Here is a 55,010-nt window from a genome sequence, read left to right as displayed (position 1 = left end):
ACCTGATCGACGAGACGATCGGCGACTACGACGGCCGGATGCGCATCATGCGGGAGGCCCGCGACCTGGTGCTCAACATGGTCAATTTCGACAAACCCGTCGTCTCGGCGATCCGGGGACCGGCCGTCGGCGCGGGCCTGGTGGTGGCCCTGCTCGCCGACGTCTCGGTGGCCGGTCGCACGGCGAAGCTCATCGACGGGCACACCAAGCTGGGCGTGGCCGCCGGGGACCACGCCGCGATCTGCTGGCCCCTGTTGGTCGGCATGGCGAAGGCCAAGTACTACCTGCTCACCTGCGAGACGCTGCTGGGCGAGGAGGCCGAACGCATCGGCCTGGTCTCGACCTGCGTCGACGACGACGAGGTGTTGGCCACGGCGGCGCGCATCGCGGAGGATCTGGCGCGCGGGGCGCAGAACGCCATCCGCTGGACCAAGCACAGCCTCAACCACTGGTACCGCATGTTCGCGCCCACCTTCGAGACCTCGCTCGGGCTGGAGTTCCTCAGCTTCAGCGGCCCCGACGTGCAGGAAGGCCTCGCCGCGCATCGCGAGAAGCGGCCCGCCCGATTTGCCGGCGGAACAGGGTCCTGAGCTGGGTCGATAGGTTGCCATGGGGTCTCATAACGGGTTGGTAGCGGTCGGCGCGCCTGATTCCGCGTGTCCCCCGATGGGTCTACCGTCGGACCCTGTGACCCGTGCCGCGCCGATGCAGAACCGTCACGATGCGGTGGGGGCACCACCCGCTTGCGGGGGAGAGTGGCGCTCATGACCTACGCCGCGCCGCCGCGAAGTGGCCGGGATGAACAGGAGCGGCGCCAAGTGACCTCAGCTGAACCGGAGCCATTCCGCGAGGCGGTCGCGGCCATGAACGGCGTCACCGTGCGCCCGGAGATCGAACTGGGCCCCATCCGCCCGCCGCAACGCCTCGCGCCCTACAGCTACGCGCTGGGGGCCGAGGTCAAACATCCCGACCGGGAAATCATCCCCGAGCGATCCGACGGCGACGCCTTCGGCCGCCTGATCCTGCTGTATGACCCGGAAGGCGCCGACGCGTGGGACGGCACCATCCGCCTGGTCGCCTACATCCAGGCCGACCTGGACCCCAGCGAGGCCGTCGACCCCCTGCTGCCCGAGGTGGCGTGGAGCTGGCTCGTCGACGCGCTGGAATCCCGGATGGAGCAGGTCACCGCGCTGGGCGGCACGGTCACGGCCACCACCTCGGTGCGCTACGGCGACATCTCCGGACCGCCGCGCGCCCACCAGTTGGAGCTGCGGGCGTCGTGGACGGCGACCACGCCGCAGGTCGGTGTCCACGTCGAGGCGTTCTGCGAGGTACTCGAACACGCGGCGGGGCTTCCGCCGACGGGCGTCACCGACCTGAGCTCGAGGTCACGCGCCTGACATGTGCGAACCGGCCGCCGACGGGCCCGTCAGCACCGAACCCGACAGCAGCGAACCCCAGCCCACCCCGCTGCTGCGCCCGGCCGAAGGGATCCCGGACCTCTCCGTGACCGTCCGCCAGATCGAGGCGGCCGCCGAACTCCTGAATCGTGGGCGTGGGCCGTTTGCGGTGGACGCCGAGCGGGCGTCGGGTTTCCGGTACTCCAACCGGGCCTACCTGATCCAGATCAGGCGGGCCGGCGCCGGCACCGTGCTCATCGACCCGGTCAGCCACGGCGCCGACCCGCTCGAGGCGCTGCGGCCCGTCGCCGAGGTGCTCAGCGAAGACGAATGGATCCTGCATTCGGCCGACCAGGACCTGCCCTGCCTGGCGGAAGTCGGCCTGCAGCCAGCCGCGCTCTACGACACCGAGCTCGCCGGCCGGCTGGCCGGGTTCGAGCGGGTGAACCTGGCGACCATGGTGGAGCGACTGCTGGGGTCCGGGCTGGCCAAGGGCCACGGCGCGGCGGATTGGTCCAAACGGCCGCTGCCCGAGGAATGGCTCAACTACGCGGCGCTGGATGTGGAACTGCTCATCGAGCTGCGCGCCGCCATCGCCGACGTCCTGGCCCAGCAGGGCAAAACTCATTGGGCGGCAGAGGAATTCGACTATCTGCGCGACGCGGGCACCAGGGAGCCCAGCGCTGCGGCACGGCCGGACCGGTGGCGGCGCACGTCGGGGATCCATCGGGTGCGCGACCGGCGCGGCCTGGCCGCGGTCCGCGAGCTGTGGTTGACGCGCGACCGCATCGCCCAGCGCCGCGACATCGCGCCGCGACGCATCCTGCCGGACTCGGCCATCATCGAGGCCGCCCTCGCCGACCCCAAGACGGTCGAGGAGCTCACCGCGTTGCCGGTCTTCGGCGGGCGCAATCAACGTCGCAGCGCCGCCACGTGGTTGGGGGCGCTGGAAGCGGCCAGGCAAACCAAGAATCCGCCCCTGGACGCCGAACCGCTGAACGGACCGCCGCCGCCGGCGCGGTGGAGCCGGCGCAAACCGGAGGCCGCCGCGCGGCTGGAGGCGGCGCGCGCGGCACTGTCCCAGGTGTCGGAGCGCGTCAACGTCCCCACCGAGAACCTGGTCTCCCCCGACCTGGTGCGACGGCTGTGCTGGGACTGGGAACCCGCGCCCGACCCCCTCGAGGCAGTCGAGGGGTTCCTGCGCGCCGGTCAGGCGCGGCAGTGGCAGCGGGAATTGGTGAATCCCCCGCTGGCCCGAGCGTTGCAGCCGCCCGACGAGAGCGGCACCGAGATCGACGGCAGCGCGGAAAAGGTCGAGTAGACCGCGCGCTAACGTCGATTTCGGCGTCGGCGAGCGGGCTAGTCCAGGTGCTCGCGGATCTCAGCTTCGGTGACGGCGCTGCCCAGCGCGGCGACCCAGCCGGTGATGCGGCGGGCCACGTCCTGATCCGTCAGCCCCAGCTCGGCCAGCAGCTCGCCCCGCGAGGCGTGCTCATAGAACCGCTGCGGCAGGCCCACATCCCGGCATGGCACGTCGATCTCCGCGGCGCGCAGGGCCGCGGACACCGCCGACCCGATGCCGCCGTTGACGCCGTTGTCCTCGCACGTGACCACCAGTTTGTGCTGTGCGGCGAGCTCGAGGACCACCTCGGACACCGGTAGCACCCAGCGCGGGTCGATCACCGTCACGCCGATCCCCTGGTTGTGCAGCCGCTTGGCGACCTCCAACGCCATCGGGACGAACGCGCCGACGCCCACCAGCAGCACGTCGTGGTTGAGCCCGTCGGCCGGCACCGCGAGCACGTCGACGCCCGAAAGGCCGGCACCTCGCCGCTCGATGGCCGGAACATCTTCGCCCACATCACCTTTGGGGAACCGGAGGGCGGTCGGGCCGTCGTTGACATCCAGCGCCTCACCGAGTTCCTCGCGCAGCCGGGTGGCGTCGCGGGGCGCGGCCACCCGCATGCCGGGCACGATGCCCAGCATCGACATGTCCCACATGCCGTTGTGGCTGGCGCCGTCCGAACCGGTGATGCCGGCCCGGTCGAGCACCATGGTGACCGGCAGCTTGTGCAGGGCCACGTCCATCATGATCTGGTCGAAGGCCCGGTTGAGGAACGTCGAATAGATCGCCACCACCGGGTGCATGCCGCCCATCGCCAGCCCCGCCGCCGACGTCAGAGCGTGTTGCTCGGCGATGCCGACGTCGAACAGGCGGTCCGGAAACTGCTGCCCGAACGCGCTCAACCCGGTCGGACCGGGCATCGCCGCGGTGATCGCCACGATGTCGCGGCGTTTCCTGGCGTAGCCGATCAGCGCATCGGAGAACGTGGCGGTCCAACCCGGCCCGGCGACCTTGGTGGCCTGCCCGGTGACGGGGTCGATGACGCCGCAGGAGTGCATCTGTTCGGCTTCGTCGTCCTCCGCCGGGGCGTAGCCCATGCCCTTGCGGGTGACGACGTGCACGATCACCGGCCGGCCGAAGCCGCGCGCGTGCCGCAGCGCCGCCTCCACCGCGCGCTCGTCGTGCCCGTCGACCGGACCCACGTACTTGAGCCCGAGATCGGTGAACAGCAGCTGCGGGGACAACGAGTCCTTGATGCCGGCCTTGACGCTGTGCATGAACCGGTAGGCGAGCTCGCCGAGCAGCGGCAGCGAACGCACCGCGTCGCGGCCCTTCTCCAGCGCCTGCTCGTAGGCCGGCTGCAGCCGCAGGGTGGCCAGGCGGTCGGCGACGCCGCCGATGGTCGGCGCGTAGCTGCGGCCGTTGTCGTTCACCACGATGATCACCGGGCGCCGCGAGGCGGCGATGTTGTTCAGCGCCTCCCAGCACATGCCGCCGGTGAGCGCGCCGTCCCCGACCACGGCGACCACGTGCCGGTTGCGGTGACCGGTCAGCTCGAACGCCTTGGCCAGGCCGTCGGCGTAGGACAGCGCCGCGCTGGCGTGGCTGGACTCCACCCAGTCGTGTTCGCTCTCCGCGCGCGACGGGTAGCCCGACAGTCCGCCCTTCTTGCGCAGGCCCTCGAAGTCCTGCGCGCGCCCGGTCAGCATCTTGTGGACGTACGCCTGATGACCGGTGTCGAAGATGATCGGGTCATGCGGCGAATCGAAGACCCGATGCAGCGCCAACGTCAGTTCGACCACGCCGAGGTTGGGCCCGAGGTGTCCACCGGTGGCAGCGACCTTGTGGATCAGGAACTCGCGAATCTCGGCGGCGAGTTCACGCAGCTGCTGCCCCGACAGGTGTTGCAGATCAGCGGGCCCGCGGATCTGTTCCAGCATCCCGATAGTCTACGCAGCGGCCGCCGGAACAGCAGGGAGCTGGAGGTAGCCGGCCTATGAGGGGCCGAAAAGCTCGACCAGGGTGTCGTGCAGCTCGGGATCCGCCAGCACGACGACCTCGTCGCCGGCCTGAAGTTCGGTGTCACCCCGCACCGACACCAGGCCGGTGGTGCGGACCACGATGCTCACCCAGATGTCGCCGACCCGGTCACTGAGCCCCTCCACCGTGCACCCCTCGGCGGCCGATCCCCGTGCGACGCTGAAGCGATGGACCCCCTCCGGTTCGTCCGCGAGCCGGACACCGATCTCCCAGGGCTGGGTCTCCACCATGCGCATGGGCAGGTGCAGCAGTTTCGCGACGCCGGGCACCGAGCTGCCTTGCACCAGAACCGAGAAGATCACGACGACGACCACGATGCCGTAGAGGCGTTCGGCGTTGGGGATGTGCGCGGCGCGCAGCAACTCGCCGAGCAGAATCGGCACCGCCCCTTTGAGGCCGGCGAACAGTATGAAGGCGCGTTCGTTTCGCTTGAGTTGCACGCCGACCAGACACGAGCTCACCGCCAGCGGGCGAATCAGCGCCGTCAGGGCCACCCCGAGGGCGAGCCCGGGGATCCACACGTCGGGGTGGGCAAGGACGCCGAGGTCGACGGTCAGACCCAGCACGACGAACGCGACGATTTCGGCCAGCCCGGCCAGGGCGGCGTGGAACCGCTTGATCTCCGGCTTGTAGGGCGCGCGCGCGTCGCCGATCACGATGCCGGCGACGAACACCGCCAGAAATCCCGATCCGTGGGCAAGCGTGCCGATGCCGTACAGCATCAGGCTCGATGCCAGCGTTCGTAGCGGGTAGAGGCCTTCGCTGGGCAGCGCCACGCGGCGCATGAAGACGAGCAGGGCGCGGCCACCGACGACCCCGACGGCCAGGCCGATCGCCATCTGCAGAACGAATTGCGCCCCGACGGTGACGAACCCGGCGGCGCTGAGGCCACCGGCGGCGATCAGGCTGGACATCAACGAGATGCCGACCGGATCGTTGGCGCCGGACTCGCCCTCGAGGATGGTGCTGCTGCGGCCCCTGATTTCGCGTTTGCCCAGGACGGAGAACACCACGGCCGGATCGGTCGGAGCCACCGCCGTCGCGACGAGCACCGCGGGAAACCAATCGATTCGGCAGACGTAGTGCAGCATCAACGCGGCGCCGGCGGCGGTGAGGGCGGTGCCCAGGACGCCGACCGACAGGATGGGGGCGACCGCCGCGCGGAAACGGGAAGGCCCGATGTGCATTCCGCCGTCGAACAGCACCAGCACCAGCGCGACGGTGATGACCTGTTCCACGATCCGCTCGGACGGTGGCTGCACCGCGGGCACCGCATGCACCACCGCTGCCGTTCCGACCAGCACCAGCAGGGGCACCGGGACCTTGAACCGCTCGGTCAGGCGGTTCGCCAGCACCGCGACCAGACCGATCGCACTGGAGAACAGGATGATGAGCGCGAACCGAAGACCGTCGTTCACGATCGCGGCACCCGGAGACGGGAAGGCCCTGTGGTGGTGGGCACTCGAGCCTTTCGGTTGGTCGACAGGGACATCGAGGACATCGCCGACCAGACTTCCCGGCACACCGCGACGGAGTCTAGCCGCTCCGGGCGCACTTCACGCGCCGTTACGTCGCCGCCCTCCGCTACCCGCGGGTCAACAGGGCGACGCATTCGGTGTGATGGGTGAGCGGGAAGGCGTCGAACACCTTGATCTTCTCGACGGCATAGCCGTGGCCGAGGTAGAGGCCGATGTCGCGCGCAAAAGACGCTGCCTCGCAACCGATGTGCACCACCCGCGGCACGGCGGCGGCGGCCAGTTGGTCGATGATCTCGCGCCCGGCGCCCGCCCGCGGCGGATCCAGCACCGCCACGTCGGCGCCCGTTCGCTGCGTGCCGAGCACCCGCCGCACCGAGTCGGTGACCACCTGCACCTGGGGCAGGTCGTCCAGCGCGACGCGGGCGGCCCGCGTGGCCGCGCGCGAGGTGTCGACGGACAGCACCCGCCCGGTCTCCCCGACCGCGACGCCGAGCGCGGCGGCGAAGACACCGGCGCCGCCGTAGAGGTCCCAGGCGGTCATGCCGGGACCGGGCTGCGCCCAGTCGGCGACCAGCCTGCTGTACACCGCGGCGGCGCCGCGGTGCGCCTGCCAGAAGGCGGTCACCGGGATGTGCCAGCTGCGCCCGCCCACCCGCTGCACCGCCTCGTAGCGGCCCTCCACCACCTTGGTCGCCGTCTTTCTGCCCTGCCGCAGGGTGCGCACCACGTGGCGCGCGCCGTCATCGTCGACGGCGACGTGCAGTTGGGCGGTCGGCGGCCACGTCGAGTCGGCGAGCCCGTCGAGCATGCCGGCCGGCAATTGCGCGCAGCGCAGGTCGGTCACCAGTTCGTCGCTGTGATACCGGTGGAAGCCGGGGCGCCCGTCCGCGCCCACATCGAGCCGGACACGGGTGCGCCAGCCCGTCGGCCCCGTGTCCGACAGCGGCTCGGCGTCACCATTCCAGTGGTGGCCACCCAGCCGCTCCAGCTGGTTGGCCACAACCTGTGCCTTGAGCGCGCGGGCCGCGTCCGGGGCCGCGAACGCGAGGTCACAACACCCGGCGCCGTCCACGCCGGCGATGGGGCACAGCGACTCGATGCGGTCGGCCGACGGCTCCAGCACCTCCAGAACCTCCGCGTGCCAATAAGATCCGCGGTCGGCGGTGACCCGGACCCGCACCCGCTCACCCGGCAGCGCGTAGCGGACGAACACCACGCGTCCCTCGTGGTGCGCCACACAGCTGCCGCCGTTGGCCGGGGCGCCGGTCACCAACGTCAGCTCGTCGCGCGGGGGCAGCACCGCGTGGGGTGCGCCCGGTATCTCGCGGGTCAATCGAAGATTCCCCGACGAGCGTCACCGGGGGCGGCGTGCGGCTGCAGCGTCTGGAGGCGCTCCGACGAGGTCAGTTGCCACGGAACGGAAGTCACCATCACGTTGGGCATGAACAACAGCCGGCCCTTGAGCCGCAGCGCGCTCTGGTTGTGCAGCGCCTGCTCCCACCAATGGCCCACCACATACTCGGGAATGAACACGGTGACCACGGTGCGCGGCGACTCCTTGCTGACCCGCTTGACGTATTCGAGTATGGGGCGGGTGATTTCGCGGTATGGCGAGGCGATGACCTTGAGCGGCACGCTGATGTCGCTCTCCTCCCACTGGTGCACCAACTCGCGGGTCTCCCCCTCGTCGACGCTGACGGTCAGCGCCTCGAGCGCGTCCGGACGGGTCGCGCGGGCGTACGCCAGCGCGCGCAGCGTCGGCAGATGCAGCTTGGATACCAGCACCAGGGCGTGATTGCGGCTGGGCAACACCACGTCGTGCTGGGCGGCGGCCTGCTCCTCCAGCTCCCGGCTGACCGTGCGGTAGTGCCGGTGGATCATCTTCATCATCCCGAAGAGCAAACCCATGGCGAACAGCGCGATCCAGGCGCCGGCGACGAACTTGGTCACCAGGACGACCAACAAAACCGCGCCGGTGGAAAGCAATCCGACCGTATTGACGACGCGGGAACGCATCATCTTGCGCCTTGCGCGCGGATCGGTCTCGGTGCGCAGCAATCGGGTCCAGTGCCGCACCATGCCGATCTGGCTCAACGTGAACGAGATGAACACGCCGACGATGTACAGCTGGATCAGGGCGGTGACCTCGGCGCGGAACGCGATGATCGCCAACAACGCCGCCCCGGACAGGAACAGGATTCCGTTGGAGAACGCCAACCGGTCCCCCCGGGTGTGCAGCTGGCGCGGCAGGTAGCTGTGCTGCGCCAGGACGGAGCCGAGCACGGGGAAACCGTTGAACGCGGTGTTGGCCGCCAGCACCAGGATGAGCGCGGTCACCGTGGCGATCAGCAGGAAGCCGGCATGGAAGCCGCCGAACACCGTTTGCGCCAGCTGGGTGACCAACGTCTTCTGGTAGTAACCGGGCGGGGCGCCGGTCAGTTGCCGGGCCGGGTCCTCGACCAGCTGAACCCGGATCTGCTGGGCCAGCACGATGATGCCCATCAGCAGGGTCACCGCGATCCCGCCCAGCATCAGCAACGTCGTCGCCGCGTTGCGCGACTTGGGCTTCTCGAATGCCGGGACCCCGTTGCTGATCGCCTCCACACCGGTCAGCGCGGCGCAACCCGAGGAGAACGAGCGCGCCACCAGGAATGCCAGCGCGAAGCCGACAACCTGACCGTGCTCGGCGTGCATCTGGAAGCCGGCCGACTCCGCCCGCAGCGGGTTGCCCAGCACGAAGATCCGGAACAGGCCCCAGCCGATCATGATGAAGACGCCGACGATGAACGCGTAGGTCGGAATGGCGAAGGCCACCCCGGACTCGCGGATTCCGCGCAGGTTCAACGCCATCACAAGCAGGATCGCGGCCACGCAGAACCAGACCTTGTGCTCGGCCACGATCGGGATCGCCGAGCCGATGTTGGCCATCGCCGACGCCGTCGAAACCGCCACGGTGAGAACGTAATCAACCATCAGGGCGCTGGCGACGACCAGGCCGGCGGTGTCGCCCAGGTTGGTGGTGACCACCTCGTAGTCGCCCCCGCCCGAGGGGTAGGCATGCACGTTCTGCCGATAGCTGGCCACCACGACCAGCATCACCGCCGCCACGGCCAGACCGATCCAGGGCGTGAGCGCGTACGCGCTGACGCCGGCCACCGACAGCATGAGGAAGACTTCCTCGGGCGCATACGCCACCGACGACAAGGCGTCTGACGCGAACACCGGCAAGGCGATCCGCTTGGGCAGCAGGGTGTGACTCAGCCGGTCGCTGCGTTGCGGCCGACCGATGAGCAACCGACGCGCTGCGGTTGAAAGTTTCGACACGAGAGCCAAGAGTAAGCCCACATGGGTTTGGCGGTAGCTTCGTAGGCGAGAATGTTTGCCGACCCGAAATCGGCTGGCCGACGTGGGTTGCCGATTGGGGCGCAGGACGCAGCCGAGAGGATCCGATAGTGCGAGTAGTGGTGATGGGCTGCGGCCGCGTCGGTTCCTCGGTGGCCGACGGGCTATCGCGGATCGGCCACGACGTCGCGGTCATCGACCGCGACAGCACCGCCTTCAACCGGCTCAGTCCCGAGTACGCCGGGGAGCGGGTGTTGGGGCAGGGGTTCGACCGGGACGTGCTGCTGCGGGCCGGCATCGAGGAGGCCGACGCGTTCGCCGCCGTGTCATCCGGGGACAACTCCAACATCATCTCGGCGCGGCTGGCCCGCGAGACCTTCGGGGTCAAGCGCGTGGTCGCCCGGATTTACGACGCCAAGCGCGCCGAGGTCTACGAACGGCTCGGCATCCCGACGATCGCCACCGTGCCCTGGACCACCGACCGCCTCCTCAACGCCCTGCTGCGGGACACCGAAACCGCCAAATGGCGGGACCCGACCGGCACGGTGGCCGTCGCGGAGGTCGTCCTGCACGAGGAGTGGATCGGGCACCGGATCACCGATCTCGAGCAGGCCACCGGCGCCCGCGTCGCGTTCCTGATCCGGTTCGGCGCCGGCGTCCTGCCGGAGCCCAAGACGGTCATCCAGGCCGGCGACCAGGTCTACGTTGCCGCGATCTCCGGCCGCGCCGCCGAGGCCGTGGCCATCGCGGCCCTGCCACCCAGTGAAGAGTCTTAAGGAGCGGCGAAAATGAAGGTAGCTGTCGCCGGGGCCGGCGCGGTCGGCCGCTCCGTCAGTCGCGAACTCATCGGCAACGGCCATGACGTCACGCTGATCGAACGCAACCCCGATCACGTCGACGTCGACGCCATCCCGGCGGCGCACTGGCGCCTCGGCGATGCCTGCGAACTGAGCCTGCTGGAATCGGTGCACCTGCACGAGTTCGACGTGGTGGTGGCCGCAACCGGCGACGACAAGGCCAACGTGGTGCTGAGCCTGCTGGCCAAGACCGAATTCGCGGTGCCCCGGGTGGTGGCGCGGGTCAATGACCCCCGCAACGAATGGTTGTTCACCGACGCCTGGGGCGTGGACGTGGCGGTGTCGACCCCACGGATGCTGGCCTCGCTCATCGAAGAGGCCGTCGCCGTCGGTGATCTGGTGCGGCTCATGGAATTTCGCAGGGGGCAGGCCAACCTCGTCGAGATCACCCTGCCCGACGACACGCCCTGGGGCGGCAAGCCGGTGCGCCGACTGCAGCTGCCCCGCGACGCCGCGCTGGTCACCATCCTGCGCGGTCCACGCGTGATCGTGCCCGAGGCCGACGAGCCGTTGGAGGGCGGCGACGAGCTGCTCTTCGTCGCGGTCGCCGAAGTCGAAGAGGACCTGCGCAAGCTGCTGTTGCCGGACGGCCCGGCGCTGGACGACTAGGGCCGGTCGCGGACGGGGTCGGCGTCGAGCTGGACGCCGGTGTCGCCAACCGCCGACATGGCGCGCTGCGCGGACTTGATCGCCAGGTACGTCGCCAGCGCTGCCGCCACGGTGAGCGGCCACCCCATCGCGATGCGCGCGAAGGCCAGCCAACCGGTCCGGTCGGCGTGGTAGAGCAGGCCCTGGACGACGAACCGGGCGGCGAAGACCAGCACCCAGCAGACCGAGGCGATGTCGAACGCGTAGACGGCCCGCGGGACGTCACGCCAGCCGTGACCGCGCCCGGTGGCCCAGGTCCACACGAACCCCACCAGCGGCCGCCGGATGACGACCGACGCCGCGACGACCACCGCCCACAGCAACGACATCCAGATGCCCACCAAAAAGTAGCCCTTGGACTCCCCCACGATGTAGGCGACGAGCGCGCAGATGGCGACGCCGAAGAACCCGGAGAACGCCGGCTGCGGGGATTCCCGCCGGATCAGCCGCCACAGCAGGACCAGTGCGGCCGCGGCGAGCGCGGAGGCGATCGCCACGAACAGCCCCGACACGCTCGAGGCAATGACGAAGATCACAACGGGCAGCGACGAATAGATGACGCCGCTGACCCCGCCCGCCTGTCGCATCAGGCGTTCCACCGTGATGCGGTCGGTGGTCGCGCGGTCGGGCGGGCCCGACTCGTCGGGTCCCGGACCCGAGTCGTCGGGTCGCGTCACCGCTGAATTTCGTAGTGCGGGTTGTAGATGGCCTTGGCGCCGTTCTCCAGCTTGCCCAGCCGGCCCCGCACCCGGAGCTTGCGGCCGGAATCGATGCCGGGAATCCGGCGCTGCCCCAACCAGACCAGCGTGACCGTGTCGCTGCCGTCGAACAGCTCGGCGCGCACACCGCCCGCACAACCCTTGCCGTTACATTCCACGCTGCGCAGCGTGCCGATCATCGTGACCTCTTGGCCACGCTCACAATCGATTGCCCGTTGCGCGCCGGTTAGTGCTACCTCGTCGGACAACTCTTCGGAGTCGCGTTGCTCCGGAGCCTCCGTCAATCGGCGGCTGAGCCGGCGCAGATATCCTTGGGCCCCCATGGCCCCTCCTGACAATGCTGATAAGCCTTGGCGCTTCCATTTATGCCAACGGACACCGTAGACCTCTTGGTTCCCCCACGCCAACCGAGTCAAACGTCGTGTTGGAGCGCGACTCAACGCCGGGGCACTATCTGGGGGTGACTGTCGATCTGCGTGGTGTCACCGTCGTGTTGTTGCCCGGTACGGGCTCCGACGACAACTACATTCGCCGGGCATTTTCGGGTCCGCTGCGTGAGGTCGGCGCCGTGCTGGTGGCGCCGCCGCCCCAACCGGACCGGTTGATCGACGGCTACGTGTCCGCGTTGGACGCCGCCGCGCGAACGGGCCCGATCGCCGTCGGCGGGGTGTCGATCGGCGCGGCGGTGGCGGTCGCCTGGGCGCTGGCCCACGCGGACAAGGCGGTCGCCGTGCTGGCCGCGCTTCCGGCCTGGGCCGGGCCGCCGGACGCGGCGCCCGCCGCCCTCGCGGCACGCCATACTGCGTCGCAGCTGCGCGCCGAGGGACTGGCGACGACCACCGGCCAGATGCGGGCTTCCAGCCCGCCGTGGCTCGCCGACGAGCTGGCCCGGTCCTGGCGCGCCCAGTGGCCGCAGTTGCCCGACGCCATGGACGAGGCCGCCGCCTACGTGGCGCCCAGTCGCGCGGAGCTGGCCGGGCTGGCGGCCCCGCTGGCCGTGGCGGCCGCCGTCGACGACCCCGTCCATCCGCTGCGGGTGGGTTCCGAGTGGGTCGACGCCGCGCCGCGCGCGGCGCTGCGGACGGTGACGCTGGACCAGATCGGCTCGGACCCCGCCGTGCTGGGCGCGGCGTGCCTGGCCGCTTTGGCCGAGGCGGGCTGAGGGCGGGTCAGCCGCCGGTGGTGGTGCGCAGCTGCTGCATCGCCGAGCCCTCGGCGCTGCGGCGCGCCGCCGGCTCGTTGGCCCCTTCCTCCGCCGTGGCTTGTTGCGCCTGGGCCTGCTGGGCGGCCGCGGCTTCCCGCAATTGCTGCGCCATCGGCTCGGGCAGCTGCACGCTCAACGGCGTACGGACGGGAAGCGGTGTGTCGCCGCGGCGAACCACGGTGTCGGCCAACGCGGCTCGCGCCTCCTGCTCGAGGGCTTCCATCGTCTCGTGCGGGCCGTTGATCACGCAGCGGATCATCCAGCGGTAACCGTCGACACCGATGAAGCGCACCGCGCCGGACGCGGAGCCGACGACCTCGCGGCCCCAGGGCCCGTCCTTGATGCTGACTTTGGCCGAGTCCTTACGCAGCGACTCGGCGAGCTCGCCGGCGACTTCGCGCCACAGGCCACCCGTCTTCGGCGCCGCGTAGGCGGCGATGGTGAAGCGGCCGTTGGGCGTGACCACCCACACGGCGCTGGGAACGCCCGTCTCGGTCAGTTCGACCTGCAGCTGGCCCGCCTCCGGCATGGGAATGAGGACCGACCCCAGGTCCAGGCGCGCGAGCTCGGCGACCGACGGGTCGTCGAAATCGTCGATGTCGAACGGGCCCTCGAGTTCTTCGATCTCGTCGGAAGCCTCGTCGCCGGGCGGCGTGACGTCGCCGCCCACCGGGGTCTCTTCGCTGTCGTCGTTGTGTGAACGCTTACCGAACGCAGCCATCAGCGGCGCTCCTCCCCACTGCATCGTCGCCGGCGCGCATCACAGACTCGCATGTCCGCCGGAGGAACCGTGGCCACCATCGCCACGGGAGGTTTCGGCCAGGCCCGCCTCGTCGAACGACGAGACCTCGACCAGCTCGACCAGCTCGACCCGCTGCACCAGCAGCTGGGCGATGCGGTCGCCGCGATGCACCACGATGGGCTCGGCCGGATCCAGATTGATCAGCGCGACCTTGATCTCCCCGCGATACCCGGCGTCGATGGTGCCCGGACTGTTGACGATCGAAAGCCCAACGCGCGACGCCAATCCCGAACGCGGGTGCACCAGGCCGACCATCCCGAACGGAATCGCGACGGCCACGCCCGTGCGCACCAGTGCGCGCCGTCCCGGCTCCAGCTTGAGGTCTTCCGCGCTGTAGAGATCGACGCCGGCGTCGCCCTGGTGGGCGCGCGTGGGCAGTGGCAGCTCGGGATCGAGGCGAACGATGGCCAGACTGGTCGACACGGGGCCACAGATTACCCTTGACTGCGTGTCCGGTACGCGCGTCGCGCCGCACAGTGTGCGATATCGCGAACGACTGTGGGTGCCATGGTGGTGGTGGCCGCTGGGCTTCGGGCTGGCGGGGCTCATCGCGTTCGAAGTCAACATGGGTGTCGCCCCCGGGCCGTCCTGGCTGCCGTACGCGACCCTTTTCGCGGTGGCCGCCGGCACGCTGTTGTGGCTGGGCCGCATCGAGATCCGGGTGACCGCTGACCCGAACGTCCCGGGCGGGGTGGAACTGTGGGCCGGCGAGGCGCACCTGCCGGTCACCGCGATCGCCCGCTCCGCCGTGGTGGCCCCGTCCGCCAAGTCCGCGGCCCTGGGCCGCCAGCTCGACCCGGCGGCGTATGTGTTGCACCGGGCCTGGGTCGGGCCGATGATCCTGGTGGTGCTGGACGATCCCGACGACCCAACGCCGTACTGGCTGGTGAGCTGCCGCCATCCGGAGCGGGTGCTGTCGGCATTGCGAAGCTGACCGGCCGAAACGGTCAGGCCGCGCAGTCGGTACAGATCATCAGGCCGTTCTTCTCGCTGGCCAGCCGGCTGCGATGTTGCACCAGGAAACAGCTGGAGCAGGTGAACTCGTCAGCCTGCTTCGGGATGACGCGGACCGACAGTTCTTCCCCGGACAGGTCGGCGCCAGGCAACTCAAAAGACTCAGCGGTCTCGGATTCGTCGACGTCGACGACGGCCGAAGCCGCCTCGTTGCGTCGTGCTTTGAGCTCCTCCAGCGAGTCCTCCGAAACATCGTCGGTCTCGGTGCGCCGTGGAGCGTCGTAGTCGGTAGGCATACCTATTCCCCTGCCCTATTGCCTCTTCATGCCTCGTAATGTCAGGCATCGCTTTGTACCAGCGTCGAACGCATCCACCAAATGATTCGTGCCCGTATGACGGCCCGTTAATGTGTGATTTATGTCACACCACCATTGTGGGCCTTGCGTTCGCCTTTGAACAGTGCGTTTAGGGTGCGATTAGAGTGCACCTGTGGTCGCACAAATCACCGAGGGTACCGCCTTCGACAAGCACGGTCGGCCCTTTCGGCGCCGCAATCCCCGGCCCGCCATCGTCGTGGTGGTCTTCCTCGTCGTGGTGACGGCCGTGGCGTGGACCATCGCGTTGACCCGGCCGGTGAAAGTGCACGAGGTCGCGGTCTGCAATCCGCCGCCGAAGGCGACCGGATCGGCGCCGGCTCAGCTCGGTGAGCAGGTGTCCCGAAGCGCGATGATGGACGTCACGCCCGCCAAGCTCAGCGACACCAAGGTCCGCGTGCTCAACGCCAGCGGCCGGGGCGGCCAGGCCGGCGACGTGGCCGGCGCGATGAAGGACCTCGGGTTTGCGCAGCCGACCGCCGCCAACGATCCCCTCTATGCCGGTACCCGGCTCACCTGCCAGGGCCAGATCCGGTTCGGCACGGCCGGGCAAGCCACCGCGGCCGCGGTTTGGCTGGTGGCGCCCTGCATGGAGCTGTTCAACGACAACCGCGCCGACGACTCGGTCGACCTGGCGTTGGGGACGGACTTCACCGCGCTGGCCCACAACGACGACATCGATGCCGTGCTGGCCACCCTGCGCCCCGGCGCCACCGAGCCGTCCGACCCCTCGCTGCTCACCAAGATCCACTCGAGCAGCTGCTGAGGCAGCTCAGTCGAGAATCGGGTCGAGGCCGTCGATTTCGTCCAGGGCGGCCAGCAGCTCGTCGGCGATCCCCGGCGCGGCGGCCAGCACCAGCCCGGCGCCGTCGGTGCCGGGCGGCGGGAGGGAAACCCGGGCCCCCGCCTCGGCCGCGATCAGCGCACCCGCGGCGCAATCCCATGGCTGCAGGCCGTGCTCGTAGAACGCGTCGAGCCGGCCCGCCGCGACCATGCACAGATCCAGGGCCGCCGAGCCGATGCGGCGGACGTCGCGGACCATCGGCAGCAGCCGCGCCAACAAGTCGGCCTGCGCCGCCCGGCGCTGCCGTGCGTACCCGAAACCGGTGCCCAGCAACGCCATCGACAGGTCGTCAACCCTGGCGCACCGCAACGGCCGTACCCCCTCCTGGTCGATGACGTGCGCGCCCAGGCCGGTCGCCGCCGAGTACACGCGCTCGCCCACGACGTCGGCGACCGCGCCCGCCACCGACACGCCGTCCACTTGCGCACCGATCGACACCGCGTAGGCGGGAATGCCGTAGACGAAGTTCACCGTGCCGTCGATGGGGTCGAGTACCCAGGTGACCGCGTCCGCGGCCGTGCCCGCCGGGTCGGTCGGCCCACCGCCCTCCTCACCCAGAATCGGGTCGCCGGGCCGCAATTGGGCCAGCCGGTCCCGCAGCAGGCTCTCGGTCTCGGTGTCGACGACGGTCACCGGATCGGTGGGGGTGCTCTTCGACCACACCGCGCCGTCGCCGGAAAGTTTCGAACCCGCCGCGGCGCCGCCGAAGACCTCGGCCCGGCGACGCCGGACGAACGCGGCGGCTTCCGTGGCCAGCGTCTCGGCGACCGTGCGCAGCCGGGTGGGCTCGTCATCAGCTCGGGTCACCGGTCTATCGCATCACAGCCGCCACGGCCCCGCAGATACCCCGTAGCCGCACCGGCGCCGGGCTAAGGTGGGCGCACAGCCCAAGCCACGCCCAGGAGCTTCGATGACCAGCACCGACTCGACCACGGAAACGCCCGGCACCGGCGCCGCCGTCGGCGCACCACAGCGTCGGGGATTCGGCATCGACGTCGGCGGCAGCGGCATCAAGGGCGGGATCGTCGACATGGACACCGGACAGTTGATCGGCGAACGGGTCAAGCTGTTGACCCCGCAGCCGGCAACGCCGGAGGCGGTCGCCAAGACCATCGCCGAGGTGGTCAACGCGTTCGGCTGGACCGGCCCGCTCGGCGTGACCTATCCCGGGGTCGTCACCCACGGCGTCGTCCAGACGGCCGCCAACGTCGACAAGTCGTGGATCGGCAGCAACGCGCGCGACATCATCAGCGCCGAGCTGGACGGGCAGGACGTCACGGTGCTCAACGACGCCGACGCCGCGGGGCTGGCCGAGGAGCACTACGGGGCCGGCAGAAACCAGTCCGGCCTGGTCGTCTTGCTGACGTTCGGCACCGGAATCGGCTCCGCGGTCATCCACAACGGCACGCTGATACCCAACACCGAGTTCGGGCACCTGGAAGTCGGCGGCAAAGAAGCCGAACAGCGGGCGGCGTCGTCGGTCAAAGAGAAGAACAACTGGAGCTACGAGAAGTGGGCCACGCAGGTCACCCGGGTGCTGGTGGCCATCGAGAACGCGGTGTGGCCGGACCTGTTCATCGCCGGCGGCGGCATCAGCCGCAAGGCCGACAAGTGGCTACCGCTGCTCGAGAACCGGACCCCGGTGGTGGCTGCGGCCCTGCTCAACACGGCCGGGATAGTCGGCGCCGCGATGGCCTCCACCTCCGACGTGACCCACTGATTTTCCCCGGCAGAGCCGTTCGACCGCTCGCTGTCGTTACAATGGTCATCGGCGACCGCCCGAACGATAGCGTGCAAACACGAACGCTGATCCAACGCCGACATCGACATAGCAGATACTTTCGGTTCACCATGCCCATTACCCACCGAAGGTGAGCCCAAACGAAGGGGTGTAAGTGGCACCGACCAAGGCCAGCCCGGCAACCGACGCGCCGGTGAAACGGACCGCCACCAAGTCTCCGTCCTCCCCCGCCAAGCGCCCGGCGGCCAAGGCCGCCAACGGCACCGCCCCCGCCAAACGCGCCGCCAAGGCGCCGGCCCGGACCGCCAAATCCGAGGGCGAGGCCGGCGCCGAGAAGAAGACCCGCGCCGCCAAGGCCCCGTCGGGCCGTGGGACCAAAGCCGCCAAGGGCGCCTCGGGCGATGCCGACGTGGAACTGGAGGTCGTCGAAGAACTCGACGACGCGGAGCTCGACGCCGAGCCCGGCGAGGACCTCGAGATCGACGCCGGTGACCTGAGCCTGGACGACCTGGAGGACGACGTCGCGGCCGACGGTGAGGATGCCGACATCGAGCCGGCCGACTCCGACGACAGCGAGGAAGAGGGAACCGCCCCGGTCGCCGCGGCCGGCGCGCCCGCTCCCGACGAGGACGAGGAGATCGCCGAGCCCTCCGAGAAGGACAAGGCTTCCGGCGATTTCGTCTGGGACGAAGACGAGTCCGAGGCGCTGCGTCAGGCGCGCAAGGACGCCGAACTCACCGCGTCGGCAGACTCGGTTCGGGCCTACCTCAAGCAGATCGGCAAGGTCGCGCTGCTCAACGCCGAGGAAGAGGTCGAGCTGGCGAAGCGGATCGAAGCCGGTCTGTACGCCACGCAGCTGATGGCCGAGATGGCCGAGCGCGGCGACAAGCTTCCCGCCGCCCAGCGCCGCGACATGATGTGGATCTGCCGCGACGGAGATCGCGCGAAAAACCATCTGCTGGAAGCCAACCTGCGCCTCGTGGTATCGCTGGCCAAGCGCTACACCGGCCGCGGCATGGCGTTCCTGGACCTGATTCAGGAGGGGAACCTGGGCCTGATCCGCGCGGTGGAGAAGTTCGACTACACCAAGGGTTACAAGTTCTCCACCTATGCCACGTGGTGGATCCGCCAGGCCATCACCCGCGCCATGGCCGACCAGGCCCGCACCATCCGCATCCCGGTGCACATGGTCGAGGTGATCAACAAGCTGGGCCGCATCCAGCGCGAGCTGCTGCAGGACCTGGGCCGCGAGCCCACGCCTGAAGAGCTGGCCAAGGAGATGGACATCACGCCCGAAAAGGTGCTGGAGATCCAGCAATACGCCCGCGAGCCGATCTCGCTGGACCAGACCATCGGCGACGAGGGCGACAGCCAGCTGGGTGACTTCATCGAGGACAGCGAGGCCGTGGTGGCCGTCGACGCGGTGTCGTTCACGCTGCTGCAAGACCAGCTGCAGTCGGTCCTGGAGACCCTTTCCGAGCGCGAAGCGGGCGTAGTACGGCTGCGCTTCGGCCTCACCGACGGCCAGCCGCGCACCCTCGACGAGATCGGCCAGGTCTACGGCGTCACCCGCGAGCGCATCCGTCAGATCGAATCCAAGACGATGTCAAAGCTGCGCCACCCCAGCCGTTCCCAGGTTCTGCGCGACTACCTCGACTAGCAACTCACCGACCGTCCTCGCCGGAGGTTTTGCCGCGCAAGGATTTCCAGCCCGCATGGAAAATCCGTCGCGCCAGCGGCTGCGCCGTCGTAGCGTGACTCCCATGTCAGCCAACCGCACAGTGGTCTCGTCGGACTCCGAGTTCGAAACAGCCGTCGGCTATTCGCGCGCGGTCCGGGTCGGCCCGCACGTGTGGGTGGCCGGAACGACCGGCGCCGGAGCGGCCGGAGATATCGCGTCGCAGACTCGAGATGCCTTGCACCGCATAGAGATTGCACTCCATCAGGCGGGTGCGGCGCTCACCGATGTGGTGCGCACCCGCATCTACGTCACCGACATCTCCCGCTGGCGCGAGGTCGCCGCGGTCCATGCTCAGGTCTTCGGAGCCATCCGTCCCGCGGCGACCATGGTGGAGGTGTCCGCACTGATCGCACCCGGATTGCTGGTGGAGATCGAGGCCGACGCCTACGTGGAACCCCCCGCCGGCGGGAACGTGCCGTCCGGCGCCGGGCGGTAATCGGTGACCCGAATCACAGCATGCGTGGGCAGGGGGCCGTAGAGGTGTGGGAACAGCATCGACTCGGGATCCGTTGAAACGCCTGGTTCCCAACGCACCTCGGAGTCCAATCGGGCCGCATCGATGTGCAGCAGAACCAAATCACCGCGACCGCGATAGAGCCGGTTGGCCGGCAGATGAACCTGCTCGGGCGTCGACAGATGGATGAACCGCCCGTCACCGGACGCGTCGGGGCGAATCTCACCGCACGTGCGGGCACGGGACCACTCGTCGCGCCCGCACAGGTGTACCAGCAGGTCAGGAGCGAAAGCCACGAATGATCACTGTAGAGAGCACTACGAAACGAAACGTTTACAGCCCGTGAGAAACGACACACCCGATAACGATCGGGGAACAACGCGAAAACCTCATACGTCTGAGAGAGTGAATAAAAGCAAGAACGGAGAAGCCATGAATGCAACTCTGACCAGTCCCGAGCTAACCCGTGCGGACCGTTGCGATCGTTGCGGTGCCGCGGCTCGAGTCCGCGCCAAGCTGCCTTCCGGAGCTGAGCTTCTCTTCTGCCAGCATCACGCCAATGAGCACGAGGCGAAGCTGACCGAGCTGTCTGCCGTCCTGGAGGTCAGCGCGAGCTAGTCCACCGAACTCACCCCTCGGCAATGTGGGCGAGCGGGGCAGTCTTCGGTAATGCTGGACGGGTATGAGCGATCAAGTCGCAAAACCGTCGCGCCATCACATCTGGCGGCTCACTCTGAGGACCCTCTCGAAAAGCTGGGATGATTCCATCTTCTCCGAGTCGGCCCAGGCGGGTTTCTGGTCGGCGCTGTCGCTCCCGCCGCTGCTGCTCGGCATGCTGGGCAGCCTGGCCTACGTGGCGCCGCTGTTTGGCCCGGACACGTTGACGTCGATCGAGAAGAGCATCATCTCCGCGATCCGCAGCTTCTTCTCGCCCAGCGTCGTCAACGAGATCATCGAGCCGACCATCCGCGACGTCACCGCCAACGCCCGCGGCGAGGTGGTGTCGGTCGGCTTCCTCATCTCGATGTGGGCGGGCTCGTCGGCGATTTCGGCCTACGTCGACGCCGTGGTGGAGGCACACGACCAGACTCCCCTGCGCCATCCCGTGCGCCAGCGGCTCTTCGCCCTGTTCATCTACGTGGTGATGCTGGTGTTCGTGGTGGTTGCCGCACCCGTGCTGGTGATCGGTCCGCGCAAGGTGAGCGAGCACATCCCGTACGACTTGGCCAACGTGCTGCAGTACGGCTACTACCCGGCGCTGATCCTCGGGCTGCTGGTCGGGGTCGTCATCTTGTACCGGGTGTCGCTGCCCGAACCGCTGCCGACGCACCGGCTGATCTTCGGCGCCGTGCTTGCCACCGCGGTCTTCCTGGTCGCCACGCTGGGCCTGCGGATCTACCTGCGGTGGATCACCAGCACCGGCTATACCTACGGTGCGCTGGCCACACCGATCGCGTTCCTGTTGTTCGCGTTCTTCGGTGGCTTCGCGGTGATGCTGGGCGCCGAACTCAACGCGGCGATCCAAGAGGAATTCCCGGCGCCCAAGACGCACGCGCACCGCCTGCGCAAATGGCTGGAAGCCCGCCTGACCGTGTCAAAGCGTCCGACGGGTTCCCCGCCGGCGCCGGCACCCGCCGACAACGCGACGCTGTGACCCTAGTCCTTCTTCATCCGGTCGTAGATCCGCTTGCAGTCCGGGCAGACCGGCGATCCCGGCTTGGCCGCCTTGGTGACGGGAAAGACCTCGCCGCACAGCGCGACCACATGGTTGCCCATGACCGCGCTCTCGGCGATCTTGTCCTTCTTCACGTAGTGGAAGTACTTCGGCGTATCGCTGCCGGTCCCGTCGTCGACGCGTTCGTCGGTCTCGGTGCGTTCGATCGTCTGGGTCTGCATGCCTCACATTGTGCCCCGTAACTCGCTCCTGCCGGAATCGGCCGGGTGTGGGAGAGTGGAGAAATGAAGCGCGAATCCGATCTGGGGTTCGACGATGAGGGCCGACCGGTGCTCATCACCGCCGCAGCACCCTCCTACGAAGAGCAGCACCGGGCGCGGGTCCGGAAATACCTGACCCTGATGGGCTTTCGGATCCCGGCCCTGATCCTGGCCGCGCTGGCGTACGGCGCCTGGCACAACGGTCTGATCTCCCTCGCGATCGTCGCCGTGTCGATCCCATTGCCATGGATGGCGGTCCTGATCGCCAACGACCGCCCGCCACGGCGCCCCGACGAACCTCGGCGGTTCGACGACGCCCGGCGACGCACCCCGCTGTTCCCCAGCGCCGAGCGGCCTGCGCTCGAGGCGCGCCCGCATCCGCACTCAACCTGGTCTTCGGGACCACAAGGCTGGGAATAGTCCACACTTCTTAGGACATTCTCAGGTCGACGGGACATTTGTGCACGTCAAGACGTGTGAGATGGGATAGGGCTGGGAACTCTCAGGGCTGATCTGTCGTTGAACTCAATGACAGTTACAAGCCGAACGGGAGGTCGCTATGGCGAACGCGAGCACGAGCAGATTTGATGGCGATCTGGATGCTCAAAGCCCCGCCGCGGACCTCGTGCGCGTGTATCTCAATGGCATCGGTAAGACGGCGCTGCTGAATGCGGCGGGCGAAGTTGAACTGGCCAAGCGCATCGAGGCCGGGCTCTACGCCGAGCATCTGCTCGAAACTCGGAAGCGCCTTGGCGAGAATCGCCGACGCGACCTCGAGGCCGTGGTGCGCGACGGCGCGGCCGCACGCCGTCACCTGCTGGAGGCCAACCTGCGTCTGGTGGTGTCGCTGGCCAAGCGCTACACCGGTCGCGGGATGCCGTTGCTGGACCTGATCCAGGAGGGCAACCTGGGCCTGATCCGTGCGATGGAAAAGTTCGATTACACAAAGGGTTTCAAATTCTCGACCTATGCCACGTGGTGGATCCGTCAGGCCATCACCCGGGGCATGGCTGACCAGAGCCGCACCATCCGGCTGCCGGTGCACCTGGTCGAGCAGGTGAACAAGCTGGCACGGATCAAGCGGGAGATGCACCAGAACCTGGGCCGCGAGGCCACCGACGAGGAGCTGGCGGCCGAATCCGGGATCCCGGTCGAGAAGATCAACGACCTGCTCGAGCACAGCCGCGACCCGGTAAGCCTGGACATGCCGGTGGGCTCCGAGGAAGAAGCCCCGCTGGGTGACTTCATCGAGGACGCCGAGGCGATGTCCGCCGAGAACGCGGTGATCGCCGAGCTGCTGCACACCGATATCCGCAGCGTGCTCGCCACTCTCGACGAGCGTGAGCACCAGGTGATCCGGCTGCGCTTCGGCCTGGACGACGGCCAGCCGCGCACGCTGGACCAGATCGGCAAGCTCTTCGGCCTCTCGCGTGAGCGGGTCCGGCAAATCGAGCGGGACGTAATGTCCAAACTCCGCCACGGCGAGCGCGCCGACCGGCTACGGTCGTACGCAAGCTAAGGCTCCCGGTAGATCCCGGCGACCCGCGGCGCCCGGCTAACGCCGCGCTTGCGATCGCCGCCCGAACTAGTAGCAAGACGGTATGCCCGCCGCGGACGCGGCGGGCATACTGCTTGTCGGGGAAGCGTTACACCCATTCACGCAGCTGGCCAAGTAGACTCGGCGTCGATGGAGGGTGCTGAATGAACGACCTGGTTGACACCACCGAGATGTACCTGCGGACCATCTACGACCTCGAAGAAGAGGGCGTGACGCCGCTGCGCGCGCGCATCGCCGAACGCCTCGAGCAGAGCGGGCCGACTGTCAGCCAAACCGTGTCCCGGATGGAGCGCGACGGGCTGCTCCACGTCGCCGGCGACCGCCACCTGGAGCTCACCGACAAGGGCAGGGCGTTGGCCATCGCCGTGATGCGCAAGCACCGGCTTGCCGAACGGCTGCTCGTCGACGTCATCGGGGTGCCCTGGGAGGAAGTGCACGCCGAGGCATGCCGGTGGGAGCACGTGATGAGCGAGGACGTGGAGCGGCGGCTGGTGAAGGTGCTCAACCACCCGACCACCTCCCCCTTCGGCAACCCGATCCCGGGACTTCTGGACCTGGGCGTGGGCCCCGAATCGGGCGCGGAGGAAGCCATCCTCGTCCGGCTGACCGAGTTGCCGCCCGGCTCCCCGGTGGCCGTCGTCGTCCGCCAGCTGACCGAACACGTGCAAGGCGACATCGACCTGATCACCCGCCTGAAGGACGCCGGGGTCGTTCCCAATGCCCGGGTGACCGTCGAGACCGGGCCCGCGGGCGTCACCATCGTCATCCCCGGCCACGAGAACGTCACCCTGCCCCATGAGATGGCGCACGCCGTCAAGGTCGAGAAGGTCTGACCGCCCCGCCATCCGGCTAGCACGCCCTGCGGCCGAACGCCCGGCGCGGCGGTATCCGCAGGCCGAGCTGTTTGGCCAGCCGGTAGCCGGTGAGCGCCAGTTCCCGAATGTCCTCCGGCCGTAGCCCCGACTGCAACGCCGTGTCGAGCATCGCCGCCATCCGGTTCTCGGGTGCGCAGCTCAACGCGGCCTCCAGCGAGACCCCGGCCAGCGGCCCGTCGCCGCGGGCGTAGGCACTGAACGCGAGCAGCACCAGCGCCTCGACCCGCCAGGGCGCGGGCAGGTTGCGCGCCAGCAACGCCCACAACGACTCCACCTCCCCGGCGTTCTCGCCGACCGCCAGGGCGTAGAGGATGTCGCGCACCTGCGCATCGCTCAGGGCGCAGGCCAGCTTGGCCAGCTGGGTATCGGACGGCGCCTGGCCGGCGGCCACACGCGACGCCACCGTCATGGCGTGCCGCACGTCGCCACGCACGCAGCGGTCCGGGTTCGCGCGGTGGGCCGCCCGGCGCCGGGTCGCCTGCCGGTCGATCATGCCGGTCAGCTCGGCGCTGCGCGCCGCGTCCTCGACCGCGATGACGGCCTGCAAATCAGCGCGGCGTGCGTAGAGCCGCCTGCCGTCGAGCACCGCCGCGGCGGCCAGCGGCGACGCCGATGGATCGTCCACCGGGCCGCTCGAACCGCAGCCGTCCACGCAATGCCAGCGCCCACCGAGCGCGACCCGGTCGACCACATGCGCGGCCCACAGCTCGATACCGTGCTGCGACAACGACTTTGCGAGCGCGTCGCACACCTGCCGGTAGTCCTCGTTGCACGACGGGCAGTGCGCCCCCTCCGCGTCGACGATCACTGCGATCGCGGCGTCGGGCCGGGCGGCGGCGGCGACATCCGCGAGATGTCCGACCCGCGCGGTGAGTTCTTCGGAGAGGTCGACTCGCATCACCGCTCCGAGGTCACCACCGTCCAAAGACACCAATACCAATGAATTTTCGGGCACGAAGCCGAGAACGGCCGGCAGCGCGGCGATGAGTGCGCCGGGCCGGTTCAGTTTGAAGTCAGGTCGATGCGTCGTCATGGGCACCACGCTGACGGGCCCCGCCGTCAGCAGGCGCCCGCGAGAACCGGCGGAATCCCGCACCTGTGAATGAACCCAGCACTGTGAGTTCTGCTGCTCTACTGTTTAGCCATGAGTTCGGCGCAAGAGTACGACATGGTGGTCATCGGTTCGGGGCCCGGCGGACAGAAGGCCGCCATCGCCTCGGCCAAGCTCGGCAAGTCGGTCGCGGTCGTCGAACGGGGCCAGATGCTCGGCGGCGTGTGCGTCCAGACCGGCACTATCCCGTCAAAGACGTTGCGCGAGGCCGTCCTTTACCTCACCGGGATGAGCCAGCGCGAACTGTACGGGGCGAGCTACCGCGTCAAGGAGAAGATCACCCCGGCCGACCTGCTGGCCCGCACCCAGCACGTGATCGGCAAGGAAGTCGACGTGGTGCGCAACCAGCTGATGCGCAACCGCATCGACCTCTTGCTGGGCCACGGCCGGTTCGTCGACCCGCACACCATCGAGATCGAAGACCCCTCCCGCCGCGAAAAGCTCACCGTGAGCGGCAAATACATCGTCATCGCCACCGGAACCCGCCCGGCCCGGCCGTCCGGCGTCGAGTTCGACGAGGAACGGGTGCTCGACTCCGACGGGATCCTCGACCTCAAGTCGCTGCCCACCTCGATGGTGGTGGTCGGTGCCGGGGTGATCGGCATCGAGTACGCCTCGATGTTCGCCGCGCTGGGCACCAAGGTCACGGTCGTGGAGAAGCGGGGCGACATGCTGGATTTCTGCGACCCCGAGGTGGTGGAGGCGCTGAAATTCCACCTGCGCGACCTGGCGGTGACGTTCCGATTCGGCGAGGAGGTGACCGCGGTGGACGTCGGCTCGGCGGGCACCGTCACCACCCTGGCCAGCGGCAAGCAGATCCCCGCCGAGACGGTGATGTACTCCGCCGGACGCCAAGGCCAGACCGATCACCTCGACCTGCACAACGCCGAGCTGGAGGCCGACAGCCGCGGCCGGATCTTCGTCGACGACTTCTTCCAGACCAAGGTCCCGCACATCTACGCCGTCGGCGACGTGATCGGCTTCCCCGCGCTGGCCGCGACCTCGATGGAACAGGGCCGGCTGGCCGCCTACCACGCCTTCGGGGAGCCGACCGACGGCATCACCGAGCTACAGCCGATCGGCATCTACTCCATCCCGGAGGTGTCCTATGTCGGCGCCACCGAGGTCGAGCTCACGAAGAACGCGATCCCCTACGAGGTCGGGGTGGCCCGGTACCGGGAACTGGCCCGCGGCCAGATCGCCGGCGACTCCTACGGCATGCTCAAGCTGCTGGTGTCCACCGACGATCTCAAGCTGCTGGGCGTGCACATCTTCGGCACCAGCGCCACCGAGATGGTGCACATCGGACAGGCTGTCATGGGCTGCGGCGGCACCGTCGAATACCTGGTGGACGCCGTGTTCAACTACCCGACCTTCTCCGAGGCCTACAAAGTGGCCGCGCTCGACGTGATGAACAAGGTGCGAGCGCTCAACCAGTTCCGCCACTAACAGCTGTCGTCGAGTTCGCCCGGAACCGGGTCGCCGGGTCCGCCGGCGTCGGCACGGGCCAGCAGCTGCGCGGTCTGCGCGTCGAACGGTGCCGAATACGAGACGTTCGCGGCGCATCCGCCGCGCTCAAACCCACCGATCACGCCGGTCAGCGTCGTACCGCTGACCCAGGGGGCGCCGCTGGTGCCGTCCACCAGCCCCTCGCACGGAAACGAGGGAAACCCGCTGTCGGTCAACGACGTGCTGGCCTGGCACCCGATGGGGTTGCCGCCCACGCCGGCCGGATAGCCCATCACGGTGATGTGACTGCCGGGTGGCGGCGTCGTGCCCAGCGTGAGTGCCAGGCCGGCGCGTGACTCGACCGAGCCCCCGGCGTCGTTGCTCATCCGCGCGATCGCGTAGTCGGCGTTGGGATCCTTGCTGGCGGTCCAGCGGGGGTCGAGGTAGACGGCGTCGGCCTTCCACACATCGGTCGGGGCCGGCGGAGCGTCGCCGGTGAAACCCGGCACGAAGATGATCTTGGACGCCCCGGCCAGGCAGTGCGCCGCGGTGATCATCAGGTTGCCGCCCGCGGAATGCACCACCGAGCCCGTGCACACGTGCAGTGGGCCACCGTCGATGAAGATGGCCCCGACGCGCTTGTCCGGCTCCACCGGTCCCGCCACCGCCTTTTGCTGCGGCTGAGCGAGCCGTTGCGCCGGCGCACTGCTCCGCGGAGGGGCTGCCGGCGGCGCCGACGCACGATCGCCCGGTGGCCGCTTGCACGACGTCAGTGACGTTGCCACGGCGACCACCAGGCACAGCATCACGGTCGGTACGCGCATCGTTTTCATCATGCCCGACGGCCGCCTGTCGAGCGGACTCCAACGCGTCGCGTCCCTCCCCGCTTCCCGGCAAGGCGCATCGGCCACCCCCACGATGTTCTCTTCTGGATTAAACGCGAACTTCACACCGCTGTTTGATATTGGCGCCCCCCAATTCGGGGGACACTGGTAGGGCACCCTGGAGCAACCCCAAGAGGAGGCGATCGGTGATGGCTCACGGTCAGGACCCGCAGGAGCCGCACTACCAGCCGGGACAGGCCGGGATGTACGAGCTCGAGCTGCCGGCGCCGCAGTTGTCGACGTCGGACGGCCGAGGACCGGTGTTGGTGCACGCGCTGGAGGGCTTCTCGGACGCCGGTCACGCGATCCGGCTGGCCTCGTCGCATCTGAAGGCGGCCCTGGACCCCGAGTTGGTCGCGTCCTTCGCCATCGACGAATTGCTCGATTACCGGTCGCGGCGGCCGCTGATGACCTTCAAGACGGATCACTTCACGAGCTACGAAGAACCCGAACTGAGCTTGTACGCGTTGCGCGACACCGTCGGAACTCCGTTCCTGCTGCTCGCCGGCATGGAACCGGACCTGAAGTGGGAACGCTTCATCACGGCGGTCCGCCTGCTGGCCGAGCGCCTGGGCGTGCGTCAGACGATCGGCCTGGGCACCGTGCCGATGGCGGTTCCGCACACGCGGCCCATCACGATGACGGCGCACTCCAACAACCCCGAGCTGATCACCGAGTTCACCCCGTGGATCTCCGAGATCCAGGTCCCGGGCAGCGCGTCCAACCTGCTGGAGTACCGGATGGCCCAGCACGGGCACGAGGTCGTCGGCTACACCGTGCACGTGCCGCACTACCTGACGCAGACCGACTACCCGGCCGCCGCCGAGGCGTTGCTCGCGCAGGTGGCCAAGCTCGCGTCGCTCGAGCTGCCGCTGACGGCGTTGACCGAAGCGGCGGCGGTCATCCGGACCAAGATCGACGAGCAGGTCGAGGCGAGCGCGGAGGTTGCTCAAGTGGTGACCGCGCTCGAGCGCCAGTACGATGCCTTCATCGACGCTCAGGAGAACAGGTCGTTACTAACGAGGGACGAGGACCTGCCTAGCGGCGACGAGCTTGGTGCAGAGTTCGAGCGATTCCTCGCCCAGCAGGCCGAGAAGAAGCGCGACGACGACGACCAGGCCTGACCTTTCCACCCGGCCCTAGTCGCGGCCCGACCCGAAGGTTGGCGAGATGACCGAGCGGAAGCGCAAGAGCACTCTCCGCCCGGTGCGTGAGGTCGCCGCCCCCAGGCTGGAGTTCCGCACCATCCACGGCTACAAGCGGGCCTACCGGATCGCCGGTGACGGCCCCGCGATCCTGTTGGTCCACGGCATCGGGGACAATTCCACCACCTGGAACACCGTGCAGGCCAAGCTCGCTCAGCGGTTCACGGTCATCGCCCCGGACCTGCTCGGTCACGGGCGCTCCGACAAACCGCGCGCCGACTACTCCGTCGCCGCCTACGCCAACGGAATGCGTGACCTGCTCAGCGTGCTCGACATCGAGCGGGTGACGGTAGTCGGTCATTCACTGGGCGGCGGCGTGGCCATGCAATTCGCCTACCAATTCCCGCATTTGGTCGACCGGCTGATCCTGGTCGCCGCCGGTGGCGTCACCAAGGACGTCAACGTCGCGCTCCGGCTCGCGTCGCTGCCGATGGGGAGCGAGGCCCTGGCCCTGCTGCGGCTCCCCCTCGTGCTGCCGGCCATGCAGCTGGCGGGACGGATAGCGGGCCTGGCGATCGGATCGACCGGCCTGGGCCGCGACCTGCCCAACGTCCTGCGCATCCTCGACGACCTGCCGGAGCCCACGGCCTCGGCCGCCTTCAGCCGCACCCTGCGCGCGGTGGTGGACTGGCGCGGCCAGATCGTCACCATGCTCGACCGGTGCTATCTGACCGAAGCGATCCCGGTGCAGATCGTCTGGGGCACCAAGGATGTGGTGGTCCCCGTCCGGCACGCGCGGATGGCGCATGCCGCCATGCCCGGCTCCCGTCTGGAGATCTTCGAAGGCTCCGGCCACTTCCCGTTCCACGACGACCCGGTCCGCTTCATCGACGTGGTCGAACGCTTCATCGACGGCACCGCGCCCGCCGAATACGATCAGGCCGCCCTGCGCGCGTTGCTCCGCACCGGCGGCGGGGAGAAGGCCGTCAGCGGCCCGGCTCCCACCCGCGTCGCCGTCCTGAACGCCATGGGTTCCGACGAACGCAGCGCTACCTGAACGACCTCGACCGGTGCGTCCGCGTCCGGGGCCGTACAGTCGGGCCATGGGTATCGACGTCACCGTGTTGCGGGTCTTCACCGATCCGGACGGCAATTTCGGCAATCCCCTGGGCGTCGTGGATGCCGGCCAGGTCCCACCCGCGGACCGGCAACGGCTGGCAACTCAATTGGGCTACAGCGAAACGGTTTTCGTCGATCTTCCCGCCCCCGGGTCAACCACCGCGCACGCCAGCATTTACACCCCGCTGATCCAGATCGCGTTCGCGGGGCACCCCACCGTCGGCGCGGCGTGGTGGTTGCGGGAGAACGGCACGCCGATCAACACGCTGCAGGTGTCGGCGGGCCTGGTGCAGGTGAGTTACGCCGCCGACCGCACCGGCATCAGCGCCCGCTCGGAGTGGGCGCCCGAGGTCGCCCTCCACGAATTCGGTTCGCCAGACGAGCTTCTCGCCGCCGACCCGGGGGATTTTCCCGACGACACGGCGCACTACCTGTGGGCCTGGACGGACCGGGCCGCCGGTTTGCTGCGCGCCCGCGTGTTCGCCGCCAATCTCGGCGTGCGGGAAGACGAGGCGACGGGTTCGGCGGCGATGCGCATCACCGACTACCTCAGCCGCGACCTCCACATCACCCAGGGCAAGGGATCGATCATCGAGACGACGTGGAACGCCGAGGGCTGGGTGGGGGTGGCCGGTCGCGTCGTCAATGACGGTGTCCGGCACGTGAACTGACCCCGGCCGGCGTTCTCAGCGCTGCCGGTGCAGCACCGCGGCGAGGTGGTGCTGCAAGGGTTGCCCGACCGCACCCATCCGCACGGAGTACGACAGCTCGTCGCCGTCGACGCGGAAGGAGCGGCCCAGCGAGGTGACCTCCTTGGCGGTCGGGGTGAGCCCGACGTCCGTTGTGGAGAGCTCGATTTCGATCAGCGCGCCGGTGACCGAATACGTGCCCACCTCGATCTCGGTGATGCCGCTCGGATGGGCGAGCACCAGTTCGACGTGACCGGGCTGCGGCACGCGAAGGTATCCGGTCTCGGCGTGCAACGGCTTGCCATCGGACGCCGCCTTGGTCTTTTGCGCGTACGCCAGAAACGGCTTGCCGACGTGAGTGAAGACCACCTCTTCGAGGTAGTCGAAGGGCTGGATCGTCGGGTACTCACCCGCCCCCCGGCCGGCCCAGGTTCCCAGGAGTGGCGCCAGGGCCTCGAGATCGGGATGCAAGTCCACGGGCATGAAACCGAGCCTAGCCCGGTGACGATGCGGGCCGGCACGGCCTGGTGAGGAGGCGGGCAGTCCAGCCACGCCCGGTGACGATGCGGGCCGGCACGGCCTGGTGAGGAGGCGGGCCGTGAGGTCAGCTCGGCGTCGTGACCTGACGGTGTTCGCGCAGCGCCTGGATCTCGCGTTCGAAATCCTCCGCGGACTCAAAGGACCGGTACACCGACGCGAACCGCAGGTAGGCCACTTCGTCCAGGTCGCGCAGCGGGCCGAGGATGGCCAGGCCGACCTCGTGACTGGGGATCTCGGGCGAGCCCGCGGCGCGCACGGTGTCCTCGACCTGCTGGGCCAGCAGGTTCAGCGCATCGTCGTCGACCTGCCGGCCCTGGCAGGCCCGGCGGACCCCGCTGATGACCTTCTCCCTGCTGAAGGGTTCGGTGACGCCGCTACGTTTGACCACGGCCAGGACCGCGGTCTCCACGGTGGTGAAACGCCGTCCGCACTCGGGGCACGAGCGGCGGCGCCGGATGGCCTGCCCCTCATCGGTTTCCCTCGAGTCGATCACCCGGGAATCGGGATGACGACAGAACGGGCAATGCATGACCGCTCCTTCGCCGTGCCGACAACCAGGTACCGCAGCGCTTCGAGCGTACCTGTGCGCCGACCTGCGCGGGCGGCGCCCACGGGTCAGCCGACGGGGGCGATCAGGGTCTGGCCGGCGACCACGTTCGGCGAGCTCATGTCGTTGAGGTCACGGATGCGGTCGGCCACCTGCCGGGTGGGGGCGTCGGGAGCCACCCGGTGGGCGACGTCTTGCAGCGACTCGCCCGCCTCGACGCGCACGACGGCCAGCCGGTCCGGTACGTGCGCGGCCGAATTCCCGGAGTCGCCGTTGAGCACCTGGCCGACGTTCCCGACGAGGCCCAGCCACAGGGTGATCGCGCCGGCGGCCAGCGCCAGCCAGATGGTGGTCGCGACCGTGACGGGCCGCCTGCGATGAGGCGCGCCCGACATCGAGACGCCGGTGCCGCGGTAGCGAACGGGCGCGCCCGCCGGCCGCGCGGGACCGGGCCGGCGCGAACGATCCAGCCCGTCCCGGCCGTAACGAAGACCCTGGACCGGTCCGTTGACCGGACGCCGGGGGCTACCGGTACGCGGCGCCAGCGTGTGGATGGTTGTCATCTGCGTTTCCTCCGGTCAACTTGATTCGCTCAGCTGTTCGACTGTATCGCTCGTGTGTTCGAAATCCGAACATGTGAGCGAAGCGTGTCGCACGAGTCGAACGCTAGACCACGCCACCGACAAGTCCGTGGTCGCCAGAGCTGACATACGGCTGAAATACCCGATCCGCCGAAGAGTTACACCTTTGTGATTTACGACTTCGGCGTAGTTTTTCACCCCCGCGATAGCGGCACGACACGCCAGTCGAACACATGTTTGATTCTTGGGCGCGGTGGGGTTACATTCGGTGTCATGAGCGACAGCAACGACACCTCATCGGCCGGGGCGGACGGTCGGCTGCGCGCGGTCGATTCATCGCTGACCGAACGGCAACGCACCATCTTGAACGTCATTCGCGCGTCGGTCACCAGCCGTGGCTACCCGCCAAGCATCCGGGAGATCGGTGACGCCGTCGGCCTGACGTCGACGTCGTCGGTGGCGCATCAGCTGCGCACGCTGGAACGCAAGGGGTACCTGCGCCGTGACCCGAACCGCCCCCGGGCGGTCGACGTCCGCGGCGCCGATGACGACGTGGCGGCGCCGGCCACCGAGGTCGCCGGCTCGGACGCGCTGCCGGAGCCGACCTTCGTCCCGGTCCTCGGGCGCATCGCGGCCGGTGGCCCCATCCTCGCCGAGGAAGCCGTCGAGGACGTGTTTCCGCTGCCGCGCGAACTGGTCGGCGAGGGCACGCTGTTCCTGCTGAAGGTCGTCGGCGACTCGATGATCGAGGCCGCGATCTGTGACGGCGACTGGGTGGTCGTGCGGCAGCAGAACGTCGCCGACAACGGCGACATCGTCGCGGCCATGCTCGACGGGGAAGCCACCGTGAAGACGTTCAAGCGCGCGGGTGGTCAGGTATGGCTGATGCCGCACAACCCGGCGTTCGATCCCATTCCCGGTAACGACGCGACCGTGCTGGGCAAGGTCGTCACGGTGATCCGCAAGGTCTAGCCCCGTCGCGGGTCTCGGCCGCCTTCAGTCCGCCTTGACGAAGCCGTTGGCCTGCGCCACTTCTTCGCTGGAGAGCCAGATTTCGGCGAGCGTGTCGTGATAGAGCTCGCTGCCCGGCGTGTAGTACAGCCCGAAGCGGGCGCTCGCCTTGATCGGGTATCCGTCGGGCGCCTGGTAGGGGTCGTCGAGCGGTAGGTGGATGGTCGGGCGCCCGCCCGGGCCGAGCGCCGCACCGCTGTCGTCGTCGGCGGCCGCATGCCGCCCGCCGCGCTGCTCGGACGCCCCGACAGCTGCCGCCTCGGGCGCGACGGCTTCCGGGGCGGCTACCTCGGCCTCGGACACGTCCGCCGGGACGTGGGGCACCGCAACGTCCGGATGCTCGGGCTCGGACTCGGGCTCGGGGGCGGGAGCACCTTCCTCGAACCCGGCGTCGGGAGGCGTGTGGAGAACGGCGACATCGAGGTATTCGGCCTCCACGTAGTCGCTGTCGGCGTGGTCGGCTTCGGGGAGGTAGGCGGACCCGTGCTCGCCGTCGGCGTACCCGCCTTCGGCGTAATCCGCGTCGGCGTAATCGGATTCGGCGTATTCGGGTTCACCGTATTCGGGTTCGGCGTGCTCGGGTTCGGGGTAACCGGCCTCGCCTTCGGGGTAGCCGGCCTCCGACAGGGCCGCCGGCGAGACGGCGGAGAAGGAGTCTGTGTCGACCGCGTCGGGGTCCTCCTGCTCGAGCCCGAAGGAACCCTCGTCCGCGCCACCCCGGCGCCAGCTGACCCGCCCGGCCGCCTCAGCATCGGGGGCCGCGGGCTCGTGGGCGAAATGCTCGGTGGTCGCGTCCTCGTGTCCCCAGTGCTGGTCACCCACGGCGTCGTAGCCGACATCGAGGTCGCCGTGGGGCTCGTAGCCGGCGCCGTCGCCGGCCCGACGCCGGCGCCAACGGAAGGCCACCAGCCCCGCCAACACGATCAGCACCAGCACCGGAATGACGGCCAGCAGCCACCACGACTGCCAGGTGAATTTCTTGGGGTGCGTGGGCATCGCCGAGCTGCTCGGCTGGTTCTGGCCCGACACCTGCAGGCCGGAGAGCAACGGCGCCAGGTTGGCCGGATCCGTGCTGAACGTGTTCTTCGCCCGGTTCCACGAGACCTTGCCGCCGGCGAACTGCTGGGAAACGACGTCGCCGTCGACGGCCTGGTCGCCGACCGGCGCCCCCAGCTTGCCGGTCGGTCCGCGGAGCTTGTCCCACGCGGCCTTCATGGCCCCGCGGACCACGAAGGCGCCGTGCTCCGAGGTCCAGAAGATCACCGGCTTGTCGGCGCCGGAGAAGGTGACGATGCGGCTGGACGGGATGCCACCGTCGGACTCATTGGCGGTGGGGAAACCCAGGTCGCTGCCGGCCGGTCCGCCGAGCGACTCGTACTTGGCCAGGATGTTGGTTTCGACGGCGTTCGCGCCGGTGGCGGGGCTGAAGTACACCTTCCCGTTGGCGAAGTCCTGGACGATGCCGTCGCCGCCGATCGGATACTGCGCGCCCTTCTTGACCCCCAGGGGCCCATTAGGGCCGCCGGCCGCGCGCCAGGCCATGTTGATGGCCGCGGTGGGATCGATCGCCACCTGCAGACCCTTCAACTGGTCGGCCAGGGCCGGCGGCTCAGTGGTGAACTGCTTCGTCTGCCTGTTCCAGGAAACCTGACCGCCGCTGAATTTCTGGGCGGACACCTCGCCGTTGTACGTTTCGTCGCCGACCGGGACCCCGAGCACGCCGCCCGAACTGCCCAGCTTGTCCCAGGCGGCGTTGATCGCGCCGCGCACCACGAATGCGCCGTGGTCGGGCGTCCAGAAGATCACCGGCTTGTCGCTGGCCGAGAAGGTGACCACGCGGCTGTCGGGGCCGGCGAGGCCGGGCACTTCGTTGATGGCCGGGAAGCCCAGATCGCTGCCGGCGGGCCCGCCCAGCATCTCGTACTTGTCCAGGATCGGCCCGTAGACGAATTTCGCACCGGTCGCCGGGGTGAAGAACATCTTGCCGCCGTCGAAGTCCAGCGCGAAACCGTCGCCGGCGGGATAGACATCGCCCTTCCGGGCGCCCAGGGGTGACGAGTCGCCGCCGGCCTTCTCCCAGGCCGCCATCATGGCCGCCTCGGCGTCGCCGATGGGCGACGCCGACGCCGGTGGCGCCAGCAAGGCAGCGGCCATTGCTGCAGCGGCCAAGCTGACCAGCGCGCTCCCGACCAGCCTGCGCATGTGACCTCTCTGCCCGTTCACCAAGCCTCCCAGCCGACGGCTATTCCCCTATCAACGGCTGTGCCCATTCCGCACAGCCGGCGAGCGGGCCGCGGTCCGACCGCGGAGAAACAACCACGTTCCGAACCGCATATGCGCCGGGCTCGCATAACTTTGCTCCAGCCAACGAAAAATGCGAAGTCAGATCACGAATATTACAAAAACGGATACCACGCCGATGTCGAAATGATGCCGAGCCACGCTCAAATCGCGACCGGGCGCCCCGTCGCTCACGCGATGTTCGGCTAATCGCGCCGAATCCCGAACACGACGATCGCCCGCGCAATGAGGTACGCCTGGGGTGGCACGCAGCGATTCGGCGTTCGCAGGGGTTGCCGAACTTGACCAGGTGCTCGGAGCCGTCATGATTTTCGGCGCGACGATGCGTCATTGCCCGGGCGGCGCACCCAAAACACATGTGCCGACGGTACGTGAAGCCATTAACTCTTCAACGATCCACCCGAAAAACGGCCGCACGCCGGGCGCCGATCGGGTTTGCCGCCGAAGCGCCGAATTGCCCGGTCCGACGGCATTTCCAACCAACGGCGCTAGGGCTAGACCCCCAGGCTGCGGCCGATGATCTCTTTCATGATCTCGGTCGTTCCGCCATAGATGGTCTGCACCCTGGCGTCCAGATAGGCACGGGCAACGGGATATTCGCGCATGTAGCCGTAGCCGCCGTGCAGTTGCAGGCAACGGTCGATCAGGTGCACCTGCTTTTCGGTGGAGTACCACTTGGCCATCGCCGCCTGCTCCGCGGTCAGCTTCTTGTCCAGGTGCAGCCGGATGAATTCGTCGACCATCATGCGCACCACGGTCGCCTCGGTCGCCAGCTCGGCAAGCACGAAGCGGCTGTTCTGGAAGCTGCCGATCGGCTTGTTAAATGCCTTGCGCTCCTTGGTGTATTGCAACGTGTGTTCGAGCACCTGCTCCATCGCCGCGGCGGCCATGATGGCGATCGAGATGCGTTCCTGCGGCAGGTTCTGCATCAGGTAGATGAACCCCATGCCCTCCTGCCCCAGCAGGTTTTCGGCGGGCACCTTCACATCGGTGAACGACAACTCGGCGGTGTCCTGCGCGTCCAGCCCGATCTTGTCCAGGTGGCGGCCGCGTTCGAAGCCCTCCATGCCGCGTTCGACGACGAGCAGCGAAAAGCCCTGCGCCCCTTTGTCCGGATCGGTCTGGGCGACGACGATGACCAGGTCGGCGTTGATTCCGTTGGTGATGAACGTCTTTGCGCCGTTGAGCACGTAGTGGTCGCCCTGCTTGACCGCACGGGTCTTGATGCCCTGCAAGTCGCTACCGGTTCCCGGCTCGGTCATCGCGATCGCGGTGATGATCTCGCCGGTGCAGAACTTGGGCAGCCAGCGCTGCTTCTGCTCCTCGGTGGCCAACGCGAGCAGGTACGGCGCCACGATGTCGTTGTGCAGGCCGAAGCCGATGCCGCTGTAGCGACCGGCGGTGGTCTCCTCGGTGATGATCGTGTTGTACCGGAAGTCGGGGTTGCCCCCGCCGCCGTATTCCTCCGGCACCGCCATGCCCAAAAAGCCCTGCTTACCGGCCTCGAGCCACACGCCGCGGTCGACGATCTTGGCCTTCTCCCATTCGTCGTGATGCGGCGCGACATGGCGATCCAGGAAGCCACGGTAGGACTCACGGAACAGGTCGTGCTCCGGCTCGAAAAGAGTGCGCTGGTACTTGACGGCACTGCCCATGGGAATGACCTCCGGCGAAGGGGAACTCTGTCGCCCAACATATACCAACCAGACGGTTGGTCGGCAGTCGGCGGGGTCGGCCCGCCGGGCAGATCAGTGGGCCGAGAACTCTTGCAGCCGGCCGGCCAGCGCCACCGGCACCCGGGCCTTGATCCGGGTGCCCCCGGGGTTGTGCTCCTCCTGCTGGACGCGCCCGTCGGCGTGCAGCCGGGCGACCAGGTCGCCGCGGTGATAAGGGATCAGGACGTCCACGGCGGTGTCGGCGGGCACGGCCATCTCGCCCATCCGGCGCCGCAGGGCGTCGATGCCCTCGCCCGTGCGGGCCGAGACGAACATCGCGCCGGGCAGCGCATGCCGGAGCTTGGCCAGCATCAGACCACTCGCGGCGTCGACCTTGTTCACCACCAGCAGTTCGGGCGGCGGGTCACCATGATGGTCGGCGATGACTTCGGAGATCACCTCGCGCACCGCGTTGATCTGGGCCAGGGGGTTGACGTCGGAGCCGTCGACCACGTGCAACAACAGGTCGGCGTCGACGACCTCCTCCAGCGTGGAGCGGAACGCCTCGACCAGCTGGGTTGGCAAGTGCCGGACGAACCCGACGGTGTCGGTGAGTACCAGCGGGCGACCGTCTTCGAACTCGGCGCGGCGGGTGGTGGGCTCCAGGGTGGCGAACAATGCGTCCTGCACCAGCACACCGGCGCCGGTAAGCGCGTTGAGCAGGCTCGACTTGCCGGCGTTGGTGTAGCCGACGATGGCGACCGACGGCACGGCGCTGGCCAGCCGGCGGCTGCGCTGGGTGTCGCGGACCTGCTTCATGTCCTTGATCTCGCGGCGCAGCTTGGCCATGCGTTCGCGGACGCGACGGCGGTCGGTCTCGATCTTGGTTTCACCGGGACCGCGCAGGCCCACGCCTCCCCCGCTGCCGCCGGCGCGGCCACCGGCCTGCCGGGACATCGACTCACCCCAGCCGCGCAGCCGCGGCAACATGTACTCCATCTGGGCCAGCGATACCTGCGCCTTGCCCTCCCGGCTGGTGGCGTGCTGGGCGAAGATGTCCAGGATCAGCGCGGTGCGGTCGATGACCTTGACCTTCACCGCCTTTTCCAGCGCGGTCAGCTGCGCCGGGGACAGTTCACCGTCGCAGATCACGGTGTCGGCGCCGGTCGCCAGCACCACTTCGCGTAGCTCCTGGGCCTTCCCCGAGCCGATGTAGGTCGACGGGTCGGGCTTGTCGCGGCGCTGGATGAGCCCTTCGAGCACCTGGGAGCCGGCGGTCTCGGCAAGGGCGGCCAGCTCGGCCATGCTGGCCTCGCTGTCGGCGGCGGTGCCGTCGGTCCACACACCGACCAGCACGACGCGTTCCAGCCGCAGCTGGCGGTACTCGACTTCGGAGACGTCGGTGAGTTCGGTGGACAGACCGGCGACGCGGCGCAGCGCCGACCGTTCTTCCAGGGCGAGCTCGCCGGTGCTTGGCTCCGCGACTGCGGGAGCGTGATTTTGGAATTCAGGTTGTGTCATAGGCAATACAAGATGATGCACGGCGAATCGCCGCCGTGCACTCGAATTAACGCTCCTGCGCGTCCCACCATTCCTCGCTGACCTCCCCGTGCGCCACCAGTACCGACGGCCCCCTCAGGTAGCTGGTGGCGTCGGTGATCGTGACGACGACGTCACCGCCCGGCACCCGCACGGTCAGCGTGCCGGTGGCCGCACCGGCGGCGGCCAGGGCGGCGACGGTGGCCGCGACCGTGCCGGTGCCGCACGAGCGCGTCTCGCCCACGCCGCGCTCGTGCACCCGCATCCGCACCGCACCGTCAACGGGTGAGGTGAGGACTTCGACGTTGACCCCGTCCGGAAATTGGGCGTGGTCGAAGCTGACCGGTGCGGCCACGTCCAGCCGCGCCAACTCCTCGGCGGTCAGGCCGGGATCCACGCACGCCAGGTGGGGGTTGCCCACGTCGACCGCCAGGCCGGAGAACCGCCGGCCGCCGACGACCGCGCTTCCGGGACCGAGCGTGTTGGCCTTGCCCATGTCGACGCTGATCTCGGCACGGGTGGTGTCGGCGCGGTGCACGGTGATCGGCCGCGGGCCGGCCGGCGACCCCACCACGAACTCGTCGCGGGCCTCGAGCCCGCTGGCGCGCAGGTAGTGCGCGAACACCCGGACGCCGTTGCCGCACATCTGCGCGAGCGAGCCGTCGGCGTTGCGGTAATCCATGTACCAATCGGCCGAGGCCACTCCGTCGGGCAGCCGGTCGAGAACGCCGGCCGCCAGCGCGGCGCCGGCGGTGGTGACCCGCAGCACGCCGTCGGCGCCCAGCCCGCGCCGCCGGTCGCACAGGGCGGTCACCCGTGCCGCGGTCAGGTCGAGCGCGGCCTGTGCGTCCGGGAGCACCACGAAGTCGTTCTCGGTGCCGTGCCCCTTTGCGAATTGCACCTGCTCAGGATACGTGGCGCCAGGCTTGCAGGGCTTCGTCGACGAGCCGGGCGCCGTCGGCCCCGCCTTTTTCAGAGTCCAGCCAGCGGACCCGGTGGTCGCGGCGGAACCACGACCGCTGGCGTCGCACGTAGCGTCGGGTGCCCACGTACGTCTGCTCCCGCGCGTCGCGCAGCCGGTCGTCGCCGCCCCCGGCGTCGAGCGCCTCGATCACCTGCGCGTAGCCCAGGGCGCGCGAGGCGGTGACCCCGTCGCGAAGACCCTCTTCGAGCAGCGCGGCTACCTCGTCGACCAGGCCCTGGTCGAACATGGCGTCGGCGCGACGGGCCAGCCGCTTGTCGAGAGCCGTTGTCTGGCAGTCGAGTCCGACGATGGCGGCGTCCCACCTCGGAGCGCCGATGCGTGGCGCGGACGCGGCGAACGGCCGTCCGGTCAGCTCGATCACCTCGAGCGCCCGCACGGTGCGCCGCGCGTCCGTGGGCAGGATGGCCGCGGCCGCGGCGGGGTCGCGTCGGGCCAGCTCGGCGTGCAGGCCGCCGACCCCCACCTCGGCCAGCCGCTGTTCCCAGCGCGCCCGCACGGCCGGATCGGTGGCCGGGAACGACCAGTCGTCGAGCAGGGACTGGATGTAGAGCATGGAGCCGCCCACGATGATGGGCACGGCGCCGCGGGCCGCGATCGCCTCGACGTCCGCGGCCGCGGCGGCCTGGTAGCGGGCGACGGTCGCGGTCTCGGTGACGTCCAGGACGTCGAGCTGGTGATGCGGGATCCCGCGGCGTTGGTCGACGGGCAGCTTGGCGGTGCCGATGTCCATTCCGCGATACAGCTGCATCGCGTCGGCGTTGACGATCTCGGCGCCGCCCTCGAGCCGTTCCGCGATGTCGAGCGCCAGTTGCGACTTGCCCGTTCCGGTGGGGCCGATGATCGCCAGCGGTCGCACGGCCACCTCAGAGCTGCCAGGCACCGGCGAAGTAGCCCACGCCGTAGGGCGCACCCCGGTACAGCTCCTTGGCCGTCCGTGGTCCCGGCGCGGCCAGGCCGGCCAGCACCTGGAAGGCGACCCGGCCCAGGATCTGCCGCGGCAACCGGCCCAGGGCGGCGACGTCGCCGGTTGCCAGCGCGTCGTCGAGCGCCCGCTGCGCGTCGGCGTTGCCGGGGTCGTACCCGCCGGGGGCGGCCGGGGTGAGGGTGTTGGCGCCGTCGGCGACCACCAACACCCCGATCGGCTCGGGTGACGCGTCGATCTCGGCGCGCAACCGCCGTCCGCGGTCCAGCGCGGTCTCGGCGTTGCGGTCGGCGGAGTAGACCCGTGCTTGCGCGGTGGCGTCGGGGCGGACCTTGCCGCGGAGCCAGGCGGCCAGCAACACGCACACGGGCAGCTCGACGGGCGACTCGTCGTCGGCGCGCGGGGACAGCCGGACCCGGAGGTCCACGCCGAAACCCGCGAAAGCGCCGGCCGTGTCGGGCCCGAACGCCTCGTCACGCCCGGCGGTCCCGATGACGGTCCACGCCACGGGCAACAGCGCAGCCGCCGCCAGCACCGCGGCCGCCAGGTCGGTCACCTCCGCGGCGGCGGCTCCGGCGAGCTCGGGCACCAGCAGCGGCGCCGATGGAACGATCGCGATGCCGCTGAGCACGCCACCAAACTAACGTTTCGCCGGCGCGGCGTGTTCAGGCCTCGGCTCTCGCCGCCATGACGGGACCGCTAAGAGGGTCGGACTCACCGTCGCCGGACGACCAGGGGTCCGCCGTGACGTCTCCGGTGTCACGGCCGACCTGCGCGACCATGGTGGCGGCCTCCCCGCGGGCCAGCGCGATCGTCGCCACGATCACCACCGCCACCGCCGCGACCAGCACGAAGGCCTTGGGTCCCGTGGCGTTCAGCGTTTCGCCGAGCACGAAGATCCCAAGCAGGCCGGCCACCACGGGCTTGGCCACGGTCATCGTCGGCATGGAGGCCGTCAGCGCGCCGGCGCGGAACGCCGACTGCTGGAAGATCATCCCGGTCAGCGCCAGCAGCAACCAGGGCACGAATTCGGGTGCGCTCAACACGGCCAGCGGGCCGGCCTCGCCCACCTCGACGATGCCCTTGGTCAGCACCGCGAACAGGGCCAAAGCGGAGCCCGCCACCACCGCGAGCAGTGCGGCCGCCATCGGGCTGCCCGACCAGATCCGCGCGGCCACCACGCACGCCACCAACAGCGGCACCATCACCGCGGCCACGACGGCCCACGTGCCGACCGCCGCGCGCTGATCGCCGGAGGCCGGGTCGCCCACGATGATGACCACCGCCAGGGCGCCGGCCAGTATCACCGCCCAGATCCACTCCCAGCGGGTCACCCGCCGCCTGGTCAGGCGCGCATAGATCGGCAGCGCGAACAGCAGCGCGGTCACCTGCAGCGCGGTCACCAGCACTACCGAGCCCCAGGCCAGGGCCCCGGCCTGCAGGCTGTAATTGACGATCGCCGCCGCGCCCCCCAACCACCACCGGGTGTCCCGCAGCGACATGCGGAACAACTCGAGATGGCCGACGTCTTTGTCCGTGATCTCCTGCGCCGAGCGCTGGCGGATCACATCGCCGACCGCGGACGCCAGCGCCGCGCACAATGCGATCAACGCCGCGACATCAACCTTCGACATAGCGACCCCTCACCTCAAAAGTGCCCCGACCAGCTTTCCCTGGGGCAAGGGCAAATACACCCAAAATTTGCATTCAATTCAGCAACAACCGTATGACGTTGACCACGCCACCGGCGTTCAGCGAAACACCCTCTGTTGATACTTCACCAACCTATGGAGACGCTGTGGGTCACGCTGCGATCGGGTAACGGCGGCAGCTGCCGAACGCCCGCCGATCGCGATCCACGGCGCCGACGCCAACGCCGGCAAAGCGGCGATGTCCGCCCGGGGATGGTTTCTGAGTGCGAGTGGGGGTAGGACAGGTGTCATACCCGATGCGCCCACGCCGATTCGTCCCAAGCGGGAAGATCACTGGTGGCGGCGCACGGGCCGCCAAGCTGCTTGAATACTGTTGAGCAGCTGTTGGGAGGGCCGCGACGGCCAGCCCACCGGTGCAGCAGACGGTGCCGCTACGCGCGGCAGGTGCGCGGGACAGCGACCGCGCGAAGGGTAGGTGACGAGCGAATGACGGCTGACGAACCCCACGGCGCAGAGCCGGCTGGGCCGGTGCCCCGACCGGTGCCGGGCCCGGTGCCACGCCCGGGCCCACGTCCCGGTCCCCGGCCGGTGGCCTCGGGGCCGCGGCCCGCCGTCCACCCGGTGCCGGCGCCGCCCACCAGCGATCCGCATCGGTTCGGGCGCGTCGACGACGACGGCACGGTGTGGCTGATCACCGCCGACGGCGAACGCGTGGTCGGCTCCTGGCAGGCCGGCGACGCCGAAGCCGCCTTCGCCCACTTCGGCCGCCGCTTCGACGACCTGAGCACCGAGGTCACGCTCATGGAGGAGCGGCTCGCGGCGGGCACCGGCGACGCCCGCAAGATCAAGGCCCACGCCTCCGAGCTCGCCGAGAGCTTGCCGACCGCGGCCGTACTGGGCGACATCGACGCGCTCGCACGCCGGCTCACCAGCCTCATCGACCAGGTGGAGGCCACCGTCGCCGCGGAGCGCTCGCGCCGCGACGAGCATCGCGCCGCCCAGACCGCGCGCAAGGAGGCGCTGGCCGCCGAGGCCGAGGAGTTGGGCGCCAACTCCACGCAGTGGAAGGCCGCCGGCGACCGGCTGCGGGCCATCCTCGACGAGTGGAAGACCATCAACGGCCTGGACCGCAAGGTCGACGACGCCCTGTGGAAGCGCTATTCGGCGGCCCGGGAGGCGTTCAACCGGCGGCGGGGGTCCCATTTCGCCGAACTGGACCGCGAACGCCTGGGCGTTCGCCAGGCGAAGGAACGACTCTGCGAACGGGCCGAGGAGCTGTCCGATTCGACGGACTGGACGTCCACCAGCGCCGAATTCCGCAAGCTGCTCACGGAGTGGAAGGCGGCGGGCCGAGCCGCCCGCGACGTCGACGACGCGCTGTGGCGGCGGTTCAAGGCGGCCCAGGACGTCTTCTTCACGGCCCGCAACTCGGCGACGGCGGAGAAGGACGCGGAGCTGCGGGCCAACGCCACCGCCAAGGAGGCCCTGCTGGCCGAGGCGGAGAGGATCGACACCAGCAACCACGACGCGGCCAGGGCGGCGCTGCGTTCGATCGCCGACAAGTGGGACGCGATCGGCAAGGTGCCGCGGGAGCGGTCAGCCGAATTGGAGCGCCGCCTGCGCGCGGTCGAGAAGAAGGTGCGCGATGCGGGCGAGGCCGATTGGTCCGATCCGCAGGCGCAGGCCCGCGCCGAGCAATTCCGCACCCGCGCCGAACAATACGAGCAGCAGGCCGAGAAGGCCGCGGCGGCGGGCCGCACCAAAGAGGCCGAAGAGGCCAGGGCCAACGCCGAACAGTGGCGGCAATGGGCGCAGGCGGCCGCGCAGGCGCTGACCCGTAAGCCCTAGGCTTCGGAGTCCCCGGAGGTCCGGTCCGTAGATCCGCCCAGGCTGTCGAGCAGCGTCATCGACTGCTGCTGGGCCGCGACCCGGCGCCGCTCCTCCTCGGCCGCGAGTTGCACGATGGTCCGCGACCACACCACCCGGGCCCATTGGTAGGTCAGCACGAGGACGACGATCCACGCCGCGATCAGCCCGACCCCGGGGCCCGGGTGCCCCGCGGCCACGGTCTGGCGCGACCAGATGGCTAGCATCCCCGCCGCGCCGGCGAGCGCCGAACCCGCCAGCGCGACCCAGGCCAGCGCCCAACGCCGGGTCACCAACGCCAGCATGGAGAACCCGACGCCGAAAACGAGTGTCAGCCAGGCGAAGACGCGCGACGGCAGCGCCACCGCGGCCGCGCCGGCGCCGTGGCTGCTGAACAACACGTCCCAGCCCCGCACCGAGCCGGTGTGCGGCAGGATGAACGATCCCAGCAGCACGAAGACCAGGATCGCCACGACGAAACCGCGTGGGCCCGGGTCGAATCCGCGCGCGACGCGGCGCTCGGCGGCCTCGATTTCGCTCCGCAGGGCGTGAAAATGCGGGTGTTCTTCGTTCATCGGGCACATCCAAGGGATTCGGTGGGGTCCGTCGGGCCGGGCGGTCCGACGGCGGGCATGCCGAGACCGACGCCGCCGCGGCGCTGCCCGGCGGCGTGCGCGTCTCCCGCGCGGGTCCGGCGATGACTGAGGATGCCCGCGTCGGCGATGAGGTGGTGCGGCGCGGCCTGGGTGATCACCGCGGTGACGACGTCCCCCGGCCGCACCCGGTCGTCGGCGCCGAAGTGCACCAGGCGGCCATCGCGGGCGCGGCCGGTCATCCGGGAAGTGCGGGTGTCCTTGCGCCCCTCGCCGGCGGCGACCAGCAATTCGACGGTCCGACCGACCAGCGCCCGATTGCCCTCCAGCGAGATCTGTTCCTGCAGCTCGACCAGCCGCTCGTAGCGCTCCTGCACAACGGCTTTCGGGAGTTGCCCGTCGAGCTCGGCGGCCGGCGTGCCGGGCCGCTTGGAGTACTGGAAGGTGAACGCGGCCGCGAACCGGGCCTGCCGCACCACGTCCAGGGTTTCCAGGAAGTCCGCTTCGGTCTCGCCGGGGAACCCGACGATCAAGTCGGTGGTGATGGCGGCGTGCGGCATGGCCGCGCGGACGCGGTCCAGGATGCCGAGATAGCGCTCGGCGCGGTACGAGCGCCGCATGGCGCGCAGCACCCGGTCCGAGCCCGACTGCAGCGGCATGTGCAGGGCGGGGCAGACGTTCGGCGTCTGCGCCATGGCCTCGATGACGTCGTCGGTGAATTCGGCCGGATGCGGGGAGGTGAACCGCACGCGTTCCAGGCCGTCGATGTCCCCGCAGGCCCGCAGCAGCCGCGCGAACGCGCCGCGATCGCGCGGCAGCGTCGGGTCGGCGAACGACACCCCGTAGGCGTTGACGTTCTGGCCCAGCAGCGTGACTTCGAGCACGCCGTCGTCCACCAGCGCCCTCACCTCGGCCAGGACGTCGGCCGGGCTGCGGTCGACCTCCTTGCCCCGCAGCGAGGGGACGATGCAGAAAGTGCAGCTGTTGTTGCACCCGACGGAGACCGAAACCCAAGCGGCGTAGGCGGATTCGCGTGCGCTCGGCAGCGACGACGGGAACTCCTGCAGCGACTCGGCGATCTCCACCTGGGCGGTCTTGTTGTGCCGGGCGCGTTCGAGCAGCGCGGGCAGCGACCCGATGTTGTGCGTGCCGAATACGACGTCGACCCAGGGCGCCTTGCGCAGCAACGCGTCCCGGTCCTTCTGGGCCAGGCAGCCCCCGACCGCGATCTGCATCTCAGCGTTGGCGCGCTTGCGCGGCGCCAGGTGGCTGAGGTTGCCGTACAACTTGTTGTCGGCGTTCTCCCGGACCGCGCAGGTGTTGAAGACGACGACGTCGGCGTCGGCACCCTCGACGGCCCGCTGATAGCCGGCGGCCTCCAGCAGACCCGCCAGCCGCTCGGAGTCGTGGACGTTCATCTGGCAGCCGTAGGTGCGGACTTGATACGTCCGCGCCGAAACCACCACTGAAGTCACGGAGCCATGGTACGGCGGCCGGTCGGCCCGAGAGAAACCGCACGTCAGCGGGCTAGACCCGGCGACGCTCCCGTTCGGCGGCCAGCTCGGCGAGGACGACCTCGCAGGCCAGGTTCTGGCTGTAGCCGCGCCGCGCGAGCATCCCGACCAGCCGGCGGGTGATTCGCGCGTCGTCGCCGTCCAGCGTCTCCCGGCGCAGCTTGGCCCGCACCAACTGCTCGGCCCGGTCCCGCTCGGCCCCGGCGTCGATCCCGGACAGCGCCGCGGCGATCACGTCCCTGTCCACACCCTTGGTGTGCAATTCGGCGGCCAGGGCCCGCTTGCTCTTTCCCGCCTTCGCCCGGCGGCCCTGCACCCACTGCTGCGCGAAGTCGGTGTCATCGACCAGGCCGACGGCGGCCAGCCGGTCGAGCACGGAAGCGCTGACGTCCTCGGGGTAACCGCGTTTCGCCAGCTGACCGTGCAGCTCGGCGCGGGTGCGCGCCCTCGCGGTGAGCAGGCGCAGGCACAGCGTCCGCGCCTGCTCCTCGCGGGACGGCTCAGAAATCGACGGGGGCGGGCAGGACGCTGTCATCGGACAAGCCATCGGTGACGACCGGGCCAATGCCGAGCTTCTCCTTGATCTTCTTCTCGATCTCGTTGGCCACCTCGTCGTTTTCCATCAGGAAGGTGCGGGCGTTCTCCTTACCCTGACCGAGCTGCTCGCCCTCATAGGTGAACCAGGAACCGGACTTGCGGATGAAGCCCTGCTCCACGCCCATGTCGATCAGCGAGCCTTCCCGGCTGATCCCCCTGCCGTAGAGGATGTCGAATTCGGCCTGCTTGAACGGCGGCGACACCTTGTTCTTGACGACCTTGACGCGGGTGCGGTTGCCGACCGCGTTGGTGCCGTCCTTGAGCGTCTCGATCCGACGCACGTCCATGCGCACCGACGCGTAGAACTTCAGGGCCTTTCCACCCGTGGTGGTTTCCGGGCTGCCGAACATCACGCCGATCTTCTCGCGCAGCTGGTTGATGAAGATCGCGGTGGTGCCCGAATTGTTCAGCGCGCCAGTCATTTTCCGCAACGCCTGGCTCATCAGCCGGGCCTGCAACCCGACGTGGCTGTCACCCATCTCGCCCTCGAGCTCCGCACGCGGCACCAGCGCCGCCACCGAGTCGATGACCAGGATGTCCAGCGCACCGGACCGGATCAGCATGTCGGCGATCTCGAGGGCCTGCTCCCCCGTGTCGGGCTGGCTGACCAACAGGGAATCGGTGTCCACGCCGAGCTTCTTGGCGTAATCGGGGTCCAGGGCGTGCTCGGCGTCGATGAACGCCGCGACGCCACCGGCGGCCTGGGCGTTGGCCACCGCATGCAGGGCGACGGTGGTCTTACCCGACGATTCCGGGCCGTAGATCTCCACGACCCGGCCGCGGGGCAGACCGCCGATGCCCAGGGCCACGTCCAGTGCGATGGATCCGGTCGGGATGACCGAGATCGGCTGACGCATCTCGTCGCCGAGACGCATCACCGAGCCTTTGCCGTAGCTCTTTTCGATCTGGGCCATCGCCAGTTCGAGAGCCTTCTCGCGGTCGGGGGCTTGCGCCATGGTGCCTCTCCTATGGTTCGGTGTGTTCGGTGACCGGTGTCGGTCGGTTGGCCGTGACACTAGAGAGGGCCACCGACAAGTTGACTCACCGAACGTTTCCCACAGTAGCCGAACACCTGTTCGATTCAAGCGGACACGCCGAACCCGGTGACAGCGTGTGGCAACATCTGCCACCGAAAGGCGCTGACGGGGCCGGCAACGCCTGACCACGACCGGGGGCGGGCCTCCCCTGAAGAGGCCCTGAAGAAGCTGGGTTGCGCGGATATGGACATCTCTGCCGAACTCGCCGAAATATCCTCCTGCCAAGGGTTTTTCGCGGTGACGGTGGGCGGCGACGCGGCCGGATGGCACCCGGTCGCCCGGTCCTACGCAGACGGCTTCGCGGATTTGGTCGACGCCACCGCCGGCCGCTATCGCACGACGGACCTGCGGATCGCGGCCTCGCTGGTCCAGCTCGGTCACGCCGCCCGCCTGTGGTCACCGCTGCTCGCCTGCGCGCTGGGCCACGGGGTGATCCCCGATCTCGACGACCTGCAACGCGCCGACAACGGGGCGCAATTACGGTTGCCCGCACCCGTGGGACGGGCCGTCGACCGGCCGTCGGCGAGGTTGCTCTACGGCATCGTCGTCGAACAGCACATGCAGCCGCTCGCCGCCGGACTGCGGGTCAAGCTGGCGCCGGCCCTGCTGGCGGGCAACATCGCCTCCGCGCTCGTCGGGGCATCCCGGGCCCTGCTCTCGGCGCGGCCCGCCCTGCGCGGCCCGATCGTCGAGATCACGAACTCGCTGCTGGACACCGGCACGCTGGCGGGGTCCGGCGTCGTCACCGGTTCCGGCTTCAGGCGGCGCAGTTGCTGCCTGTTCTACCGCCTGCCCTCGGTGTGCGGCGACTGCGTGTTCGGCCGAACACCGCGCCGCACCCGTGGATAACCGGATTCACCACTGGTCGCGCGGCACGTCGAAGTCGACGCACAGGGCCCGCCACACGTCGCGGGGCTCGACCCCGTCCTCGATCGCCTGGGCGGCGGTGCGGCCGCCGAAATCGGTCAGCACGTGGTCGGCCAGCACCGAAGAGCCGTACGCCGCACCGAACCGCAGGACCACCCGTTCGTTGAATTCCGTTAGCCGCACGCCAGCAAGATACCCATCGGGCAGGGATCGGACACCGGCCCCGTCACCGCCAGCTGGCCGGCAGGTCGGTCCAGTGGTTGGGGCAGAAGTCCTGGACGGCCTCGGACATGGTGGTCCGCGCACGCTCCGCCGACATCCGGGAGCGCAATTGCATGAAGGCGTATTCGACCGGCTGCAAGCCCTGTTGAGCGGCGGCCGGGTCGTCCATCAATTGGCACGCCTGCTGCTCGTCGCCGCTGTCGGCGCGCGCGACGCCCGAGCTGAACATCAAGGCCAGAAGCAGGCCGCCGGCGGCGATCGCCCTCATTGTCATTGCCCTCCCGTCGCGGTCCGGCCCGTCATCCCGTCCGGGCGAGCGCTTCGTGGCACACGCGGACCGGATCGGCCACACTGGCGATGCTAGCGGCGGCGGATCGGGCGGCCGCCCGATAACGCGGCGACGACAGCACCTCGTTGACCGCGGCCACCAGCGCCTCGGGGGTCGGCGGCCGGATCAGCCGGCCGCTGCCCTGTCGGACCACCCGGTTGGCCATCTCCCACTGATCACCGCCCCCGGGCACCACCACCAGCGGCACCCCCGCCAGCAGCGTCTTGGCCACCATGCCGTGCCCACCGCCGCAGATCACCAGGTCGGCGTGCGTCAGCAGCTCCGCCTGGCTGCCCAGCCCGACCACCGCCCACGGCGGCACCCGCAGATCCGCCCCGCCCAGCCGCGAGACCACCAGCCGCGATCCGGCCGGGAGCGTCTCCCCGGGCCGCAGGTGAGCCAGCGCGACCTCGGCCAGTCCCTCGGTCCCGGTCAACGCGGTCGACGGCGCGACCACCACCACGGGCCCCGAGCCGGGCGGGATTTCCAGCACCCGATCGGTCGGTTCGAAGTGCAGGGGCCCCACCAGCACGGCCTCCGCCGGCCAGTCCGGCCGCGGCACCTCGAGGGCCGGCAGGGTGGCGATCAGGCGCCGCAGCGGCCCGGGGTCACGGGCCGGCAGCCCGATCTCCACCCGCACGGCGGCGCGCTGACGCAGGCCCGCGCGCCAGGATCGCGCGGTGAGCGCGCGCATGATCGCATCGCGGAGCCGGCCGCGCAGCCCGGTGCCCGGCGCCAGCCCGCTGCCTATCGGCGGCAACCCCTTCGACGGCAGGTACAGCGGATGCGGGTCGAGCTCGATCCAAGGGATGCCCAACAGCTCCGCGGCCATGCCACCAGCGGCGGTGATGACGTCGGACACCACCAGGTCGGGCGCCAGGTCGCGCAGCGCCGGCGCATTGAGGACGGCCATCCGCGCCGCCCGCCGATGGATGCGCGCCCCGGCGTCGACGTCGTCGTCGGTGGCCACGAGCCCGTCCAGCACGGCGGCGTCGATGCCGGCGGCGCGGGCGGTGTCGATCCACTCCGCGCCGGTGAACAGTGTCGGCTCGTCGCCGGCGTCGGCGAAGCGTTTGCACAGCGCGATCGCGGGAAACGAGTGACCGGGATCCGGCCCGGCGACAACAGCGACACGCATCGGCCTCACCCTGCCACAGCGCGCGACTCCCACGCTCGCCTACGCTGGCAGTCATGACCGAGCTGACCGGTACAGCCGTTGCGAACACCCGCACGGTCGAGGGCTTTCTGAATGCCCTGCAGGACGGGGATTACGACGCCGCCGACGCGGCACTGGACGACAACCTCGTCTACGAGAACGTCGGGTTGCCGACGATTCACGGCCGAGCCAGGGCCATGAAGCTGTTTCGCCAGATGGACGGCCGGGCGGCCTTCGAGGTGAAGATCCATCGCATCGCCGCCGACGGCGTGGGGGTGCTCACCGAGCGCACCGACGCCCTCATCTTCGGCCCGGTGCGGCTTCAGTTCTGGGTGTGCGGCGTGTTCGAGGTCCACGACGGGCGAATCACGTTGTGGCGCGATTACTTCGACTTCTTCGACATGTTCAAGGCCACCCTTCGTGGCCTGGCGGCCGTGGTGCTGCCGTCGCTCAAAGCGACGTTCTAGCCGCGGTCATCAGCTGGCGCCGCGCAGCCCGCCGAGTTCGTCGAAAGCCTGCGCCCAGCCGACCAGGCGGTCGGTCGCCCCGGCCAGCTCGGCGCGGTAGCGCTGCGAGGCTGCCAACTGGTCGCCGTTGGCCGACGACACCAATTGGGCTGCGGCGGTGACCATTTCGTTGTACTGGCGCACGCCGGCGCTCAGCTGTGCGGTGAACGCGTTGATGGTGGGCACCAGATACGACCGCGACGATTCGCTGGACTGCGCCGCGCGCTCCATCGACACCACCTCCGCGGCGGTGGCCGCCATGGCCGCCGAGGTCTTGTTGGCGGCCGCGGTCAGGTCGCGGATCTCGGCCGTGGGCAACATGGAGCCCCGCTCGATCACGTTCAGCAGCGACAGGAAACCGCGTTCGGAGGCGCCCAGCGCGTACATCGCGGGCCGCGCCGCCGAGCCGGGCGGCGGCAGGCGACGGACGTTCGTGGGGCGCGGTGTGGGCAGCGGCTCGGAACGCAGCCACCGGTAGCGGAACAACAACAGCGTCGCGGGGATGGCCATGATGACCGCAACGGCGCCGGTGATCTCCAGCAGCAGCGCGAACCATCCCCAGGCCGCCAGCAGCATCGTCACGGCCGCCCAGAACACACAGCCGGCGCTGAAGATCAGGCCCCAGCGCAGCGCGCGGCGACGGCGCCGCAGCAGTCGCGCGCGGGGGTCCGCGGCGGCGCTGATCTTCTGGGCCACCAGGCCCGACAGGTCGGCGGCGGTGGCCAGCCCACGCCCGAGCAAGGTGCGCCAGAGCCCCCGCTGCGTCTCGGTCACCGCCACGACACCGCGCTACTGGCCAAAGGGCTTCTCGGTGGCCGCGCCCCCGGTGGTCTCGGCGGGCGCGGCGGCCGCCTCCGGAGTGGCCCCGGCGGCGGGGGTCGCCCCGGTCGGCAAGGCCTCGCCGCGCATCGACGCGCGGATCTGCTCCAGCCGGGAATGACCGGCCATCTGCACCCCGGCCTGCTCGACCTCGAGCATGCGGCCCTGCACCGAGCCCTGCGCGAGCTCGGCGGCCCCGACCGCGTTGGCGTAGCGGCGTTCGATCTTGTCGCGCACCTCGTCGAGGTTGGGCACGTTGCCGGGCGCGGCGATCTCGCTCATCGACCGCAGCGAGGCGCTCACCTGTTCCTGCATCTTCGCCTGCTCGAGCTGGCTGAGCAGCTTGGTGCGCTCGGCGATCTTCTGCTGCAGCACCATCGCGTTCTGCTCGACCGCCTTCTTGGCCTGGGCGGCCGCGTTCAGCGCCTGATCGTGCAGCGTCTTGAGGTCCTCGACGCTCTGCTCGGCGGTCACCAGCTGGGCCGCGAACGCCTCGGCGGCGTTGTTGTATTCGGTGGCCTTGGCGGCGTCGCCGGCTGCGGTGGCCTGGTCGGCGAGCGTGAGGGCCTGACGCACGTTGACCTGCAGCTTCTCGATGTCGGCGAGTTGCCGGTTGAGTCGCATCTCGAGCTGACGCTGGTTGCCGATCACCTGCGCCGCCTGCTGGGTCAGCGCCTGATGCGTGCGTTGCGCTTCCTCGATGGCCTGCTGGATCTGCACTTTGGGGTCGGCGTGCTCGTCGATCTTCGCGTTGAACAGCGCCATGAGGTACTTCCACGCTTTGACGAACGGATTGGCCATGAGTGAGCTCCACCTTCGCTTCTTGTGGGCCGGAGGGTCCCGGGATGGGCCCGTCGCTTGTCGCTCAATTTAGTGGGTCGGGGCCGATCGCCCTACCCCTGACGCAGGATCCCTGGCGCGGGCGGCGCTCAGGCGATCGCCAGCGAGGCCACCGGCGGGATGACGACCTTGGTGTCGGCGTCGATGCTGGGACCGCGCAGCCCGTCGGCGAGCACCCGCTCCACGCCGGCCATCCGCTCGCCGGCGTCGATCAGGACCGACGACAGCGGCACCTGTAGCGCGTCGCAGATCGCGTTGAGCAGCTCGCTGGAGGGCTCCTTGCGCCCGCGCTCGACCTCGGACAGATAGCCCAGGCTCACCCGCGCCGAATCGGACACCTCGCGCAGCGTCCGGCCTTGCGTCATCCGGGCCTCCCGCAGCACGTCGCCGATGACCTCGCGCACCAATGGCGGCATTTTCCGCCCTCCTTCGTCCAGTCAGCCCGCCGGAGCGAAAACGGCCCCGTTCGGCAGGCGCTCATTACGTGGAACGCGGGCGGCGGGGTCTTGGTTCCCGTTCGGCGGCCACAGATTCAGTCGGCCGCCCGGCGCACTTCCCTGACGGTCGACACCACGTAGTCGATGCCGGTGACGATGGTCAGCACGATGGCCGCCCCCATCACCACCGCCGCCGCCACGCGGAAGGGCCCGGACACGGGCAGGATGAACAAACCGATCGCCACCGACTGCACCACGGTCTTGACCTTGCCGCCCCAGCTGGCGGGGATGACGCCGCGGCGAATCACGGCCAGGCGCAGCACCGTCACGCCGAACTCGCGGGCCAGGATCACCACCGTGACCCACCAGGGCAGGTCGCCGAGCATCGACAGCCCGATCAACGCCGACCCGATCAGCGTCTTGTCCGCGATCGGATCGACGAACGCGCCGAATTCGGTCGCCATTCCGTAGTTGCGGGCCAGCAGGCCGTCCAGCCGGTCGGTGATGACCGCGAGCGTGAAGATCACGAAAGCCACGACCCGGAAGGCGATCTCGTGCCCGTCCTTGGCGAACAGCGCGAGCAGGAAGACCGGGACCAACACCAGTCGCAGCAGCGTCAGCGTGTTGGCGAGATTTGCGATGTGGACGCGGCCTGGGGGTCCCGTCACCGGACCCGTTTGCGGCTGCCCCGACACGGCAACAGAATAACTGTTGGTCAGCACGCCCGTCCCCGATGCCGATACTGTTAGCCGTGACCGAAAGTTCGCAGGACTGTCTGGTGCGACGCGCGCGAACCTCCGATGTCCCCGCCATCAAGCGACTCGTCGACACCTACGCCGGCAAGATCCTGCTGGAGAAGAACCTGGTGACGCTGTACGAGGCGGTCCAGGAGTTCTGGGTGGCCGAGCGCGGGGGTGAAGTCGTCGGGTGCGGCGCGCTGCACGTGATGTGGTCCGACCTGGGCGAGATCCGCACGGTCGCGGTGGACCCGGCGATGACCGGCCACGGCATCGGCCACGCGATCGTCGACCGGCTGCTGGCGGTCGCGCGCGAGCTGCAGCTCAAGCGGCTGTTCGTGCTGACGTTCGAGACCGAGTTCTTCGGCAAGCACGGGTTCACCGAGATCGAGGGCACGCCGGTGACCGCCGAGGTGTTCGAGGAGATGTGCCGCTCCTACGACATCGGGGTCGCCGAGTTCCTGGACCTGAGCTACGTCAAGCCCAACATCCTGGGCAACTCCCGCATGCTGCTGGTGCTCTAGCCGGGTGATTGCCGCTACTCGTCGGGGTCACCGCCGTCGGCGTCGCTGCCGCCCCGGATCAACGCCAGCGTTCCGGCCAGCTCGTCGGGCTTGACCAGCACCTCGCGCGCCTTCGACCCCTCGCTGGGCCCGACGATGCCGCGGGTCTCCATCAGGTCCATCAGCCGGCCGGCCTTGGCGAAGCCGACGCGCAGCTTGCGCTGCAGCATCGACGTGGAGCCGAACTGGCTGGACACCACCAGCTCGACGGCCTGCAGGAACACGTCCATGTCGTCGCCGATGTCGGGGTCGACGTCGGTGCGTTCGCCGGTGGGCTTGGCGGTGGTGACGCCGTCGGTGTATTCGGGCTCGGCCTGGTCCTTGCAGGCGCTGACGACGGCGTGGATCTCCTCGTCGGTGATGTAGGCGCCCTGCAGGCGCAGCGGCTTGCTGGCGCCCATCGGCAGGAAGAGGCCGTCGCCCATGCCGATCAGCTTCTCGGCGCCCGCCTGGTCCAGGATGACCCGGCTGTCGGTCAGCGACGACG

The 55,010-nt window shown here is 69.4% G+C and carries 61 protein-coding genes (2 of these 61 cut by a window edge); 25 read left to right on the top strand and 36 right to left on the bottom strand.

Annotated elements, in window-relative coordinates; all coding sequences use genetic code 11:
- The 3 genes from A5692_RS20040 to A5692_RS20030 form a co-directional block, all read left to right on the top strand.
- On the top strand, window positions 1–590 hold the 3' portion of the coding sequence (locus tag A5692_RS20040) for an enoyl-CoA hydratase/isomerase family protein (protein ID WP_068058967.1). Its footprint begins 232 nt before the window's first position; 590 of the gene's 822 nt are visible here — the last part of the coding sequence; its start codon lies beyond the left edge, outside the window; the stop codon is at window positions 588–590.
- A 174-nt stretch (window positions 591–764) separates the two neighbouring features.
- Entirely contained in the window at window positions 765–1,400 is a 636-nt protein-coding gene (locus A5692_RS20035) for a DUF3000 domain-containing protein (protein WP_067927339.1), read from the top strand.
- A 1-nt stretch (window position 1,401) separates the two neighbouring features.
- The gene (locus tag A5692_RS20030) at window positions 1,402–2,721 is read left to right on the top strand and encodes a ribonuclease D (RefSeq protein ID WP_068058965.1); all 1,320 of its coding nucleotides are present in this window, start codon (window positions 1,402–1,404) and stop codon (window positions 2,719–2,721) included.
- 38 nt (window positions 2,722–2,759) lie between these two features.
- On the opposite strand, the gene dxs is transcribed toward A5692_RS20030, so the two are convergent.
- From dxs to A5692_RS20010, 4 genes are all read right to left on the bottom strand, one after another.
- Window positions 2,760–4,685, bottom strand: coding sequence for a 1-deoxy-D-xylulose-5-phosphate synthase (gene dxs, locus A5692_RS20025; protein WP_068058963.1), 1,926 nt, complete (start codon window positions 4,683–4,685; stop codon window positions 2,760–2,762).
- A 54-nt stretch (window positions 4,686–4,739) separates the two neighbouring features.
- On the bottom strand, window positions 4,740–6,203 hold the full coding sequence (locus tag A5692_RS20020) for a cation:proton antiporter (RefSeq protein ID WP_068058961.1): 1,464 nt from the start codon (window positions 6,201–6,203) through the stop codon (window positions 4,740–4,742).
- A gap of 166 nt (window positions 6,204–6,369) precedes the next feature.
- Window positions 6,370–7,563, bottom strand: a complete 1,194-nt coding sequence (locus tag A5692_RS20015) for a class I SAM-dependent RNA methyltransferase (protein WP_068058959.1) — start codon at window positions 7,561–7,563, stop codon at window positions 6,370–6,372.
- Window positions 7,564–7,592: 29 nt separating this feature from the next.
- Window positions 7,593–9,587: an APC family permease gene (locus A5692_RS20010; RefSeq protein WP_068058957.1), complete on the bottom strand. Its 1,995-nt coding sequence runs from the start codon at window positions 9,585–9,587 to the stop codon at window positions 7,593–7,595.
- A 128-nt stretch (window positions 9,588–9,715) separates the two neighbouring features.
- Between A5692_RS20010 and A5692_RS20005 the strand changes: the two genes are divergently transcribed.
- Together A5692_RS20005 and A5692_RS20000 are read left to right on the top strand one after the other, a co-directional pair.
- On the top strand, window positions 9,716–10,381 hold the full coding sequence (locus A5692_RS20005) for a TrkA family potassium uptake protein (protein WP_156766176.1): 666 nt from the start codon (window positions 9,716–9,718) through the stop codon (window positions 10,379–10,381).
- Window positions 10,382–10,393: 12 nt separating this feature from the next.
- On the top strand, window positions 10,394–11,071 hold the full coding sequence (locus A5692_RS20000; protein WP_067927355.1) for a TrkA family potassium uptake protein: 678 nt from the start codon (window positions 10,394–10,396) through the stop codon (window positions 11,069–11,071).
- Here A5692_RS20000 and A5692_RS19995 read toward each other — a convergent pair.
- Both A5692_RS19995 and A5692_RS19990 read right to left on the bottom strand, forming a co-directional pair.
- Window positions 11,068–11,697, bottom strand: a complete 630-nt coding sequence (locus tag A5692_RS19995) for a DUF3159 domain-containing protein (RefSeq protein ID WP_156766186.1) — start codon at window positions 11,695–11,697, stop codon at window positions 11,068–11,070. The two genes, A5692_RS20000 and A5692_RS19995, sit on opposite strands and share 4 nt — an antisense overlap.
- Window positions 11,698–11,783: 86 nt before the next feature.
- Complete coding sequence (locus A5692_RS19990; protein ID WP_068058954.1) at window positions 11,784–12,152, bottom strand: OB-fold nucleic acid binding domain-containing protein; 369 nt, start codon at window positions 12,150–12,152, stop codon at window positions 11,784–11,786.
- 137 nt (window positions 12,153–12,289) lie between these two features.
- Between A5692_RS19990 and A5692_RS19985 the strand changes: the two genes are divergently transcribed.
- Window positions 12,290–12,991 (top strand): hypothetical protein, encoded by a 702-nt coding sequence (locus tag A5692_RS19985; RefSeq protein WP_068059102.1) that lies wholly within the window; start codon window positions 12,290–12,292, stop codon window positions 12,989–12,991.
- Window positions 12,992–12,998: 7 nt separating this feature from the next.
- Here A5692_RS19985 and A5692_RS19980 read toward each other — a convergent pair whose 3' ends face one another.
- Entirely contained in the window at window positions 12,999–13,754 is a 756-nt protein-coding gene (locus A5692_RS19980) for a DUF3710 domain-containing protein (RefSeq protein ID WP_068058952.1), read from the bottom strand.
- 39 nt (window positions 13,755–13,793) lie between these two features.
- Window positions 13,794–14,258, bottom strand: a complete 465-nt coding sequence (gene dut / locus A5692_RS19975; protein WP_067927364.1) for a dUTP diphosphatase — start codon at window positions 14,256–14,258, stop codon at window positions 13,794–13,796.
- 25 nt (window positions 14,259–14,283) lie between these two features.
- On the opposite strand from dut, the gene A5692_RS19970 reads away from it, so the two are divergent.
- Window positions 14,284–14,769: a DUF3093 domain-containing protein gene (locus A5692_RS19970; protein ID WP_068058950.1), complete on the top strand. Its 486-nt coding sequence runs from the start codon at window positions 14,284–14,286 to the stop codon at window positions 14,767–14,769.
- A 13-nt stretch (window positions 14,770–14,782) separates the two neighbouring features.
- Here the strand turns inward: A5692_RS19970 and A5692_RS19965 are convergent, their stop codons facing one another.
- Window positions 14,783–15,085: a DUF4193 domain-containing protein gene (locus tag A5692_RS19965; protein ID WP_007171590.1), complete on the bottom strand. Its 303-nt coding sequence runs from the start codon at window positions 15,083–15,085 to the stop codon at window positions 14,783–14,785.
- A 193-nt stretch (window positions 15,086–15,278) separates the two neighbouring features.
- Here A5692_RS19965 and cei point away from each other — a divergent pair, with 193 nt between their 5' ends.
- The gene (gene cei / locus A5692_RS19960; protein WP_068058949.1) at window positions 15,279–15,929 is read left to right on the top strand and encodes an envelope integrity protein Cei; all 651 of its coding nucleotides are present in this window, start codon (window positions 15,279–15,281) and stop codon (window positions 15,927–15,929) included.
- A 6-nt stretch (window positions 15,930–15,935) separates the two neighbouring features.
- Here cei and A5692_RS19955 read toward each other — a convergent pair whose 3' ends face one another.
- Window positions 15,936–16,814: an inositol monophosphatase family protein gene (locus tag A5692_RS19955; protein ID WP_068058947.1), complete on the bottom strand. Its 879-nt coding sequence runs from the start codon at window positions 16,812–16,814 to the stop codon at window positions 15,936–15,938.
- Between the two features lie 103 nt (window positions 16,815–16,917).
- Here A5692_RS19955 and ppgK point away from each other — a divergent pair, with 103 nt between their 5' ends.
- The 3 genes from ppgK (at window position 16,918) to A5692_RS19940 (ending at window position 19,925) form a co-directional block, all read left to right on the top strand.
- A complete protein-coding gene (ppgK, locus tag A5692_RS19950) occupies window positions 16,918–17,727 on the top strand; it encodes a polyphosphate--glucose phosphotransferase (RefSeq protein WP_068058945.1) in 810 nt (269 codons plus the stop codon).
- A 175-nt stretch (window positions 17,728–17,902) separates the two neighbouring features.
- Window positions 17,903–19,408 carry an RNA polymerase sigma factor gene (locus tag A5692_RS19945; protein ID WP_156766175.1) on the top strand — a complete coding sequence of 502 codons (1,506 nt, stop codon included), beginning with the start codon at window positions 17,903–17,905 and terminating at the stop codon, window positions 19,406–19,408.
- 103 nt (window positions 19,409–19,511) lie between these two features.
- On the top strand, window positions 19,512–19,925 hold the full coding sequence (locus tag A5692_RS19940; protein WP_068058943.1) for a RidA family protein: 414 nt from the start codon (window positions 19,512–19,514) through the stop codon (window positions 19,923–19,925).
- On the opposite strand, the gene A5692_RS19935 is transcribed toward A5692_RS19940, so the two are convergent.
- On the bottom strand, window positions 19,874–20,239 hold the full coding sequence (locus A5692_RS19935) for a DUF952 domain-containing protein (RefSeq protein ID WP_068058941.1): 366 nt from the start codon (window positions 20,237–20,239) through the stop codon (window positions 19,874–19,876). The two genes, A5692_RS19940 and A5692_RS19935, sit on opposite strands and share 52 nt — an antisense overlap.
- Window positions 20,240–20,375: 136 nt before the next feature.
- On the opposite strand from A5692_RS19935, the gene A5692_RS28510 reads away from it, so the two are divergent.
- Together A5692_RS28510 and A5692_RS19930 are read left to right on the top strand one after the other, a co-directional pair.
- Complete coding sequence (locus A5692_RS28510; RefSeq protein WP_082962899.1) at window positions 20,376–20,561, top strand: hypothetical protein; 186 nt, start codon at window positions 20,376–20,378, stop codon at window positions 20,559–20,561.
- A gap of 64 nt (window positions 20,562–20,625) precedes the next feature.
- On the top strand, window positions 20,626–21,597 hold the full coding sequence (locus A5692_RS19930; RefSeq protein WP_068058940.1) for a YihY/virulence factor BrkB family protein: 972 nt from the start codon (window positions 20,626–20,628) through the stop codon (window positions 21,595–21,597).
- Between the two features lie 2 nt (window positions 21,598–21,599).
- On the opposite strand, the gene A5692_RS19925 is transcribed toward A5692_RS19930, so the two are convergent.
- Window positions 21,600–21,839, bottom strand: a complete 240-nt coding sequence (locus tag A5692_RS19925) for a DUF3039 domain-containing protein (protein WP_068058937.1) — start codon at window positions 21,837–21,839, stop codon at window positions 21,600–21,602.
- 45 nt (window positions 21,840–21,884) lie between these two features.
- Between A5692_RS19925 and A5692_RS19920 the strand changes: the two genes are divergently transcribed.
- The 3 genes from A5692_RS19920 (at window position 21,885) to A5692_RS19910 (ending at window position 24,269) form a co-directional block, all read left to right on the top strand.
- Window positions 21,885–22,298 carry a DUF3099 domain-containing protein gene (locus A5692_RS19920; protein WP_369830310.1) on the top strand — a complete coding sequence of 138 codons (414 nt, stop codon included), beginning with the start codon at window positions 21,885–21,887 and terminating at the stop codon, window positions 22,296–22,298.
- Window positions 22,299–22,437: 139 nt separating this feature from the next.
- Complete coding sequence (gene sigB, locus A5692_RS19915; protein WP_055401660.1) at window positions 22,438–23,397, top strand: sigma-70 family RNA polymerase sigma factor SigB; 960 nt, start codon at window positions 22,438–22,440, stop codon at window positions 23,395–23,397.
- A 182-nt stretch (window positions 23,398–23,579) separates the two neighbouring features.
- Window positions 23,580–24,269 (top strand): metal-dependent transcriptional regulator, encoded by a 690-nt coding sequence (locus A5692_RS19910; RefSeq protein WP_067924025.1) that lies wholly within the window; start codon window positions 23,580–23,582, stop codon window positions 24,267–24,269.
- A 16-nt stretch (window positions 24,270–24,285) separates the two neighbouring features.
- Here A5692_RS19910 and A5692_RS19905 read toward each other — a convergent pair whose 3' ends face one another.
- Window positions 24,286–25,344, bottom strand: a complete 1,059-nt coding sequence (locus A5692_RS19905; RefSeq protein ID WP_068059099.1) for a DUF4192 domain-containing protein — start codon at window positions 25,342–25,344, stop codon at window positions 24,286–24,288.
- Window positions 25,345–25,455: 111 nt separating this feature from the next.
- On the opposite strand from A5692_RS19905, the gene sthA reads away from it, so the two are divergent.
- Window positions 25,456–26,871, top strand: coding sequence for a Si-specific NAD(P)(+) transhydrogenase (sthA, locus tag A5692_RS19900; RefSeq protein ID WP_068058932.1), 1,416 nt, complete (start codon window positions 25,456–25,458; stop codon window positions 26,869–26,871).
- Here sthA and A5692_RS19895 read toward each other — a convergent pair.
- The gene (locus A5692_RS19895; protein WP_068058931.1) at window positions 26,868–27,707 is read right to left on the bottom strand and encodes a serine protease; all 840 of its coding nucleotides are present in this window, start codon (window positions 27,705–27,707) and stop codon (window positions 26,868–26,870) included. The two genes, sthA and A5692_RS19895, sit on opposite strands and share 4 nt — an antisense overlap.
- 197 nt (window positions 27,708–27,904) lie before the next feature.
- Here A5692_RS19895 and A5692_RS19890 point away from each other — a divergent pair, with 197 nt between their 5' ends.
- The 3 genes from A5692_RS19890 to A5692_RS19880 are packed head-to-tail and all read left to right on the top strand — an operon-like array spanning window position 27,905 to window position 30,690.
- Complete coding sequence (locus A5692_RS19890) at window positions 27,905–28,879, top strand: proteasome assembly chaperone family protein (RefSeq protein ID WP_068058929.1); 975 nt, start codon at window positions 27,905–27,907, stop codon at window positions 28,877–28,879.
- A 46-nt stretch (window positions 28,880–28,925) separates the two neighbouring features.
- Window positions 28,926–29,957 carry an alpha/beta fold hydrolase gene (locus A5692_RS19885; RefSeq protein WP_068058927.1) on the top strand — a complete coding sequence of 344 codons (1,032 nt, stop codon included), beginning with the start codon at window positions 28,926–28,928 and terminating at the stop codon, window positions 29,955–29,957.
- Window positions 29,958–30,003: 46 nt separating this feature from the next.
- Window positions 30,004–30,690 carry a PhzF family phenazine biosynthesis protein gene (locus tag A5692_RS19880; RefSeq protein ID WP_068058921.1) on the top strand — a complete coding sequence of 229 codons (687 nt, stop codon included), beginning with the start codon at window positions 30,004–30,006 and terminating at the stop codon, window positions 30,688–30,690.
- Between the two features lie 15 nt (window positions 30,691–30,705).
- On the opposite strand, the gene A5692_RS19875 is transcribed toward A5692_RS19880, so the two are convergent.
- The 3 genes from A5692_RS19875 to A5692_RS19865 all read right to left on the bottom strand — a co-directional run bounded on the left by A5692_RS19875 (window position 30,706) and on the right by A5692_RS19865 (window position 32,358).
- Window positions 30,706–31,191, bottom strand: coding sequence for a peroxynitrite isomerase (locus A5692_RS19875; RefSeq protein ID WP_068058919.1), 486 nt, complete (start codon window positions 31,189–31,191; stop codon window positions 30,706–30,708).
- Window positions 31,192–31,312: 121 nt separating this feature from the next.
- Window positions 31,313–31,777: a transcriptional regulator NrdR gene (nrdR, locus tag A5692_RS19870; protein ID WP_068058917.1), complete on the bottom strand. Its 465-nt coding sequence runs from the start codon at window positions 31,775–31,777 to the stop codon at window positions 31,313–31,315.
- 86 nt (window positions 31,778–31,863) lie between these two features.
- The gene (locus A5692_RS19865; RefSeq protein ID WP_068058915.1) at window positions 31,864–32,358 is read right to left on the bottom strand and encodes a LysM peptidoglycan-binding domain-containing protein; all 495 of its coding nucleotides are present in this window, start codon (window positions 32,356–32,358) and stop codon (window positions 31,864–31,866) included.
- 291 nt (window positions 32,359–32,649) lie between these two features.
- Between A5692_RS19865 and lexA the strand changes: the two genes are divergently transcribed.
- Window positions 32,650–33,348, top strand: a complete 699-nt coding sequence (gene lexA / locus A5692_RS19860) for a transcriptional repressor LexA (RefSeq protein WP_068058913.1) — start codon at window positions 32,650–32,652, stop codon at window positions 33,346–33,348.
- Between the two features lie 24 nt (window positions 33,349–33,372).
- On the opposite strand, the gene A5692_RS19855 is transcribed toward lexA, so the two are convergent.
- The 7 genes from A5692_RS19855 to A5692_RS19825 all read right to left on the bottom strand — a co-directional run bounded on the left by A5692_RS19855 (window position 33,373) and on the right by A5692_RS19825 (window position 42,423).
- The gene (locus A5692_RS19855) at window positions 33,373–35,589 is read right to left on the bottom strand and encodes an LGFP repeat-containing protein (protein WP_068058911.1); all 2,217 of its coding nucleotides are present in this window, start codon (window positions 35,587–35,589) and stop codon (window positions 33,373–33,375) included.
- Window positions 35,590–36,182: 593 nt separating this feature from the next.
- Entirely contained in the window at window positions 36,183–37,343 is a 1,161-nt protein-coding gene (locus A5692_RS19850; protein WP_068058909.1) for an acyl-CoA dehydrogenase family protein, read from the bottom strand.
- Window positions 37,344–37,436: 93 nt separating this feature from the next.
- Window positions 37,437–38,864: a GTPase HflX gene (hflX, locus tag A5692_RS19845; RefSeq protein ID WP_068058907.1), complete on the bottom strand. Its 1,428-nt coding sequence runs from the start codon at window positions 38,862–38,864 to the stop codon at window positions 37,437–37,439.
- A 46-nt stretch (window positions 38,865–38,910) separates the two neighbouring features.
- Window positions 38,911–39,783, bottom strand: a complete 873-nt coding sequence (gene dapF / locus A5692_RS19840) for a diaminopimelate epimerase (protein WP_068058905.1) — start codon at window positions 39,781–39,783, stop codon at window positions 38,911–38,913.
- A gap of 4 nt (window positions 39,784–39,787) precedes the next feature.
- Window positions 39,788–40,723 carry a tRNA (adenosine(37)-N6)-dimethylallyltransferase MiaA gene (gene miaA, locus A5692_RS19835; RefSeq protein WP_068059097.1) on the bottom strand — a complete coding sequence of 312 codons (936 nt, stop codon included), beginning with the start codon at window positions 40,721–40,723 and terminating at the stop codon, window positions 39,788–39,790.
- 7 nt (window positions 40,724–40,730) lie between these two features.
- Window positions 40,731–41,420 carry a hypothetical protein gene (locus A5692_RS19830; RefSeq protein WP_068058904.1) on the bottom strand — a complete coding sequence of 230 codons (690 nt, stop codon included), beginning with the start codon at window positions 41,418–41,420 and terminating at the stop codon, window positions 40,731–40,733.
- A gap of 34 nt (window positions 41,421–41,454) precedes the next feature.
- Complete coding sequence (locus A5692_RS19825; protein WP_068058902.1) at window positions 41,455–42,423, bottom strand: DMT family transporter; 969 nt, start codon at window positions 42,421–42,423, stop codon at window positions 41,455–41,457.
- 504 nt (window positions 42,424–42,927) lie between these two features.
- On the opposite strand from A5692_RS19825, the gene A5692_RS19820 reads away from it, so the two are divergent.
- Window positions 42,928–44,289: a DUF349 domain-containing protein gene (locus A5692_RS19820; protein ID WP_068058900.1), complete on the top strand. Its 1,362-nt coding sequence runs from the start codon at window positions 42,928–42,930 to the stop codon at window positions 44,287–44,289.
- On the opposite strand, the gene A5692_RS19815 is transcribed toward A5692_RS19820, so the two are convergent.
- Genes A5692_RS19815 through recA form a run of 4 tightly spaced genes read right to left on the bottom strand, consistent with a single transcriptional unit; the run spans window position 44,286 to window position 47,967 of the window.
- Entirely contained in the window at window positions 44,286–44,891 is a 606-nt protein-coding gene (locus A5692_RS19815; protein WP_156766174.1) for a hypothetical protein, read from the bottom strand. The genes A5692_RS19820 and A5692_RS19815 overlap by 4 nt on opposite strands.
- Window positions 44,879–46,375 carry a tRNA (N6-isopentenyl adenosine(37)-C2)-methylthiotransferase MiaB gene (gene miaB, locus A5692_RS19810; RefSeq protein ID WP_255397059.1) on the bottom strand — a complete coding sequence of 499 codons (1,497 nt, stop codon included), beginning with the start codon at window positions 46,373–46,375 and terminating at the stop codon, window positions 44,879–44,881. Before miaB ends, A5692_RS19815 begins: the two co-directional genes overlap by 13 nt.
- A 52-nt stretch (window positions 46,376–46,427) precedes the next feature.
- Entirely contained in the window at window positions 46,428–46,949 is a 522-nt protein-coding gene (gene recX, locus A5692_RS19805; protein WP_068058894.1) for a recombination regulator RecX, read from the bottom strand.
- On the bottom strand, window positions 46,915–47,967 hold the full coding sequence (recA, locus tag A5692_RS19800) for a recombinase RecA (protein ID WP_068058892.1): 1,053 nt from the start codon (window positions 47,965–47,967) through the stop codon (window positions 46,915–46,917). The genes recX and recA overlap by 35 nt, the downstream gene beginning before the upstream one ends.
- A 264-nt stretch (window positions 47,968–48,231) precedes the next feature.
- On the opposite strand from recA, the gene A5692_RS19795 reads away from it, so the two are divergent.
- Window positions 48,232–48,897, top strand: coding sequence for a (2Fe-2S)-binding protein (locus tag A5692_RS19795; protein WP_068058890.1), 666 nt, complete (start codon window positions 48,232–48,234; stop codon window positions 48,895–48,897).
- Between the two features lie 6 nt (window positions 48,898–48,903).
- Here A5692_RS19795 and A5692_RS19790 read toward each other — a convergent pair whose 3' ends face one another.
- Genes A5692_RS19790 through A5692_RS19780 form a run of 3 tightly spaced genes read right to left on the bottom strand, consistent with a single transcriptional unit; the run spans window position 48,904 to window position 50,603 of the window.
- A complete protein-coding gene (locus tag A5692_RS19790; protein ID WP_197514518.1) occupies window positions 48,904–49,122 on the bottom strand; it encodes a DUF3046 domain-containing protein in 219 nt (72 codons plus the stop codon).
- A gap of 19 nt (window positions 49,123–49,141) precedes the next feature.
- Window positions 49,142–49,405 carry a hypothetical protein gene (locus A5692_RS19785; RefSeq protein ID WP_068058886.1) on the bottom strand — a complete coding sequence of 88 codons (264 nt, stop codon included), beginning with the start codon at window positions 49,403–49,405 and terminating at the stop codon, window positions 49,142–49,144.
- A gap of 31 nt (window positions 49,406–49,436) precedes the next feature.
- Window positions 49,437–50,603 carry a glycosyltransferase gene (locus A5692_RS19780; protein ID WP_068058884.1) on the bottom strand — a complete coding sequence of 389 codons (1,167 nt, stop codon included), beginning with the start codon at window positions 50,601–50,603 and terminating at the stop codon, window positions 49,437–49,439.
- Window positions 50,604–50,656: 53 nt separating this feature from the next.
- Here A5692_RS19780 and A5692_RS19775 point away from each other — a divergent pair, with 53 nt between their 5' ends.
- Entirely contained in the window at window positions 50,657–51,088 is a 432-nt protein-coding gene (locus A5692_RS19775) for a limonene-1,2-epoxide hydrolase family protein (protein ID WP_068058882.1), read from the top strand.
- Window positions 51,089–51,097: 9 nt separating this feature from the next.
- Here A5692_RS19775 and A5692_RS19770 read toward each other — a convergent pair whose 3' ends face one another.
- The 4 genes from A5692_RS19770 to pgsA form a co-directional block, all read right to left on the bottom strand.
- A complete protein-coding gene (locus tag A5692_RS19770) occupies window positions 51,098–51,907 on the bottom strand; it encodes a hypothetical protein (RefSeq protein WP_068058880.1) in 810 nt (269 codons plus the stop codon).
- A 9-nt stretch (window positions 51,908–51,916) separates the two neighbouring features.
- A complete protein-coding gene (gene pspA / locus A5692_RS19765) occupies window positions 51,917–52,747 on the bottom strand; it encodes a phage shock protein PspA (RefSeq protein WP_068058878.1) in 831 nt (276 codons plus the stop codon).
- 128 nt (window positions 52,748–52,875) lie between these two features.
- A complete protein-coding gene (gene clgR, locus A5692_RS19760; protein ID WP_068058875.1) occupies window positions 52,876–53,202 on the bottom strand; it encodes a transcriptional regulator ClgR in 327 nt (108 codons plus the stop codon).
- Window positions 53,203–53,318: 116 nt separating this feature from the next.
- Window positions 53,319–53,918, bottom strand: coding sequence for a CDP-diacylglycerol--glycerol-3-phosphate 3-phosphatidyltransferase (pgsA, locus tag A5692_RS19755; RefSeq protein ID WP_068059095.1), 600 nt, complete (start codon window positions 53,916–53,918; stop codon window positions 53,319–53,321).
- A gap of 38 nt (window positions 53,919–53,956) precedes the next feature.
- Here pgsA and A5692_RS19750 point away from each other — a divergent pair, with 38 nt between their 5' ends.
- A complete protein-coding gene (locus A5692_RS19750) occupies window positions 53,957–54,484 on the top strand; it encodes an amino-acid N-acetyltransferase (protein WP_068058873.1) in 528 nt (175 codons plus the stop codon).
- Window positions 54,485–54,498: 14 nt separating this feature from the next.
- Here the strand turns inward: A5692_RS19750 and A5692_RS19745 are convergent, their stop codons facing one another.
- Window positions 54,499–55,010, bottom strand: the 3' portion of a protein-coding gene (locus A5692_RS19745) for a DNA translocase FtsK (protein ID WP_082962896.1). It continues 1,990 nt past the right edge of the window; only the last 512 of its 2,502 coding nucleotides appear in the window; its start codon lies beyond the right edge, outside the window; the stop codon is at window positions 54,499–54,501.

Source organism: Mycobacterium sp. E342, from assembly GCF_001667665.1.
In the GTDB taxonomy this organism is placed as follows: Bacteria; Actinomycetota; Actinomycetes; order Mycobacteriales; family Mycobacteriaceae; genus Mycobacterium.
Note: the sequence above shows the minus strand (reverse complement) of the source record. Positions and strands in the feature narration are given on the sequence as shown.

Coding starts and splice junctions, on each gene's coding strand:
- pspA (WP_068058878.1), bottom strand. CDS start 52,747: ATGGCCAATCCGTTCGTCAAAGCGTGGAAGTACCTCATGGCGCTGTTC.
- A5692_RS19775 (WP_068058882.1), top strand. CDS start 50,657: ATGACCGAGCTGACCGGTACAGCCGTTGCGAACACCCGCACGGTCGAG.
- A5692_RS19910 (WP_067924025.1), top strand. CDS start 23,580: ATGAACGACCTGGTTGACACCACCGAGATGTACCTGCGGACCATCTAC.
- A5692_RS20030 (WP_068058965.1), top strand. CDS start 1,402: ATGTGCGAACCGGCCGCCGACGGGCCCGTCAGCACCGAACCCGACAGC.
- A5692_RS19875 (WP_068058919.1), bottom strand. CDS start 31,191: ATGCCCGTGGACTTGCATCCCGATCTCGAGGCCCTGGCGCCACTCCTG.
- ppgK (WP_068058945.1), top strand. CDS start 16,918: ATGACCAGCACCGACTCGACCACGGAAACGCCCGGCACCGGCGCCGCC.
- A5692_RS19925 (WP_068058937.1), bottom strand. CDS start 21,839: ATGCAGACCCAGACGATCGAACGCACCGAGACCGACGAACGCGTCGAC.
- sthA (WP_068058932.1), top strand. CDS start 25,456: ATGAGTTCGGCGCAAGAGTACGACATGGTGGTCATCGGTTCGGGGCCC.
- A5692_RS19780 (WP_068058884.1), bottom strand. CDS start 50,603: ATGCGTGTCGCTGTTGTCGCCGGGCCGGATCCCGGTCACTCGTTTCCC.
- A5692_RS19895 (WP_068058931.1), bottom strand. CDS start 27,707: ATGATGAAAACGATGCGCGTACCGACCGTGATGCTGTGCCTGGTGGTC.
- lexA (WP_068058913.1), top strand. CDS start 32,650: ATGAGCGACAGCAACGACACCTCATCGGCCGGGGCGGACGGTCGGCTG.
- A5692_RS19785 (WP_068058886.1), bottom strand. CDS start 49,405: ATGAGGGCGATCGCCGCCGGCGGCCTGCTTCTGGCCTTGATGTTCAGC.
- sigB (WP_055401660.1), top strand. CDS start 22,438: ATGGCGAACGCGAGCACGAGCAGATTTGATGGCGATCTGGATGCTCAA.
- A5692_RS19855 (WP_068058911.1), bottom strand. CDS start 35,589: ATGCGCAGGCTGGTCGGGAGCGCGCTGGTCAGCTTGGCCGCTGCAGCA.
- A5692_RS19990 (WP_068058954.1), bottom strand. CDS start 12,152: ATGGGGGCCCAAGGATATCTGCGCCGGCTCAGCCGCCGATTGACGGAG.
- A5692_RS19965 (WP_007171590.1), bottom strand. CDS start 15,085: ATGCCTACCGACTACGACGCTCCACGGCGCACCGAGACCGACGATGTT.
- nrdR (WP_068058917.1), bottom strand. CDS start 31,777: ATGCATTGCCCGTTCTGTCGTCATCCCGATTCCCGGGTGATCGACTCG.
- A5692_RS19890 (WP_068058929.1), top strand. CDS start 27,905: ATGGCTCACGGTCAGGACCCGCAGGAGCCGCACTACCAGCCGGGACAG.
- A5692_RS19995 (WP_156766186.1), bottom strand. CDS start 11,697: ATGCGACAGGCGGGCGGGGTCAGCGGCGTCATCTATTCGTCGCTGCCC.
- A5692_RS20000 (WP_067927355.1), top strand. CDS start 10,394: ATGAAGGTAGCTGTCGCCGGGGCCGGCGCGGTCGGCCGCTCCGTCAGT.
- A5692_RS19750 (WP_068058873.1), top strand. CDS start 53,957: ATGCCGATACTGTTAGCCGTGACCGAAAGTTCGCAGGACTGTCTGGTG.
- hflX (WP_068058907.1), bottom strand. CDS start 38,864: ATGACACAACCTGAATTCCAAAATCACGCTCCCGCAGTCGCGGAGCCA.
- dxs (WP_068058963.1), bottom strand. CDS start 4,685: ATGCTGGAACAGATCCGCGGGCCCGCTGATCTGCAACACCTGTCGGGG.
- recX (WP_068058894.1), bottom strand. CDS start 46,949: ATGACAGCGTCCTGCCCGCCCCCGTCGATTTCTGAGCCGTCCCGCGAG.
- A5692_RS19825 (WP_068058902.1), bottom strand. CDS start 42,423: ATGTCGAAGGTTGATGTCGCGGCGTTGATCGCATTGTGCGCGGCGCTG.
- recA (WP_068058892.1), bottom strand. CDS start 47,967: ATGGCGCAAGCCCCCGACCGCGAGAAGGCTCTCGAACTGGCGATGGCC.
- A5692_RS28510 (WP_082962899.1), top strand. CDS start 20,376: ATGAATGCAACTCTGACCAGTCCCGAGCTAACCCGTGCGGACCGTTGC.
- A5692_RS19865 (WP_068058915.1), bottom strand. CDS start 32,358: ATGACAACCATCCACACGCTGGCGCCGCGTACCGGTAGCCCCCGGCGT.
- A5692_RS19795 (WP_068058890.1), top strand. CDS start 48,232: ATGGACATCTCTGCCGAACTCGCCGAAATATCCTCCTGCCAAGGGTTT.
- A5692_RS19940 (WP_068058943.1), top strand. CDS start 19,512: ATGTCAGCCAACCGCACAGTGGTCTCGTCGGACTCCGAGTTCGAAACA.
- A5692_RS19930 (WP_068058940.1), top strand. CDS start 20,626: ATGAGCGATCAAGTCGCAAAACCGTCGCGCCATCACATCTGGCGGCTC.
- A5692_RS19905 (WP_068059099.1), bottom strand. CDS start 25,344: ATGACGACGCATCGACCTGACTTCAAACTGAACCGGCCCGGCGCACTC.
- A5692_RS19850 (WP_068058909.1), bottom strand. CDS start 37,343: ATGGGCAGTGCCGTCAAGTACCAGCGCACTCTTTTCGAGCCGGAGCAC.
- A5692_RS19885 (WP_068058927.1), top strand. CDS start 28,926: ATGACCGAGCGGAAGCGCAAGAGCACTCTCCGCCCGGTGCGTGAGGTC.
- A5692_RS19880 (WP_068058921.1), top strand. CDS start 30,004: ATGGGTATCGACGTCACCGTGTTGCGGGTCTTCACCGATCCGGACGGC.
- A5692_RS19820 (WP_068058900.1), top strand. CDS start 42,928: ATGACGGCTGACGAACCCCACGGCGCAGAGCCGGCTGGGCCGGTGCCC.
- A5692_RS20035 (WP_067927339.1), top strand. CDS start 765: ATGACCTACGCCGCGCCGCCGCGAAGTGGCCGGGATGAACAGGAGCGG.
- A5692_RS19815 (WP_156766174.1), bottom strand. CDS start 44,891: ATGTGCCCGATGAACGAAGAACACCCGCATTTTCACGCCCTGCGGAGC.
- A5692_RS19980 (WP_068058952.1), bottom strand. CDS start 13,754: ATGGCTGCGTTCGGTAAGCGTTCACACAACGACGACAGCGAAGAGACC.
- clgR (WP_068058875.1), bottom strand. CDS start 53,202: ATGCCGCCATTGGTGCGCGAGGTCATCGGCGACGTGCTGCGGGAGGCC.